Source organism: Streptomyces sp. NPDC053665 (genome assembly GCF_055585285.1).
This window is the reverse complement of the sequence record NZ_JBVJKK010000002.1, coordinates 170563-227483: the sequence shown is the minus strand read 5'-3', so window position 1 is coordinate 227483 and position 56921 is coordinate 170563. Positions and strand designations below refer to the sequence as shown.

56 protein-coding genes (2 of these 56 only partly in view) are annotated in these 56921 nt (G+C 72.0%); 44 read left to right on the top strand and 12 right to left on the bottom strand.

Annotated elements, in window-relative coordinates:
* The 13 genes from ACZ6ZN_RS08575 to ACZ6ZN_RS08515 all read left to right on the top strand — a co-directional run.
* Positions 1-446, top strand: the 3' end of a protein-coding gene (locus ACZ6ZN_RS08575) for a UDP-N-acetylmuramoyl-L-alanyl-D-glutamate--2,6-diaminopimelate ligase (protein ID WP_398112043.1). The gene continues 1075 nt to the left of window position 1, outside the view; only the last 446 of its 1521 coding nucleotides appear in the window; the start codon falls outside the window, past its left edge; it ends in the stop codon at positions 444-446.
* Positions 447-474: 28 nt separating this feature from the next.
* Positions 475-1890 carry a UDP-N-acetylmuramoyl-tripeptide--D-alanyl-D-alanine ligase gene (locus ACZ6ZN_RS08570; RefSeq protein WP_398112042.1) on the top strand — a complete coding sequence of 472 codons (1416 nt, stop codon included), beginning with the start codon at positions 475-477 and terminating at the stop codon, positions 1888-1890.
* On the top strand, positions 1890-2981 hold the full coding sequence (gene mraY, locus ACZ6ZN_RS08565) for a phospho-N-acetylmuramoyl-pentapeptide-transferase (RefSeq protein WP_333931308.1): 1092 nt from the start codon (positions 1890-1892) through the stop codon (positions 2979-2981). Before ACZ6ZN_RS08570 ends, mraY begins: the two co-directional genes overlap by 1 nt.
* Positions 2963-4405 (top strand): UDP-N-acetylmuramoyl-L-alanine--D-glutamate ligase, encoded by a 1443-nt coding sequence (gene murD / locus ACZ6ZN_RS08560; protein WP_398112041.1) that lies wholly within the window; start codon positions 2963-2965, stop codon positions 4403-4405. Before mraY ends, murD begins: the two co-directional genes overlap by 19 nt.
* Before the next feature lie 139 nt (positions 4406-4544).
* Complete coding sequence (gene ftsW, locus ACZ6ZN_RS08555; protein ID WP_398112040.1) at positions 4545-5909, top strand: putative lipid II flippase FtsW; 1365 nt, start codon at positions 4545-4547, stop codon at positions 5907-5909.
* A 6-nt stretch (positions 5910-5915) separates the two neighbouring features.
* Positions 5916-7013: an undecaprenyldiphospho-muramoylpentapeptide beta-N-acetylglucosaminyltransferase gene (murG, locus tag ACZ6ZN_RS08550; RefSeq protein ID WP_398112039.1), complete on the top strand. Its 1098-nt coding sequence runs from the start codon at positions 5916-5918 to the stop codon at positions 7011-7013.
* A 26-nt stretch (positions 7014-7039) separates the two neighbouring features.
* Positions 7040-7834 (top strand): cell division protein FtsQ/DivIB, encoded by a 795-nt coding sequence (locus ACZ6ZN_RS08545; protein ID WP_469644360.1) that lies wholly within the window; start codon positions 7040-7042, stop codon positions 7832-7834.
* A gap of 288 nt (positions 7835-8122) precedes the next feature.
* The gene (gene ftsZ, locus ACZ6ZN_RS08540) at positions 8123-9316 is read left to right on the top strand and encodes a cell division protein FtsZ (RefSeq protein WP_369196222.1); all 1194 of its coding nucleotides are present in this window, start codon (positions 8123-8125) and stop codon (positions 9314-9316) included.
* Between the two features lie 10 nt (positions 9317-9326).
* Positions 9327-10058 carry a peptidoglycan editing factor PgeF gene (gene pgeF / locus ACZ6ZN_RS08535; RefSeq protein WP_469644356.1) on the top strand — a complete coding sequence of 244 codons (732 nt, stop codon included), beginning with the start codon at positions 9327-9329 and terminating at the stop codon, positions 10056-10058.
* A 5-nt stretch (positions 10059-10063) separates the two neighbouring features.
* Positions 10064-10783: a YggS family pyridoxal phosphate-dependent enzyme gene (locus ACZ6ZN_RS08530; protein WP_469644354.1), complete on the top strand. Its 720-nt coding sequence runs from the start codon at positions 10064-10066 to the stop codon at positions 10781-10783.
* Between the two features lie 129 nt (positions 10784-10912).
* Positions 10913-11554: a cell division protein SepF gene (locus tag ACZ6ZN_RS08525; protein ID WP_469644352.1), complete on the top strand. Its 642-nt coding sequence runs from the start codon at positions 10913-10915 to the stop codon at positions 11552-11554.
* Positions 11555-11624: 70 nt separating this feature from the next.
* Positions 11625-11912, top strand: coding sequence for a YggT family protein (locus ACZ6ZN_RS08520; protein ID WP_369196225.1), 288 nt, complete (start codon positions 11625-11627; stop codon positions 11910-11912).
* Between the two features lie 55 nt (positions 11913-11967).
* Complete coding sequence (locus ACZ6ZN_RS08515) at positions 11968-13074, top strand: DivIVA domain-containing protein (RefSeq protein ID WP_376323764.1); 1107 nt, start codon at positions 11968-11970, stop codon at positions 13072-13074.
* 229 nt (positions 13075-13303) lie between these two features.
* On the opposite strand, the gene ileS is transcribed toward ACZ6ZN_RS08515, so the two are convergent.
* Positions 13304-16456 (bottom strand): isoleucine--tRNA ligase, encoded by a 3153-nt coding sequence (ileS, locus tag ACZ6ZN_RS08510; RefSeq protein WP_469644350.1) that lies wholly within the window; start codon positions 16454-16456, stop codon positions 13304-13306.
* A gap of 626 nt (positions 16457-17082) precedes the next feature.
* On the opposite strand from ileS, the gene ACZ6ZN_RS08505 reads away from it, so the two are divergent.
* The 6 genes from ACZ6ZN_RS08505 (at position 17083) to ACZ6ZN_RS08480 (ending at position 23126) form a co-directional block, all read left to right on the top strand.
* Positions 17083-18417: a TraR/DksA C4-type zinc finger protein gene (locus ACZ6ZN_RS08505; RefSeq protein WP_469644347.1), complete on the top strand. Its 1335-nt coding sequence runs from the start codon at positions 17083-17085 to the stop codon at positions 18415-18417.
* Between the two features lie 87 nt (positions 18418-18504).
* Complete coding sequence (gene lspA, locus ACZ6ZN_RS08500) at positions 18505-19194, top strand: signal peptidase II (RefSeq protein WP_398112032.1); 690 nt, start codon at positions 18505-18507, stop codon at positions 19192-19194.
* A gap of 43 nt (positions 19195-19237) precedes the next feature.
* Entirely contained in the window at positions 19238-20182 is a 945-nt protein-coding gene (locus tag ACZ6ZN_RS08495) for an RluA family pseudouridine synthase (protein ID WP_398112030.1), read from the top strand.
* Entirely contained in the window at positions 20179-20649 is a 471-nt protein-coding gene (locus ACZ6ZN_RS08490; RefSeq protein WP_469644343.1) for a GNAT family N-acetyltransferase, read from the top strand. The genes ACZ6ZN_RS08495 and ACZ6ZN_RS08490 overlap by 4 nt, the downstream gene beginning before the upstream one ends.
* 107 nt (positions 20650-20756) lie before the next feature.
* On the top strand, positions 20757-22343 hold the full coding sequence (locus ACZ6ZN_RS08485; protein ID WP_451878258.1) for a Na+/H+ antiporter: 1587 nt from the start codon (positions 20757-20759) through the stop codon (positions 22341-22343).
* A 39-nt stretch (positions 22344-22382) separates the two neighbouring features.
* Positions 22383-23126: an SDR family NAD(P)-dependent oxidoreductase gene (locus tag ACZ6ZN_RS08480; RefSeq protein WP_398112027.1), complete on the top strand. Its 744-nt coding sequence runs from the start codon at positions 22383-22385 to the stop codon at positions 23124-23126.
* Positions 23127-23197: 71 nt separating this feature from the next.
* Here ACZ6ZN_RS08480 and ACZ6ZN_RS08475 read toward each other — a convergent pair whose 3' ends face one another.
* Positions 23198-24322: a mechanosensitive ion channel family protein gene (locus ACZ6ZN_RS08475; RefSeq protein WP_451878257.1), complete on the bottom strand. Its 1125-nt coding sequence runs from the start codon at positions 24320-24322 to the stop codon at positions 23198-23200.
* A 107-nt stretch (positions 24323-24429) separates the two neighbouring features.
* On the opposite strand from ACZ6ZN_RS08475, the gene ACZ6ZN_RS08470 reads away from it, so the two are divergent.
* A complete protein-coding gene (locus ACZ6ZN_RS08470; RefSeq protein ID WP_398112025.1) occupies positions 24430-24999 on the top strand; it encodes a dienelactone hydrolase family protein in 570 nt (189 codons plus the stop codon).
* 3 nt (positions 25000-25002) lie between these two features.
* Here ACZ6ZN_RS08470 and ACZ6ZN_RS08465 read toward each other — a convergent pair whose 3' ends face one another.
* The 4 genes from ACZ6ZN_RS08465 to ACZ6ZN_RS08450 all read right to left on the bottom strand — a co-directional run bounded on the left by ACZ6ZN_RS08465 (position 25003) and on the right by ACZ6ZN_RS08450 (position 29861).
* Positions 25003-26673, bottom strand: a complete 1671-nt coding sequence (locus tag ACZ6ZN_RS08465; protein ID WP_469644338.1) for an alkaline phosphatase D family protein — start codon at positions 26671-26673, stop codon at positions 25003-25005.
* A gap of 167 nt (positions 26674-26840) precedes the next feature.
* On the bottom strand, positions 26841-27665 hold the full coding sequence (locus tag ACZ6ZN_RS08460) for a thioredoxin domain-containing protein (RefSeq protein ID WP_469644335.1): 825 nt from the start codon (positions 27663-27665) through the stop codon (positions 26841-26843).
* Between the two features lie 80 nt (positions 27666-27745).
* Positions 27746-28441 carry a hypothetical protein gene (locus tag ACZ6ZN_RS08455; protein ID WP_398112022.1) on the bottom strand — a complete coding sequence of 232 codons (696 nt, stop codon included), beginning with the start codon at positions 28439-28441 and terminating at the stop codon, positions 27746-27748.
* Positions 28442-28511: 70 nt separating this feature from the next.
* On the bottom strand, positions 28512-29861 hold the full coding sequence (locus tag ACZ6ZN_RS08450) for a DUF2252 domain-containing protein (protein WP_398112021.1): 1350 nt from the start codon (positions 29859-29861) through the stop codon (positions 28512-28514).
* 216 nt (positions 29862-30077) lie between these two features.
* Here ACZ6ZN_RS08450 and dnaE point away from each other — a divergent pair, with 216 nt between their 5' ends.
* Positions 30078-33617, top strand: a complete 3540-nt coding sequence (dnaE, locus tag ACZ6ZN_RS08445; RefSeq protein WP_398112020.1) for a DNA polymerase III subunit alpha — start codon at positions 30078-30080, stop codon at positions 33615-33617.
* Positions 33618-33718: 101 nt separating this feature from the next.
* On the opposite strand, the gene ACZ6ZN_RS08440 is transcribed toward dnaE, so the two are convergent.
* Positions 33719-33883: a hypothetical protein gene (locus ACZ6ZN_RS08440; protein WP_369196239.1), complete on the bottom strand. Its 165-nt coding sequence runs from the start codon at positions 33881-33883 to the stop codon at positions 33719-33721.
* 223 nt (positions 33884-34106) lie between these two features.
* Here ACZ6ZN_RS08440 and ACZ6ZN_RS08435 point away from each other — a divergent pair, with 223 nt between their 5' ends.
* The 4 genes from ACZ6ZN_RS08435 to ACZ6ZN_RS08420 all read left to right on the top strand — a co-directional run bounded on the left by ACZ6ZN_RS08435 (position 34107) and on the right by ACZ6ZN_RS08420 (position 38070).
* A complete protein-coding gene (locus ACZ6ZN_RS08435; protein ID WP_469644332.1) occupies positions 34107-35321 on the top strand; it encodes an NYN domain-containing protein in 1215 nt (404 codons plus the stop codon).
* A gap of 123 nt (positions 35322-35444) precedes the next feature.
* Entirely contained in the window at positions 35445-36419 is a 975-nt protein-coding gene (locus tag ACZ6ZN_RS08430; RefSeq protein WP_469644330.1) for an ABC transporter ATP-binding protein, read from the top strand.
* Between the two features lie 80 nt (positions 36420-36499).
* Entirely contained in the window at positions 36500-37321 is an 822-nt protein-coding gene (locus ACZ6ZN_RS08425; protein ID WP_451878252.1) for an ABC transporter permease, read from the top strand.
* A 56-nt stretch (positions 37322-37377) separates the two neighbouring features.
* Complete coding sequence (locus ACZ6ZN_RS08420) at positions 37378-38070, top strand: AAA family ATPase (protein WP_469644327.1); 693 nt, start codon at positions 37378-37380, stop codon at positions 38068-38070.
* 353 nt (positions 38071-38423) lie between these two features.
* Here the strand turns inward: ACZ6ZN_RS08420 and ybaK are convergent, their stop codons facing one another.
* The 4 genes from ybaK to ACZ6ZN_RS08400 all read right to left on the bottom strand — a co-directional run bounded on the left by ybaK (position 38424) and on the right by ACZ6ZN_RS08400 (position 42414).
* On the bottom strand, positions 38424-38927 hold the full coding sequence (gene ybaK / locus ACZ6ZN_RS08415; RefSeq protein WP_469644325.1) for a Cys-tRNA(Pro) deacylase: 504 nt from the start codon (positions 38925-38927) through the stop codon (positions 38424-38426).
* Between the two features lie 10 nt (positions 38928-38937).
* Positions 38938-39678 carry an LON peptidase substrate-binding domain-containing protein gene (locus tag ACZ6ZN_RS08410; protein WP_451878250.1) on the bottom strand — a complete coding sequence of 247 codons (741 nt, stop codon included), beginning with the start codon at positions 39676-39678 and terminating at the stop codon, positions 38938-38940.
* Between the two features lie 11 nt (positions 39679-39689).
* Complete coding sequence (locus ACZ6ZN_RS08405; RefSeq protein WP_451878249.1) at positions 39690-40715, bottom strand: hypothetical protein; 1026 nt, start codon at positions 40713-40715, stop codon at positions 39690-39692.
* Positions 40716-40836: 121 nt separating this feature from the next.
* Positions 40837-42414, bottom strand: coding sequence for an oxidoreductase (locus tag ACZ6ZN_RS08400; RefSeq protein ID WP_469644322.1), 1578 nt, complete (start codon positions 42412-42414; stop codon positions 40837-40839).
* Positions 42415-42602: 188 nt separating this feature from the next.
* On the opposite strand from ACZ6ZN_RS08400, the gene hisD reads away from it, so the two are divergent.
* The 8 genes from hisD to hisF are packed head-to-tail and all read left to right on the top strand — an operon-like array spanning position 42603 to position 48351.
* The gene (gene hisD, locus ACZ6ZN_RS08395) at positions 42603-43928 is read left to right on the top strand and encodes a histidinol dehydrogenase (RefSeq protein WP_451878247.1); all 1326 of its coding nucleotides are present in this window, start codon (positions 42603-42605) and stop codon (positions 43926-43928) included.
* Positions 43925-45046 (top strand): histidinol-phosphate transaminase, encoded by a 1122-nt coding sequence (locus tag ACZ6ZN_RS08390; protein ID WP_451878246.1) that lies wholly within the window; start codon positions 43925-43927, stop codon positions 45044-45046. Before hisD ends, ACZ6ZN_RS08390 begins: the two co-directional genes overlap by 4 nt.
* Positions 45043-45636, top strand: coding sequence for an imidazoleglycerol-phosphate dehydratase HisB (gene hisB / locus ACZ6ZN_RS08385; protein ID WP_333931219.1), 594 nt, complete (start codon positions 45043-45045; stop codon positions 45634-45636). The genes ACZ6ZN_RS08390 and hisB overlap by 4 nt, the downstream gene beginning before the upstream one ends.
* Positions 45633-45797, top strand: a complete 165-nt coding sequence (locus ACZ6ZN_RS08380; protein ID WP_398112007.1) for a hypothetical protein — start codon at positions 45633-45635, stop codon at positions 45795-45797. The genes hisB and ACZ6ZN_RS08380 overlap by 4 nt, the downstream gene beginning before the upstream one ends.
* An 8-nt stretch (positions 45798-45805) precedes the next feature.
* Positions 45806-46447, top strand: coding sequence for an imidazole glycerol phosphate synthase subunit HisH (gene hisH / locus ACZ6ZN_RS08375; RefSeq protein ID WP_398112059.1), 642 nt, complete (start codon positions 45806-45808; stop codon positions 46445-46447).
* Entirely contained in the window at positions 46447-47175 is a 729-nt protein-coding gene (gene priA, locus ACZ6ZN_RS08370; RefSeq protein WP_451878245.1) for a bifunctional 1-(5-phosphoribosyl)-5-((5-phosphoribosylamino)methylideneamino)imidazole-4-carboxamide isomerase/phosphoribosylanthranilate isomerase PriA, read from the top strand. The genes hisH and priA overlap by 1 nt, the downstream gene beginning before the upstream one ends.
* Complete coding sequence (locus ACZ6ZN_RS08365; protein ID WP_398112006.1) at positions 47172-47582, top strand: RidA family protein; 411 nt, start codon at positions 47172-47174, stop codon at positions 47580-47582. The genes priA and ACZ6ZN_RS08365 overlap by 4 nt, the downstream gene beginning before the upstream one ends.
* A 13-nt stretch (positions 47583-47595) precedes the next feature.
* Positions 47596-48351, top strand: a complete 756-nt coding sequence (gene hisF / locus ACZ6ZN_RS08360; protein ID WP_398112005.1) for an imidazole glycerol phosphate synthase subunit HisF — start codon at positions 47596-47598, stop codon at positions 48349-48351.
* A 50-nt stretch (positions 48352-48401) separates the two neighbouring features.
* On the opposite strand, the gene ACZ6ZN_RS08355 is transcribed toward hisF, so the two are convergent.
* Positions 48402-49037, bottom strand: a complete 636-nt coding sequence (locus tag ACZ6ZN_RS08355) for a TIGR03085 family metal-binding protein (RefSeq protein WP_398112004.1) — start codon at positions 49035-49037, stop codon at positions 48402-48404.
* A gap of 121 nt (positions 49038-49158) precedes the next feature.
* Between ACZ6ZN_RS08355 and hisI the strand changes: the two genes are divergently transcribed.
* From hisI to lgt, 11 genes are all read left to right on the top strand, one after another.
* Complete coding sequence (hisI, locus tag ACZ6ZN_RS08350; RefSeq protein ID WP_469644318.1) at positions 49159-49554, top strand: phosphoribosyl-AMP cyclohydrolase; 396 nt, start codon at positions 49159-49161, stop codon at positions 49552-49554.
* A gap of 11 nt (positions 49555-49565) precedes the next feature.
* Positions 49566-51047 carry an anthranilate synthase component I gene (locus tag ACZ6ZN_RS08345; protein WP_398112002.1) on the top strand — a complete coding sequence of 494 codons (1482 nt, stop codon included), beginning with the start codon at positions 49566-49568 and terminating at the stop codon, positions 51045-51047.
* A gap of 41 nt (positions 51048-51088) precedes the next feature.
* Positions 51089-51733, top strand: a complete 645-nt coding sequence (locus ACZ6ZN_RS08340) for a TIGR02234 family membrane protein (protein ID WP_451878243.1) — start codon at positions 51089-51091, stop codon at positions 51731-51733.
* A 110-nt stretch (positions 51734-51843) separates the two neighbouring features.
* Positions 51844-52095 (top strand): HGxxPAAW family protein, encoded by a 252-nt coding sequence (locus ACZ6ZN_RS08335; RefSeq protein WP_398112000.1) that lies wholly within the window; start codon positions 51844-51846, stop codon positions 52093-52095.
* 83 nt (positions 52096-52178) lie between these two features.
* Positions 52179-52613 (top strand): DUF2752 domain-containing protein, encoded by a 435-nt coding sequence (locus ACZ6ZN_RS08330; RefSeq protein ID WP_398111999.1) that lies wholly within the window; start codon positions 52179-52181, stop codon positions 52611-52613.
* Positions 52614-52752: 139 nt separating this feature from the next.
* A complete protein-coding gene (gene trpC, locus ACZ6ZN_RS08325) occupies positions 52753-53562 on the top strand; it encodes an indole-3-glycerol phosphate synthase TrpC (RefSeq protein ID WP_398111998.1) in 810 nt (269 codons plus the stop codon).
* A 21-nt stretch (positions 53563-53583) separates the two neighbouring features.
* Positions 53584-53751 (top strand): tryptophan biosynthesis modulator TrpM, encoded by a 168-nt coding sequence (gene trpM, locus ACZ6ZN_RS08320; protein WP_398111997.1) that lies wholly within the window; start codon positions 53584-53586, stop codon positions 53749-53751.
* 104 nt (positions 53752-53855) lie between these two features.
* Entirely contained in the window at positions 53856-55139 is a 1284-nt protein-coding gene (trpB, locus tag ACZ6ZN_RS08315) for a tryptophan synthase subunit beta (RefSeq protein ID WP_398111996.1), read from the top strand.
* Complete coding sequence (trpA, locus tag ACZ6ZN_RS08310) at positions 55136-55954, top strand: tryptophan synthase subunit alpha (RefSeq protein WP_469644311.1); 819 nt, start codon at positions 55136-55138, stop codon at positions 55952-55954. The genes trpB and trpA overlap by 4 nt, the downstream gene beginning before the upstream one ends.
* Positions 55955-56040: 86 nt before the next feature.
* Entirely contained in the window at positions 56041-56817 is a 777-nt protein-coding gene (locus ACZ6ZN_RS08305) for a DsbA family protein (RefSeq protein WP_451878240.1), read from the top strand.
* Positions 56818-56902: 85 nt separating this feature from the next.
* Positions 56903-56921, top strand: the 5' portion of a protein-coding gene (gene lgt, locus ACZ6ZN_RS08300) for a prolipoprotein diacylglyceryl transferase (RefSeq protein WP_398111993.1). 977 nt of this gene lie beyond the right edge of the window; 19 of the gene's 996 nt are visible here — the first part of the coding sequence; its start codon is at positions 56903-56905; its stop codon lies beyond the right edge, outside the window.

Below are 56921 nucleotides of genomic sequence, written 5' to 3'. Positions count from 1 at the left end.
CGGTCGTCGACTACGCGCACAAGACCGACGCCGTCGAGTCCGTGCTGCGCGCCCTGCGCAAGGTCACCGAGGGCAAGCTGCACATCGTCCTGGGCTGCGGCGGGGACCGGGACACCACCAAGCGCGAGCCGATGGGCGCCGCCGCGGCCCGGCTCGCCGACACCGCCGTACTGACCTCCGACAACCCCCGCTCCGAGGACCCGCTCGCGATCCTCGCCACGATGCTGCAGGGCGCGGCGTCCGTGCCGGCGCACGAGCGCGGCGAGGTGCAGGTCTTCGAGGACCGGGCCGCCGCGATCGCCGCCGCCGTCGCCCGCGCCGAACCGGGCGACACCGTGCTGGTCGCGGGCAAGGGCCACGAGCAGGGCCAGGACATCGCCGGGGTGGTCCGTCCCTTCGACGACCGCCAGGTGCTCCGCGAAGCCATCCAGAAGACCCAGGGATGAAAATCCAGAAGACCCAGGGGATGAACTTGTGATCGCCCTCTCCCTCGCCGAGATCGCAGAAGTCGTCGGCGGGCAGACGCACGACATACCGGATCCGTCCGTCGAGGTCACCGGCCCGGTCGTCCGGGACTCCCGCGAGGCGGGACCGGGCAGCCTGTTCGTGGCCTTCGCCGGCGAGCGGGTGGACGGCCACGACTTCGCGGGCGCCGTCGTCGAGGCGGGAGCGGTGGCCGTCCTCGGCACCCGTCCCGTCGGCGTGCCCGCGATCGTCGTGGACGACGTGCAGAACGCCCTCGGCGCCCTCGCCCGGCACGTCGTGGCCCGGCTCGGCGCCACCCTCGTCGCCCTCACCGGCTCGGCCGGAAAGACCAGCACCAAGGACCTCATCGCGCAGGTGCTCCGGCGCAAGGCCCCCACGGTGTTCACGCCCGGCTCGCTCAACAACGAGATCGGGCTGCCGCTGACCGCGCTCAGCGCCACCGACGAGACCAAGTTCCTCGTCCTGGAGATGGGCGCCCGCGGCATCGGGCACATCCGCTACCTCACCGGCCTGACACCCCCCAAGGTCGGTCTGGTCCTCAACGTCGGCAGCGCCCACATCGGCGAGTTCGGCGGCCGCGAGCAGATCGCCCAGGCCAAGGGCGAGCTCGTCGAGTCCCTGCCCGCCGAGGCCGACGGCGGCACCGCGATCCTCAACGCGGACGACCCCTACGTCCGGGCCATGGCCTCCCGTACGAAGGCGAAGGTGCTGTTCTTCGGGGAGTCCGGCGAAGCGGACGTTCGTGCCGAGAACGTGCGACTCACGGACACCGGACAGCCCTCGTTCAGGCTTCACACACCCTCCGGTGCAAGTGATGTGACCATGCGCCTGTACGGTGAGCATCACGTGTCGAACGCGCTCGCCGCGGCCGCCGTCGCCCACGAGTTGGGCATGTCCGCAGACGAGATCGCCCTCGCGCTCTCCGAGGCGGGCTCCCTCTCCCGCTGGCGGATGGAGGTCACCGAGCGCCCGGACGGCGTGACGGTCGTCAACGACGCCTACAACGCGAACCCCGAGTCCATGAAGGCCGCGCTGCGCGCGCTGGTGGCGATCGGCAAGGGGCGTCGTACGTGGGCGGTGCTCGGCAAGATGGCCGAGCTCGGGGACGAGGCTCTCGCCGAGCACGACGCGGTCGGGCGGCTCGCCGTCCGGCTCAACGTCAGCAAGCTCGTCGCGGTCGGTGGCAGGGAAGCCGCCTGGCTGCAACTGGGCGCATATAACGAGGGTTCGTGGGGTGAGGAGTCGGTGCACGTGTCCGACGCACAGGCGGCGGTCGACCTGTTGCGCAGCGAGCTGCGCCCGGGGGACGTCGTACTCGTGAAGGCGTCCCGTTCGGTCGGGCTCGAGACGGTGGCCCAGGCGCTGCTCGAGACCGGTGCCGAGGGTGAGGTTTCCGCCCGATGATGAAGCAGATCCTGTTCGCGGGAGTCATTGGTCTGTTCCTCACGCTGATCGGCACCCCGCTGCTGATCAAGCTCCTCGCGCGCAAGGGCTACGGCCAGTACATCCGCGACGACGGCCCGCGCGAGCACGCCAGCAAGCGCGGTACGCCGACCATGGGCGGTATCGCCTTCATCCTGGCGACCGTCGCCGCGTACTTCCTGGCCAAGGTGATCACCGGGTACGTGGATCCGGACGTCGACGCGGCGCCCACCTTCTCCGGCCTGCTGGTGCTCGGCCTGATGGTCGGCATGGGCCTGGTCGGCTTCCTCGACGACTACATCAAGATCGTCAAACGGCGTTCGCTGGGCCTGCGGGCCAAGGCGAAGATGGCCGGCCAGCTGATCGTCGGCATCGGCTTCGCCGTGCTGTCCCTGCAGTTCGCGGACAACCGCGGCAACACCCCGGCCTCCACCAAGCTGTCGTTCATCACGGACTTCGGCTGGACGATCGGCCCCGTGCTGTTCGTCGTCTGGGCGCTGTTCATGATCCTCGCCATGTCCAACGGCGTGAACCTGACCGACGGTCTGGACGGTCTGGCCACCGGCGCCTCGGTGCTGGTCTTCGGCGCCTACACCTTCATCGGCGTCTGGCAGTTCCAGGAGTCGTGCGCCAACGCGCAGACCCTCACCAACCCCGGCGCGTGCTACGAGGTGCGCGACCCGCTCGACCTCGCGGTGGTCGCCTCCGCGCTGATGGGCGCCTGCCTCGGCTTCCTGTGGTGGAACACCTCGCCGGCCAAGATCTTCATGGGTGACACCGGTTCGCTCGCGCTCGGCGGTGTGCTCGCCGGCCTCGCGATCTGCTCGCGCACCGAGCTGCTGCTCGCCATCCTCGGCGGCCTGTTCGTCCTGATCACCATGTCCGTGGTGATCCAGGTCGGTTCGTTCCGCCTCACCGGCAAGCGCGTCTTCCGGATGGCGCCACTGCAGCACCACTTCGAACTCAAGGGCTGGTCCGAAGTCCTGGTGGTGGTCCGCTTCTGGATCATCCAGGGCATCTGTGTGATCGTCGGACTGGGCCTCTTCTACGCGGGATGGGCAGCGGACAAGTGACCTCCTCGGAGCCCTTCGACTTCCAGGGCAAGCACGTCACCGTCGCCGGGCTCGGCGTCTCCGGCGTCCCGGCGGCCAAGGTGCTGCACGGCCTCGGCGCGCGCGTCACGGTCGTCAACGACGGCGCGGACGAGCGCGCGCGGGCGCAGGCCGCCGAACTGGAGGCGCTCGGGATCACCGTGCGCCTCGGCGACGGCGACAGCCTCCCGGAGGGCACCGAGCTGATCGTCACCGCGCCCGGCTGGAAGCCGGACAAGCCGCTGTTCACGGCGGCCGGGCAGGCGGGCGTGCCGGTCTGGGGCGACGTCGAACTGGCCTGGCGCCTGCGCGGCCCCGACGCGGCTCCCTGGCTCGCCGTCACGGGCACCAACGGCAAGACCACCACCGTCCAGATGCTCGCGTCGATCCTGAAGGCGGCCGGCCTGCGCACCGCCGCCGTCGGCAACATCGGCGTCTCGCTCCTGGACGCGGTCCTCGGCGAGGAGACGTACGACGTCCTGGCCGTGGAGCTGTCCAGCTACCAGCTGCACTGGGCGCCCTCGCTGCGCGCCCACTCCGCGGCCGTGCTGAACCTCGCCCCCGACCACCTCGACTGGCACGGCTCCATGGAGGCGTACGCCAAGGACAAGGGCCGCATCTACGAGGGCAATCGCATCGCCTGCGTCTACAACGTGGCCGACAAGGCCACCGAGGACCTGGTCCGCGAGGCCGACGTCGAGGAGGGCTGCCGCGCCGTCGGCTTCACCCTCGGCACCCCGGCCCCCTCCCAACTCGGCGTCGTCGAGGGCATCCTGGTCGACCGCGCCTTCGTCGAGGACCGGCACAAGAACGCCCAGGAGCTCGCCGAGGTCGCCGACGTCGACCCGCCGGCCCCGCACAACATCGCCAACGCCCTTGCGGCAGCCGCCCTCGCCCGCGCCTACGGCGTCCCCGCCAAGGCCGTACGGGACGGCCTGCGGGCCTTCACGCCCGACGCCCACCGCATCGCGCACGTGGCCGAAGTGGACGGCGTGGCCTGGGTGGACGACTCCAAGGCCACCAACACGCATGCCGCGGAGGCCTCGTTGGCGGCGTACGAGTCCATCGTGTGGATCGCGGGCGGACTGGCCAAGGGCGCGTCCTTCGACGAGCTGGTCGCCAAGTCGGCGCCCCGGCTGCGCGGCGCCGTCCTCATCGGCGCCGACCGCGCGCTCATCCGCGAAGCCCTGGCGCGACACGCCCCGGAAGTACCCGTCGTCGACCTCGACCGGACCGACACTGGGGCGATGCGCGCGGCGGTCGAGGAGGCCCGGCGGCTCGCCCGCCCCGGCGACACGGTGCTGCTGGCGCCGGCGTGCGCGTCCATGGACATGTTCGTCAACTACAACAAGCGCGGGGACGCTTTCGCGGACGCCGTTCGTGAACTCGGCTCCGCCGAGGGCTGACCCGGGTTCCGCCTCGCCCGGCGGGGACGCCGGACGTACCTGGGAGGGACGCGTGACACGGATGCGGCTGGTGCCCGAGCAGCGGCCTGACGGCCCGCACGGCAAGGCGATCCCCTCCGGCACGGCGAGGTGAGCGCGGATGCCCACCAGCCGCACCGGACGGCCCCCCGTGGCGCGCGCCCCCAAGCGCCCCGCCCCGTCCCGCTCCCTGCGCGACAACCCCGTCTCGGCCTTCTACGACCGGGCGCGCAGGGGCTGGGACCGGCCGCTCACGGCGTACTACCTCATCCTGGGCGGCAGCGCGCTGATCACCGTGCTGGGGCTGGTGATGGTCTACTCGGCCTCCCAGATCACCGCGTTGCAGATGTCCCTGCCCGGCTCCTACTTCTTCCGCAAGCAACTGCTCGCGGCCGCCATCGGCACCGGACTGCTGCTCGCCGCCTCCCGCATGCCGGTGCGGCTGCACCGCGCGCTGGCCTACCCCATCCTCGCGGGCGCCGTCTGCCTCATGGCCCTGGTGCAGGTGCCGGGGATAGGAGTGTCGGTCAACGGCAACCAGAACTGGATCGCCCTCGGCGGCTCCTTCCAGATCCAGCCCAGTGAGTTCGGCAAGCTCGCCCTGGTGCTGTGGGGCGCCGACCTGCTGGCCCGCAAGCAGGACAAGCGGCTGCTGAACCAGTGGAAGCACATGCTGGTGCCGCTGGTGCCGGCCGCGTTCATGCTGCTCGGCCTCATCATGATCGGCGGCGACATGGGCACCGCGATCATTCTCACGGCCATCCTGTTCGGCCTGCTGTGGCTGGCCGGGGCACCCACGCGGCTGTTCGCCGGCGTGCTGTCGGTCGCCGCCGTTCTCGGCCTGATCCTCATCAAGACCAGCCCCAACCGCATGGCGCGCCTGCAGTGCCTGGGCGCCACCGAGCCGCAGTCCGGCCCGGTCGACTGCTGGCAGGCCGTGCACGGCATCTACGCCCTGGCCTCCGGCGGGATCTTCGGTTCCGGGCTGGGCGCGAGCGTGGAGAAATGGGGCCAACTACCCGAAGCCCACACCGACTTCATCTTCGCCGTCACCGGTGAGGAACTGGGCCTCGCGGGGACGCTGTCGGTCCTCGCCCTCTTCGCGGCTCTAGGCTATGCGGGTATCCGCGTGGCCGGACGCACGGAGGACCCCTTCGTCAGGTATGCCGCGGGAGGCGTGACCACCTGGATCACGGCCCAGGCCGTGATCAACATCGGTGCGGTGCTCGGTCTGCTGCCGATCGCCGGTGTCCCCCTCCCGCTGTTCTCCTACGGAGGATCCGCCCTGCTGCCGACCATGTTCGCCATCGGGCTGCTGATCGCCTTCGCACGCGACGAGCCCGCTGCGCGGGCGGCGCTTGCGATGCGGCAACCCCGCTTTGGTAGAAAGCGGGGGGCTGGGGGCACCCGTTCCGGTCGGAGCCCCCGGAGATGGAACACGATGCGACGGCGTGCCTCGGTGGCGCGTCCGTCCGGAGAGCGGTGAATTTCGGTGCATGTCGTACTCGCCGGCGGAGGAACCGCGGGCCACATCGAGCCCGCGCTCGCCCTCGCGGACGCCCTGCGCAGGCAGGATCCGACCGTGGGGATCACGGCCCTGGGCACGGAACGCGGGCTCGAGACCCGTCTCGTACCCGAGCGCGGGTACGAACTGGCGCTGATCCCGGCCGTCCCGCTGCCGCGCAAGCCCACCCCCGAGCTGATCACCGTCCCGGGCCGGCTGCGCGGCACGATCAAGGCGACCGAGCAGATCCTGGAGCGCACCAAGGCGGACGCCGTGGTCGGCTTCGGCGGCTACGTCGCCCTGCCCGGCTACCTCGCGGCCAAGCGCCTGGGCGTGCCGATCGTCATCCACGAGGCCAACGCCCGCCCGGGCCTGGCCAACAAGATCGGCTCCCGCTACGCCAGCCAGGTCGCCGTGTCCACCCCGGACAGCAAGCTGCGCGGCGCCCGGTACATCGGCATCCCGCTGCGGCGCTCCATCGCCACCCTGGACCGCGCCGCCGTACGCCCCGAGGCCCGGGCCGCGTTCGGGCTGGACCCCAACCTGCCCACGCTGCTCGTCACGGGCGGCTCCCAGGGCGCCCGCCGGCTGAACGAGGTCGTCCAGCAGGTCGCGCCCTGGCTTCAGCAGGCCGGAATCCAAATCCTGCACGCGGTCGGACCGAAGAACGAACTGCCGCAGGTCCACCAGATGCCGGGAATGCCCCCGTACGTACCGGTAAGTTACCTGGACCGGATGGACCTCGCGTACGCCGCGGCCGACATGATGCTCTGCCGCGCGGGCGCGATGACCGTCGCCGAACTCTCCGCCGTCGGGCTCCCGGCCGCCTACGTCCCGCTGCCCATCGGCAACGGCGAACAGCGGCTCAACGCCCAGCCGGTGGTCAAGGCCGGCGGCGGGCTGCTGGTCGACGACGCGGAGCTGACCCCCGAGTGGGTCCAGCAACACGTGCTGCCCGTGCTCGCCGATCCGCACCGGCTGTACCAGATGTCCCGCGCCGCCGCCGAGTTCGGCCGCCGGGACGCCGACGACCTGCTCGTCGGCATGGTGTACGAGGCGATCGCCGCCGCTCGTGCACACCGCTAGGCCCGTATGACGGAAGGCAGGGGAGCGTGGCCGGATCGACCACCGCCGAGCGCGGTGAACGCCAGCAGAGGTCGTCCGGCCCGCCGCCCGCAAGACGCCTGCGGCGGCGCCACGTTCGTGTGATCGTCATCCTGGGTCTGGCCCTGGTCTTCCTCGGCATCCCGGGCGTCTGGCTGCTCTACGGCTCCGACTGGCTGCGCGCCGAGCACGTCTCGGTGTCGGGCACCCGGGTGCTGACACCGGAACAGGTCGAGGCGGCCGCGGACGTCCCGATCGGCGATCCGCTCGTCTCCGTCGACACCGGCGCGATCGAGGCGCGGTTGCGCCGGGAACTGCCCCGGATCGACTCGGTCGACGTCGTCCGTTCCTGGCCCCACGGAATCGACCTGGACGTGGTGGAGCGGACTCCGGTTCTGGTGGTCCGCACAGGCGGCAAGTTCGTCGAAGTGGACGACGAAGGCGTCCGTTTCGCCACGGTGCCCGAAGCGCCGAAAGGCGTACCCGCACTGGAGATGACGCTCTCCAGGTCCGGATCCGCCGCCGCGAGCCTGCGCCGCTTCGGCGAGCCCCGGCTCGTGCGCGAGGCCGTCGCCGTCGCACGCGCAGTCCCGGCCGCCGTCGCGCGCGACACACGAACCGTCAAGGTCCGTTCCTACGACGACATCTCGCTGGAGTTGCGGGACGGCCGCACCGTCGCGTGGGGCAGCAGTGAGAAGGGCCCCGCGAAGGCCCGTACCCTCACCGCGCTGATGAAAGCAACGCCCGATGCGGGGTACTTCGACGTGAGTGTGCCCACCGCTCCCGCGTCATCGGGGAGTTGACGCACATCAGCGCAGGCCAGCACCCTGGTTGGGCAGTGCTACGGCTGATCACATAGGGTGAAAAGAAAAACGGGAGGTTCGGCGTGTTCGTTGAACGTGCGCCACTTGTCGACTTAGTGTCCTGTTCAGAAGACTCCAAGGAACGGACACACTGGTAACCCTAAACTTCAGGGTTAGGGTTCGGGTCGGCGATACGGACCGTCCCATTCGGCATCAGTCGTCGGGTCGCGGGGCGCAAGGCGCCACGGTGAACCGGCGACACGTAACTCGAGGCGAGAGGCCTTCGACGTGGCAGCACCGCAGAACTACCTCGCAGTCATCAAAGTCATCGGTGTCGGCGGCGGTGGTGTCAATGCCATCAACCGGATGATCGAGGTCGGTCTCAAGGGCGTCGAGTTCATCGCCATCAACACCGACGCGCAAGCTCTGTTGATGAGCGACGCCGACGTCAAGCTGGACGTCGGCCGGGAACTCACCCGCGGACTCGGCGCCGGAGCCAACCCGGCCGTGGGCCGCAAGGCCGCCGAGGACCACCGCGAGGAGATCGAGGAGGTCCTCAAGGGGGCCGACATGGTCTTCGTGACAGCCGGTGAAGGCGGCGGCACCGGCACCGGCGGCGCGCCCGTCGTGGCCAACATCGCCCGCTCCCTGGGCGCCCTCACCATCGGTGTGGTCACGCGCCCGTTCACCTTCGAGGGGCGGCGCCGGGCGAACCAGGCGGAGGACGGCATCGCCGAGCTCCGCGAAGAGGTCGACACCCTCATCGTCATCCCGAACGACCGGCTGCTGTCCATCTCGGACCGCCAGGTCTCGGTCCTCGACGCCTTCAAGTCGGCCGACCAGGTCCTGCTCTCCGGTGTCCAGGGCATCACCGACCTCATCACCACCCCCGGCCTCATCAACCTGGACTTCGCCGACGTCAAGTCGGTCATGTCCGAGGCCGGCTCGGCCCTCATGGGCATCGGCTCGGCCCGCGGCGACGACCGCGCGGTGGCCGCCGCCGAGATGGCGATCTCCTCGCCGCTGCTGGAGGCGTCCATCGACGGCGCCCGCGGTGTCCTGCTCTCCATCTCCGGTGGCTCCGACCTCGGCCTGTTCGAGATCAACGAGGCCGCCCAGCTGGTCAGCGAGGCCGCGCACCCCGAGGCCAACATCATCTTCGGCGCGGTCATCGACGACGCCCTCGGCGACGAGGTCCGGGTCACCGTCATCGCCGCCGGGTTCGACGGGGGCCAGCCCCCGGCCCGCCGGGACAACGTCCTCGGCTCCTCCTCGGCCAAGCGCGAGGAGCCGGCCCCGGTCCGCCAGGCCGAGAGCCGCCCGTCCTTCGGGTCGCTCGGCAGCGTGACCCCGAAGGAGGACCCGGAGCCCGCGCCGAAGCCGGTCGAGGACATCCCGGTCGCCCCGCCGGTCCCGCCGGCGCCCCGGACCTACTCGGACAGCGCGGCCGAGGAACTGGACGTACCGGACTTCCTCAAGTGATCCTTCTGACGTGATAGGACAGCGCGAAAGCGTGAGCGGCGCGCACTTCGCCTTCACCGACCGGTGGGGCGGGGTGAGCGCCGCTCCGTATGAGGAGCTCAACCTCGGCGGAGCGGTCGGCGACGACCCCGATGCCGTACGCACCAACCGGGACCTGGCCGCCAAGTCCCTGGGCGTCGCACCCGACCTGGTCGTCTGGATGAACCAGGTGCACGGCGCGGACGTGGCGGTGGTCGACGGCCCGTGGGGATCGTCGGCCGGTCTTCCGCCCGTCGACGCGATCGTCACCACGCGCCCGGGTCTCGCCCTGGCCGTGCTCACCGCCGACTGCGTGCCGGTGCTGCTGGCCGACCCGGTCGCGCGGGTCGCCGCCGCGGCTCACGCGGGCCGGCCGGGCATGGTCGCCGGGGTCGTCCCGGCCGCGGTGCGCGCGATGACCGAACGGGGGGCCGAGCCCTCCCGCATCGTCGCCCGCACCGGACCCACCGTCTGCGGCCGGTGCTACGAAGTGCCCGGCGAGATGCGCGCCGAGGTGTCCGCCGTCGAGCCGGCGGCGTACGCCGAGACGAGTTGGGGCACGCCGGCGGTCGACGTGAGCGCCGGAGTGCACGCCCAGCTGGAACGGCTCGGGGTGCGCGACCGGGAGCGGTCACCGGTGTGCACGCTGGAATCGCACGATCACTTCTCGTACCGCCGCGACCGCACCACCGGTCGGCTCGCGGGCTACGTGTGGCTGGACTGAGGGACATGACGGAGCGCAAGGACGAACTCGCCGCGAACCTGGCGAAGGTGGAGCGGCGCATCGCCGACGCATGCGCGGCCGCGGGGCGGGCACGCGAGGAGGTGACCCTGATCGTGGTCACCAAGACCTACCCCGCGAGCGACGTCCGCTTCCTCGCGGAGCTCGGCGTGCGGCACGTCGCCGAGAACCGCGACCAGGACGCGGCCCCCAAGGCCGCCGACTGCTCGGATCTGCCCCTCACCTGGCACTTCGTCGGTCAACTCCAGACCAACAAGGTCCGTTCGGTGGTGAATTACGCGCATTTCGTGCAGTCCATCGACCGGGCCAAGCTGGTCACCGCCCTCTCCAAGGAGGCCGTCCGGTCGGGGCGCGAGCTGGGCTGCCTGCTTCAGGTCGCCCTGGACGCCGGGGAGAGCGCCCGGGGGGAGCGCGGCGGCGTGGCGCCCGACGGCGTCGGCGAGTTGGCGGATCTGGTGGCCGGCGCCCCGGGGCTGCGGCTCGCCGGGCTGATGACCGTCGCGCCGCTCACCGGGGAGTACGCGGGACGTGAACAGGCGGCGTTCGGGCGGTTGATGGATTTGTCGACCGACCTGCGCCGGAGTCATCCGACTGCCACCATGGTCTCGGCAGGGATGAGTGCGGACCTCGAGCAGGCCGTGGCGGCCGGAGCGACACATGTGCGCGTCGGCAGCGCGGTACTCGGAGTCCGCCCCAGGCTCCGGTAACGTCGCCAAGAAGTCGGACCACAGCAGAAAATATGGTCATTGCCGCCGAAAGGCGGATTCAAGGACCACGTGGATCGCAGGCACTTGGCAGTCGTCAGCCGATCCACCACAGAGCGGAGGACTCAGAGCATGGCCGGCGCGATGCGCAAGATGGCGGTCTACCTCGGCCTCGTGGAGGACGATGGGTACGACGGCCGCGGATTCGACCCCGACGACGACTTCGAACCCGAACTGGACCCGGAGCCCGAGCGGGACCACCGACGGCACGAGCCGTCCCACCAGCCGCACGTCTCACATCAGTCCCAAAGGGACGAAGAGGTACGAGTCGTACAGCCGCCCGCTCCCCGCGAACCGGCCGCCCGCTCCGCTTCGCTCCCCGCGGAATCCAGCCGCCCGGCGCGCATCGCGCCCGTGGCTTCCATCACACAAGAACGCGCAAATCTGGAGAAGAACGCACCGGTGATCATGCCCAAGGTCGTGTCCGAACGAGAGCCTTACCGGATCACCACACTCCACCCACGGACCTACAACGAGGCCCGTACCATCGGGGAACACTTCCGTGAGGGCACCCCGGTGATCATGAATCTGACTGAGATGGATGACACAGACGCGAAGCGACTTGTCGACTTTGCGGCCGGTTTGGTGTTTGGTCTTCACGGCAGCATCGAGCGGGTGACGCAGAAGGTGTTCCTGTTGTCGCCTGCTAACGTCGATGTCACGGCGGAGGACAAGGCCCGCATCGCAGAGGGCGGGTTCTTCAACCAGAGCTGAGACGCACCACCGGGAACATCAGTACACAACGCAACACAGCAGGGCACAGGGGAGAGGGAAGCAAGAGGTCATGGGCGTGGTTTTGGATGTCGTCTACATCGCGCTGATGTGCTTCCTCATCGTGCTCATCTTCCGGTTGGTCATGGACTACGTCTTCCAGTTCGCCCGCTCGTGGCAACCCGGCAAGGCGATGGTGGTCGTTCTGGAGGCCACCTACACTGTCACCGATCCACCGCTCAAGCTTCTGCGGCGGTTCATTCCGCCGCTGCGTCTCGGGGGCGTGGCGCTCGACCTGTCCTTCTTCGTACTGATGATCATCGTCTACATCCTGATCACACTCGTGCGGAACGCGATGTGAGCGATGTGACAGCTACGGTCTTGCCGACTGCCGACGACTACGTTGAGGTGAAGAGATGCCGTTGACCCCCGAGGACGTGCGGAACAAGCAGTTCACGACCGTCCGCCTCCGAGAAGGCTATGACGAGGACGAGGTCGATGCCTTCCTCGACGAGGTCGAAGCCGAACTGACCCGCCTGCTCCGCGAGAACGAGGACCTGCGCGCCAAGCTGGCCGCGGCCACGCGTGCCGCCGCGCAGAACCAGCAGAACATGCGCAAGCCCCCGGAGCAGCAGGACCAGCAGCAACAGCAGCAGGGCATGCGCGGTCCGGGCGGTCCCGTCCCCGCCGGCATATCGGGCCCGCCGCAGCAGCAGATGGGTGGCCCCATGGGTGGTCCGCCCCAGCTGCCGAGCGGTGCCCCGCAGCTGCCCGCCGGTCCCGGCGGTCAGGGCGGCCCCCAGGGTCCCGGCCCGATGGGCCAGGGTCCGGGTCCCATGGGCCAGCCCCCGATGCAGCAGATGGGCGGCCCGATGGGCGGCCCCATGGGCGGTCCGATGGGCGGCCCCGGTCAGCAGGGTCCCGGTGGCGACAGCGCCGCCCGTGTCCTGTCGCTGGCCCAGCAGACCGCCGACCAGGCGATCGCGGAGGCCCGTTCCGAGGCCAACAAGATCGTCGGCGAGGCCCGTTCGCGTGCCGAGGGTCTGGAGCGTGACGCCCGTGCCAAGGCTGACGCCCTGGAGCGGGACGCGCAGGAGAAGCACCGCGTCGCGATGGGCTCCCTGGAGTCCGCCCGCGCCACGCTGGAGCGCAAGGTCGAGGACCTGCGCGGCTTCGAGCGCGAGTACCGCACGCGCCTGAAGTCGTACCTGGAGTCGCAGCTGCGCCAGCTGGAGACCCAGGCCGACGACTCGCTGGCCCCGCCGCGCACCCCGGCGACCGCGTCCCTCCCGCCGTCCCCGGCGCCCTCGATGGCTCCGGCCGGCGCGAGCGCCCCGTCGTACGGCGGCAACCAGACGATGGGCGGCGCCCCTTCGCCGTCCGCCCCGTCCTACGGTGGCCAGCAGCAGATGTCCCCGGCGATGACCCAGCCCATGGCGCCGGTGCGTCCGCAGGGTCCGTCGCCGATGGGTCAGGCGCCCTCGCCCATGCGGGGCTTCCTGATCGACGAGGACGACAACTGACGGCCTGACGGCCGGTAGTACGGCGTAGCGGTCGGCAGCGTTCAGGGCGAGGCCCCGGGATCCCTCCCGGGGCCTCGCCCTTGTGCTACGCGCGTTCGCCTGCTCACCCGCCGGCGTTCGGCCGTACGCACCTGCGTTCACCGTCCGCGGCCTCGTTCCGCGTACACAACGCCGAAGGCCCGGTCCCGCCGAGATGTTCGGCGGGACCGGGCCTTCGACGGTGCGGCGGTTACGCCTTGCGCAGGCGGAACGTGAGGGTCAGGCCCTCGTCGGTGAAGGACTCCCCGTAGGCGCCGTCCGCCTCGCCCTGGGCGAAGTCGACGGCGAGCACCTCGTCGGCGATCAGACCGGCGTGGTCGGTCAGGGCCTCCACCGTCGCCCGGTCCGTGGCGGTCCAGCGCAGCGCGATGCGGTCGGCCACGTCGAGGCCGCTGTTCTTGCGAGCCTCCTGGATCAGGCGGATCGCGTCACGGGCGAGGCCCGCGCGGCGCAGCTCCTCGGTGATCTCCAGGTCCAGGGCGACCGTCGCACCGGAGTCGGACGCCACCGACCAGCCCTCGCGCGGGGTCTCGGTGATGATGACCTCGTCGGGGGCCAGCGTGACGGTCTCGCCATCGACCTCGACGGACGCCGTGCCCTCGCGCAGCGCCAGGGACAGGGCGGCCGCGTCCGCGTTCGCGACGGCCTTGGCCACGTCCTGGACGCGCTTGCCGAACCGCTTGCCCAGCGCGCGGAAGTTGGCCTTGGCCGTGGTGTCCACCAGGGAACCGCCGACCTCGCTGAGCGTCGCCAGGGACTCGACGTTCAGTTCCTCCGTGATCTGCGCGCGCAGTTCGGTGTCCAGCGTCTCGAAGCCGGTCGCCGCGATCAGCGCGCGGGACAGCGGCTGCCGGGTCTTGACGCCCGACTCCGCGCGCGTGGCGCGGCCCAGTTCGACCAGGCGGCGCACCAGCACCATCTGCCTGGACAGCTCCGGGTCGATGGCGGACAGGTCCGCCTCCGGCCAGGACGACAGGTGGACCGACTCGGGGGCGCCCGGGGTGACCGGGACGATCAGGTCCTGCCAGACCCGCTCGGTGATGAACGGGGTCAGCGGGGCCATGAGCTGCGTCACGGTCGCGACGACCTCGTGCAGGGTGCGCAGCGCGGCCTTGTCGCCCTGCCAGAAGCGGCGGCGGGAGCGGCGCACGTACCAGTTGGACAGGTCGTCGACGAACGCGGACAGCAGCTTGCCGGCGCGCTGGGTGTCGTAGGCGTCCAGCGCCTGGGTGACCTGGTCGGTGAGGGCGTGCAGCTCGGACAGCAGCCAGCGGTCCAGCACCGGGCGGTCGGCCGGGGCCGGGTCGGCCTCGGACGGGGCCCAGTTCGACGTACGGGCGTACAGGGCCTGGAAGGCGACCGTGTTCCAGTACGTCAGGAGCGTCTTGCGGACGACCTCCTGGATGGTGGTGTGGCCCACGCGGCGGGCCGCCCAGGGGGAGCCGCCGGCCGCCATGAACCACCGGACCGCGTCGGCGCCGTGCTGGTCCATCAGCGGGATCGGCTGCAGGATGTTGCCCAGGTGCTTGGACATCTTGCGGCCGTCCTCGGCGAGGATGTGCCCGAGGCAGACCACGTTCTCGTAGCTGGACTTGTCGAAGACCAGCGTGCCGATCGCCATCAGCGTGTAGAACCAGCCGCGGGTCTGGTCGATGGCCTCGCAGATGAACTGCGCCGGGTAGCGGGCCTCGAACAGCTCCTTGTTCTTGTACGGGTAGCCCCACTGCGCGAACGGCATCGAGCCCGAGTCGTACCAGGCGTCGATCACCTCGGGCACGCGTGTGGCGGTCTTCCCGCAACCGCCCTGCGGGCAGGCGAAGGTGACCTCGTCGATGAACGGGCGGTGCGGGTCCAGGCCCGACTGGTCGGTGCCGGTCAGCTCGGTGAGCTCGGTCAGGGAGCCGACACAGGTGAGGTGGTCGTCCTCGCAGCGCCAGATGGGCAGCGGGGTGCCCCAGTAGCGGTTGCGGGACAGCGCCCAGTCGATGTTGTTGTTCAGCCAGTCGCCGTACCGGCCGTTCTTCACCGTGTCCGGGAACCAGTTGGTGCCCTCGTTCTCCGCGAGGAGGCGGTCCTTGACGGCGGTGGTGCGGATGTACCAGGACGGCTGGGCGTAGTAGAGCAGCGCGGTGTGGCAGCGCCAGCAGTGCGGGTAGCTGTGCTCGTACGGGACGTGCCTGAAGAGCAGGCCGCGCTCGTCCAGGTCGGCGGTGAGCTTCTCGTCGGCCTTCTTGAAGAAGACGCCGCCGACGAGCGGGACGTCCTCCTCGAAGGTGCCGTCCGGGCGGACCGGGTTGACCACCGGCAGGCCGTAGGAGCGGCAGACCTTGAGGTCGTCCTCACCGAAGGCGGGGGACTGGTGGACCAGACCCGTGCCGTCCTCGGTGGTGACGTACTCGGCGTTGACGACGAAGTGCGCCTCGGCCGGGAATTCCACCAGCTCGAACGGGCGCTGGTACGTCCAGCGTTCCATCTCGGCGCCCGTGAAGGTCTCGCCGGTGGTCTCCCAGCCCTCGCCGAGCGCCTTGGCGACCAGCGGCTCGGCGACGACGAGCTTCTCCGAACCTTCTGGACCCTTCGTCGCGACGACGTAGGTGACCTCGGGGTGGGCGGCGACGGCCGTGTTGGACACCAGGGTCCACGGGGTCGTCGTCCACACCAGCAGCGCGGCCTCGCCGGCGAGCGGGCCGGAGGTGAGCGGGAACCGGACGAAGACCGAGGGGTCGACGACCGTCTCGTAGCCCTGCGCCAGCTCGTGGTCGGACAGGCCCGTACCGCAGCGGGGGCACCAGGGGGCGACGCGGTGGTCCTGGACCAGCAGGCCCTTGTTGAAGATCTCCTTCAGCGACCACCAGACCGACTCGATGTACTCGGGGTCCATCGTGCGGTACGGGTCGTTCAGGTCGGTCCAGTAACCCATGCGGGTCGTGAGCTCTTCGAAGGCGTCCGTGTGCCGGGTCACCGACGCACGGCACTTCTCGTTGAACTCGGCGATGCCGTACGCCTCGATGTCCTGCTTGCCGGAGAAGCCGAGCTCCTTCTCGACGGCGAGCTCCACCGGGAGGCCGTGGCAGTCCCAGCCGGCCTTGCGGGCGACGTGGTAGCCGCGCATGGTGCGGAAGCGGGGGAAGACGTCCTTGAAGACGCGGGCCTCGATGTGGTGGGCGCCGGGCATGCCGTTGGCGGTGGGCGGGCCCTCGTAGAACACCCACTCGGGGCGGCCCTCGGACTGCTCCAGGCTCTTGGCGAAGATCTTCTGCTCGCGCCAGAAGTCGAGCACGGCGTGCTCGAGGGCGGGCAGGTCGACCTGGGCGGGTACCTGGCGGTACGTCGGCGATGTCATCAGCGGGCTTCCTCCGGCGGACTTGCTGCCTTCCGTCCGGAGGGACGAGAGCTACGTCTGCCTGCGCCGCCTTCGGCGCGCTCCCGCGGTACCACCCTCCTTGGCCCCCCGGCACGGGGTGTGCGCCGGTGAGCCCCCTCATTGGGGTCGCGATGCCGGGTCTACTGGCCGCTGCCTGGGCTGCGGCGTTCTTCCGGCGGCTCCGGGGTGATCTTCACGTCGCGCTCGCCCCCGGGCTCCCACCGTCCCCGGGTCGCTCTGGGCTGCGTACGCCGCTACTCGTCCCCATCCACGCTTCTCGCTCCGCCCAGTGTACGGCGCCGGGCGGGCGGCGGCCGACCCGCTTTTCCGGGCCGGGCGGGGGCCGCCCGGAGGGCCGGGAGGTCCGCCGGGGGTGGAATGGGTTTGATGACCCGATTGGAGCGGGTATGGGTGTTCGGATCCTGGGACGCCCTGACCGGCGGATTACCAGGCGGGGAGCTGGGCACAACGGATGCAGGTCCGCCGCGCGGCGTGCGCGAGGCGGGCGAATCGGGCGGTGTGCCCCGTTGCCGCGGGACTCGAGTCGATTTATCGTCCCAGCACGATTCGCGAGCAAGATCACAATATGTGAAGGGGCCGCGGCCATGGTGGCGAAGAAGACCGCCGTACAGCAGCCGGCGTCCGGCAGATCCGCGGGGTCCGCCGGCGGCGCGGCCAAGGACGTCGGCGGGAAGAAGTCCGCGCAGGCGGGGCCGGCGGGGCGGGCGGCGAAGGGGGCGGCGCAGAAGGCGACCGAGGGGGCGAAGGCGGTCGTCCGCAAGACGAAGGCGGCGGTGAAGAGGACCTCCCCGGGCGGTACGGACGCCGAGAGCGGGACGGACACCCCGGGGGCGACCGAGGGCGGGAAGGCGGCGACGGAGGCCCGGAAGCCCGCGGCCGGCAAGGCGGCCGGGAGGGCGGCCGGAGGAGCGGCGCCCGTGGGGAAGGCGAGTGACGGCGAGGGCGGGCCGGTCCCGAGGCGGTCGGCGTCCGCGGCGGCGGTTGCGCGGAAGCCCGCCGGCGGGGAGCCCGCGGCCGGAACGGCCGCGGCCCCCAGGACCACCGCCAAGAGGGCCACCTCCGAGAAGGCCACTCCCAAGAAGGCCACCCCCAAGAAGGCTTCCGAGAAGGCCACCCCCAAGAAGGCTTCCGAGAAGGCCACCGCCAAGAAGGCCGACGCCGGGAAGGCGACGGGCAAGGAGGCCGCTGCCACGAAGACGCCGGGGAAGAAGAAGACCCCGGCGCGCAAGACGGCGGGCGGCACGGCGAGGGCGGGGGAGACCGCCGCGGAGAAGGGCGCCCGGGGCGTCGCCGGGCAGGGCGCCGCGGACACGAGCACCACCACGCAGGGCGCGACCGGGAAGGGCACTGCCCGGACCGGCGCGGTCACACAGGACACGGCCGGCAGCAGCACGGCCAAGAAGGCGGGCGCGGCCCACGCCGCGCAGCAGACGGGAGCGACCACGGTGGGTGCGAAGAAGACTCCTGGCGCGGCGACGGCGGCCAAGACCGCCGTGCCGAAGGCGCGCGGCGCGGCCGAGCCCGGTGAACTCGCGGTACGTCCGGGCGAGGACCCCTGGACGGCGGAGGAGGTCGACGAGGCGCGGTCGGAGCTGATGTCGGAGGAGACGCGGCTGCGGGAGGAGATCGCGTCCTCGGAGCGGTCGCTGGCCGGTCTGATGCGGGACTCCGGTGACGGCGCCGGGCACGACGAGGCCGACACCGGCAGCAAGAACATCACGCGCGAGCACGAGCTGGCCCTGGCCGCCAACGCGCGCGAGATGCTCGACCAGACCACGCGCGCGCTGGAACGCCTCGACACGGGCACCTACGGCCTGTGCGAGAACTGCGGCAACCCCATCGGCAAGGCCCGGATGCAGGCCTTCCCGCGGGCCACGCTGTGCGTGGAGTGCAAGCAGAAGCAGGAGCGCAGGTACTGACCGGGGCCGAATGCCTCCTGAGCACGTGGATCGCGGCGGGCGTGTCGTACCCTCGTGCTCAGTCAGGCACCTAGGCGAGGGACTCACGTGGCAGAGGCGGAGCGCATCATCGGTACGCCGGACACTCCGGACGCGGCCGGGGCCGGGCGGGAGCGGCCCGGCGAGGACGCGGCGCCGGGCGGGCGCTCCGGTTCCGAGGGCGCTCCCGCCGCAGGGTCCGGCACCGACCGGACCCCGGCGGCCGCCGGCGCCGACGGGGCCGAAGGGTCCGAGGCCGCCGGGCGGCCCCGGGGCAGGCGCCGGATCGCGGTCCTGTTCGCGGTGGCCGCCTTCGCCTACGCCCTGGACCTGGTCAGCAAGCTGATCGTGGTGGCGAAGCTGGAGCACCACCCGCCGATCGAGATCGTCGGGGACTGGCTGAGGTTCGAGGCGATCCGCAACGCGGGCGCGGCCTTCGGCTTCGGCGAGGCCTTCACCGTGATCTTCACCGTGATCGCGGCGGCGGTGATCGTGGTGATCGCCCGCCTGGCCCGCAAGCTGTACAGCCTGCCCTGGGCGATCGCGTTGGGGCTGCTGCTCGGCGGTGCGCTGGGCAACCTCACCGACCGGATCTTCCGGGCTCCCGGCGTCTTCGAGGGCGCGGTCGTCGACTTCATCGCGCCCAAGCACTTCGCCGTGTTCAACCTGGCCGACTCGGCGATCGTGTGCGGCGGCATCCTGATCGTGCTGCTGTCGTTCAAGGGGCTCGACCCCGACGGGACCGTCCACAAGGACTGAGCGCGCGTACGGCCCTGCCGGAGCCGTCCGGCATACTCGACGGGTGAGCACGATTCCCGAGATCCGTACCCTGCCCGTGCCCGACGGCCTGGAGGGCGAGCGCGTCGACGCCGCCATCTCCCGCATGTTCGGCTTCTCCCGGACCAAGGCCGCCGAGCTGGCCGCCGCGGGGAAGGTCACGGTCGACGGGTCGGTGGTCGGCAAGTCGGAGCGCGTGCACGGCGGCGCCTGGCTGGAGGTCGAGATGCCGCAGGCGCCCGCGCCGGTGCAGGTGGTGGCCGAGCCGGTCGAGGGCATGGAGATCGTCCACGACGACGACGACGTGGTCGTCATCGTCAAGCCGGTCGGTGTGGCCGCGCACCCCTCGCCCGGGTGGACCGGCCCGACCGTCATCGGGGGCCTGGCCGCCGCCGGGTACCGGATCTCGACGTCCGGGGCGGCCGAGCGCCAGGGGATCGTCCACCGCCTCGACGTCGGCACGTCCGGCCTGATGGTGGTCGCGAAGTCGGAGTACGCGTACACGTCGCTCAAGCGCCAGTTCAAGGAGCGCACGGTCGACAAGCGGTACCACACGCTGGTCCAGGGCCATCCCGACCCGACCAGCGGCACCATCGACGCGCCCATCGGCCGGCACCCCCAGCACGACTACAAGTGGGCGGTCACCGCCGAGGGCAAGCCCTCGGTGACCCACTACGACCTCATCGAGGCGTTCCGCGCGGCGTCCCTGCTGGACGTGAAGCTGGAGACCGGCCGCACCCACCAGATCCGCGTCCACATGGCCGCCCACCGCCACCCGTGCGTCGGCGACCTGACCTACGGCGCGGACCCGACGCTCGCCAAGCGCCTGCGGCTGACGCGGCAGTGGCTGCACGCCGTGCGCCTGGGCTTCGAGCACCCCGGGGACGGCCGGTGGGCGGAGTTCTCCTGCGACTACCCGGAGGACCTCCAGCAGGCCCTGGACCAGGTCCGGGAGGAGACGTACGCGTGAGCACGGAGACGTACGTCGTGCGGGTCGCGGAGGACGCGGCGGACCGTGAGGCGTGCTTCGCGGTGCGCAAGGAGGTCTTCGTCGGCGAGCAGGGCGTTCCCGAGGACCTCGAGTACGACGCGTACGACGCCGGGGCCGTGCACGTGCTGGCCGTCCGGGAGGACGGGGTGCCGCTGGGGACCGGGCGGCTGCTGTGGGGAGCGGCGGCCGTGGCGCAGACCGGTGCGGACCCGTCCGTGGGGTGTCTGGGCCGGCTGGCGGTGACGGCTCACGCGCGTGGGCTCGGGGTCGGGACCGCCCTGGTGCGGGCCGTCGAGGAGGCGGCACGCGCCCGCGGGCTCGCGGCCATGGATCTGCACGCGCAGACGCACGCGCTCGGCTTCTACGCGCGGCTCGGCTACGCGCCGTACGGGCCGGAGTACCTGGAGGCCGGCATTCCGCATCAGGGGATGCGGCGTTCCCTCTGAGCCGTCCCGGGCGGTGCCGCGGGGGGTGCCGAAACGGTTTGCCCAGGCAGTCGCGTGGCAGTCTTGAGATCAGTCGTGTGCACCTCTGACCTCCCGGAGCGCTGACCGTGGATCAGCTGGCCCTGCTGTTCGTCCTGCTGCTCGGGGCCGTGATCAGTGTTCCGCTCGGGGACCGGCTCGGCGTCCCCGCTCCGGTGCTGATGACGCTCCTGGGCATCGTCCTGGCCCTGCTGGAGTTCGTCCCGAACGTCGAGATCCCGCCGGACCTGATCCTGCCGCTGCTGCTGCCGCCCCTGCTGTACGCGGCCGTACGGCGTACCTCGTGGCGGCAGTTCACGGCGAACAAGAGACCCATCTTCCTGCTGGCCGTGGCGCTGGTGTTCGTCACCATGGTCTGTGTCGCCGCCGTGGCCGACGCGATCGTGCCGGGCCTGCCGCTGGCCGCCGCGTTCGCGCTCGGGGCGCTGGTGGCGCCGCCCGACCCGGTCGCCGCGACCGCCGTGGCCGGCCAGCTCGGGCTGCCCCGCCGCCTGGTGTCCATCCTGGAGGGCGAGGGGCTGTTCAACGACGTCACGGCCATCGTGCTCTACCACGTGGCGATCGCCGCCGCCGTCAGCGGGACGTTCTCGCCCTGGAAGGCCGGTCTGGACCTGGTGCTGTCGGCCGTCGTCGCGGTGGCCGTGGGGCTCGCGCTCGGCTGGGGCGCCAACAAGCTGATGGACCTCCTCGGCGACGCGGTCCTGCAGATCGGGCTGACCCTGCTGGTGCCCTACGCCGCCTACGTGATGGCCGAGGAACTGCACGGCTCCGGCGTGCTCGCCGTGCTGACCACCGCGCTGTTCCTCGCCGAGCACGGCTCCGACGCCGACGACGTCATGACGCGGCTGGCCGGGCACACCTTCTGGAACATCGTCGACACCCTCGTCACCGGTGTCGCGTTCGGGCTGGTCGGCCTGGAGCTGCACAACGCGATCAACACCGCCTCCGGGCGGTGGGGCGAGCTGCTCGGCTGGGCGGCGATCGTGGTGTGCGTGGTCGTGTTCGTACGGCTGCTGTGGCTGCTGCCGGCGACGTGGCTGACCAAGCGGCTGCACGCGCGGCGGGACTACGACGAGGACATCCCCGTCAGCTGGCGCGAGACCGTCGTCATGTGGTGGGCGGGGATGCGCGGGGTCGCGTCCGTCGCACTGGTGCTGGCGATCCCGCTGGAGACCGACAGCGGCGCCCCGTTCCCCAGCCGCGACGAGATCATCTTCATCGCCTTCGGCGTGATCATGGCCACGCTGGTGTTGCAGGGCCTCACCCTGCCCTGGCTGGTGCGGCGCCTGGGCGTGAAGGCCGACACCGACCACGAGAAGGAGTTCGCCAAGTCCCTGGCGCTGCGCGCCGCCAAGGCGGCCAAGGAGCGGCTGCGGGAGATCGAGGAGGACGAGGAACTGCCGGAGGAGCTGTCCGAGCAGATGCTGCGCCGGGCCATGGACATCGCGGTGCGCATCAGCCCGGAACTGGCCGAGGACGAGCGCCGCGAGGCGTACCGGGAGCGCGCCCGGCGGGTGAAGCGGGTCCGGCAGCTCCAGCAGCAGATGCTCAGCGCGGCACGCCACGAGGTGCTGTCGGCGCGCAGCGAGCCGGGCGCCGACCCGGAGGTGGTGGACCGGGTCCTGCGGCACCTGGACGTGCGCAGCCTGCGATGAGCTCGCGCCCGCCGCCTGACGGGTCGTAAGGTCGGGCGCATGGCACGCAACGTGGTGATCAGTGGTGGCGGCACGGGGATCGGGCTCGCGGCGGCGCGGGTCTTCGCGGCGGACGGCGACCGGGTGCTGCTGCTCGGCCGGCGGGCCGGGGTACTGGAGCAGGCCGGCGTGCCCGGCGCGCTGACCTACGCGGCCGATCTCGCCGAGCCGGACGAGGTGCGCGGAGTCGCCGCCTTCGTGCAGCGGGAACTGGGCGCCGTGGACGTGCTCGTCCACAGCGCCGGGGGCACCGGACTGCTCGAGGCGGACGCCGGGGGCGACGGCGACGCGCTGCGCGGTGTCGCCCACACCTGGACGGTCAACTTCCGGCTCAACCTGCTGACCGCCGTGCTGCTGACCGAGGCGCTGAAGCCGCGCCTGGCCGAGCCCGGCGGGCGGGTGCTGTTCCTCGGTTCCATCGCCGCCTACCGGGGGTCGGGCAGCGGGGCCTACGCCGCGGCCAAGGCCGGACTGCACCCGTACGCCCACGACCTGGCCCGGGAGCTGGGCCCGCGCGGCATCACCGTGAACGTCGTCGCGCCGGGGTACGTCGAGGACACCGAGTTCTTCGGGGACGCGATGGCCGCCGAGCGGCGGGAGCGGCTCATCTCCGAGACGTCCACCGGGCGGGCCGGGACCCCCGGCGACGTCGCCGGGACCCTGCACTGGCTGGCCTCACCGGGCGCCCGGCACGTCACCTCGCAGATCATCCAGGTCAACGGCGGCGCCGAGCGCGGCCACTGACCACGCGAGCACGCGGGAGGGCCGCCCGCGTGCTCGCGGGCGGCCCTCCCGATCGGGGGCGCGGGCCGGGCTCAGCGGTCGGTGCGGCCCGAGCCGTGGTACCGGCGCTGCGGCACCGGCACGGCGTCGTGGGAGAAGCGGTGGCCGTTGCGGGACGGGGGCAGGACCGCGTCGGCGGTGTTCACCCGCGGCAGGGCGTAGGGGTGCTCCGCGGTCAGCCAGCGGATCATCTCCTCGCGGACGGTGACCCGGACGGTCCAGATGTCGTCGGCGTCCTTGGCCGTCACCAGCGCCCGCACCTCCATGGTGCTGGGTGTGCTGTCCGTCACGGACAGGCTGTAGGCGCGGCCGTCCCAGGCCGGGCACTCGCGCAGGATGTCGCGGAGCTTGTCGCGCATCGCCTCCACGGGCGCGGAGTGGTCGACGTGCCAGAACACGATGCCGGTCATCTGCGGCGTGCCGCGCGACCAGTTCTCGAACGGCTTGGACGTGAAGTACGACACCGGCATGGTGATCCGGCGCTCGTCCCAGGTGCGGACGGTCAGGAACGTCAGCGTGACCTCCTCGACCGTGCCCCACTCGCCGTCCACCACCACCGTGTCCCCGATGCGCACCATGTCGCCGAAGGCGATCTGGAAGCCGGCGAACATGTTGCTCAGCGTGGACTGGGCGGCGACACCGGCGACGATCCCGAGGATTCCGGCCGAGGCCAGCAGGGACGCGCCCGCCGCCTTGAACGCCGGGAAGGTCAGCAGCATGCTCGCCGCTGCCACCACGCCGACGATCGCGGACACCACCCGCATGATGAGCGACACCTGGGTGCGCACCCGGCGCACCCGGGCCGGGTCCCGGTGCGCCCGGGCGTGGGCGTACCGGCTGTAGGACGTCTCGACGATCGCCGCCGCGATCCGGATGACCAGCCAGGCGGTGGACCCGATCAGCACCAGCGTCAGCGTCCGGCCGACGGCCTCCTCGCGGCTCTGCAGCAGCTGCGCCTGGTCGTAGGACCCTCTCAGCAGGGCGGCGCACAGCACGAGCTGGTAGGGGATGCGGGCACGGCGGAGCAGACCCCACAGCGGGGTGTCGTGGTGCCGTCGGTCGGCCTTGCGCAGAAGGAAGTCGGTGGCCCAGCCGATCACCAGCGTGAGCACGACCGAGCCACCGACCACGATCAGCGGTCGTAGCAGGTTCTCCATGCCACCGAACCTAACCGGCTCACCGGGGGCATGAACATGTGACTTCCACTGCGTCCTGGGTACTGCCGTGATCCCGGGCCCCCACACCCGGCTGGCACCATGGCCCCATGAACATCATGCTCTTTCACTCCACCTACGGGCTGCGGCCCGCCGTCCACCAGGCCGCCGACCGGCTGCGGTCGGCCGGGCACCAGGTGTGGACGCCCGACCTCTTCGAGGGGCGCACGTTCGAGGCGGTCGAGGAGGGCATGGAGCACAAGGAGAAGATCGGCAAGGACGAGCTGCTGAGGCGGGCGGTGCTGGCCGCCGCGCCCTACTCGGAGCGCGGGCTGGTCTACGCGGGGTTCTCGCTCGGCGCCTCCGTGGCGCAGACCCTCGCCCTCGGCGACGACAAGGCGCGCGGCCTGCTGCTCCTGCACGGCACCTCGGACATCGCCCCGGGCGCCACGGCCGAGGACCTGCCGGTCCAGCTGCACGTGGCGGAGCCGGACCCCTTCGAGACGGACGACTGGCTCAGTGCCTGGTATCTGCAGATGGGCCGCACCGGAGCCGACGTCGAGGTGTACCGGTACGCCGGGGCCGGTCACCTCTACACCGACCCCGACCTGCCGGACTACGACGCGGAGGCCGCCGAGACCACCTGGCGGGTGGCGCTCGGCTTCCTTGAGACCCTGTAGCCGTTACACCGGGTCGTAGGTGCGCTCGAGCTTCTGCGTGCCGCTGCGGGTGCGGTACGAGCGGGACCACTTGGCCGTCGCGTCGCGCTTGGCGCGGTCGGAGACGACGTAGAAGTCCATCTGCGCGCGCTCGGCCGTCAGGTCCAGGACGCCGAAGCCGTGCCGGTCGGTGTCGACCCAGTGCACGTGCCGGTTGGCCGCGCGGATCACCGGCGAGGCCACCGCGGAGACCGTGCCCTCCGGCACCTTCACGATGTCGTCGAGGTTGTCCGAGGTGACCGAGGTGACGACGAACTCCGTCGCGGCCGACGGGGACAGCGGGTAGGTGCCGGCGTCGACCGGCACGTCGTTGGCCCACGCCATGTGGATGTCGCCGGTGAGGAAGACCGTGTTGCGGATGGCGTTCGCGCGCAGGTGGGCCAGGATCTCGCGGCGGTCGTCGGTGTAGCCGTCCCACTGGTCGGTGTTGAGGGCGAGGCCCTCCTGCGGCAGGCCCAGCAGCTTGGCGAGCGGCTTCAGCAGGTCGGCGGAGAGCGAGCCGATGGCGAACGGCGAGATCATCACGGAGTTGCCGACCAGGCGCCAGGTGGTGTCGGACGCCTTCAGGCCCGCCTTGAGCCAGTCGAGCTGGGCGCGGCCCGTGAGGGTGCGGTCCGGGTCGTCGACCTCGCCGTTGCCGACCTTGACCTGCTGGGAGCGGAACGAGCGCAGGTCGAGCAGCGAGAGGTCGGCCAGCTTGCCGAAGCGCAGCCGGCGGTAGGTGGTGCCCGCGAGGGCGGGGCGCACGGGCATCCACTCGAAGTAGGCCTGCTTGGCGGCGGCCTGGCGGGCGGACCAGGTGCCCTCGGCGCCCTCCGTGTGGTTCTCCGCGCCGCCCGACCAGGTGTCGTTGGCGAACTCGTGGTCGTCCCAGATCGCCACGACGGGGGCCGCCGCGTGCAGCGCCTGGAGGTCCGGGTCGGTCTTGTAACGGGCGTGCCGGGTGCGGTAGTCGGCCAGCGTGACGATCTCGTGCGCCGGGGCGTGCGGGCGGACGACCTTGCCGCGGGTGCCGTACTCGCCGGTGCCGTACTCGTAGATGTAGTCGCCCAGGTGCAGCCAGGCGTCCAGGTCGCCGCGGGCCGCGAGGTGCCGGTACGGGGAGAACCAGCCGGCCTCCCAGTTGGCGCAGGAGACCACGCCGAAGCGCAGGCCCGTGACGGCCGCGTCGTGCGCGGGGGCGGTGCGGGTGCGGGCGGCGGGGGAGTCGGTGCCGCCGGCGGAGAAGCGGAACCAGTAGTCGGTGGCCGGCTCCAGACCGCGGATGTCGGCCTTCACGGTGTGGTCGGAGGCGGCCGTCGCGAGGGTGGAGCCCTTGGCGACGATGTGCGTGAACGCCTTGTCCCGGGCGACGATCCAGCCCACCTCGGTGTCCGGGCCGGTACCCGAGCCCGGTATCGCCTCGGGGACGGGCGTCACACGCGTCCACAGCAGGATGCCGTCCGGCAGGGGGTCCCCGGAGGCGACGCCGTGCAGGAAGGCGGGGGTCTGGTCCACGGCGCGGGCGGGCAGGGTTGCCGCCAGCGGCCCGGCCAGGACAGCAGTCGCCGCCGCGGCCTTGACGACCGTACGGCGGCGTGGAGTGAGGGAGTTGAGGCCCTCGGACGTGTTCGATGATCTGTATCGACTGGTCACGGCCGATCAGGTTACCGGTCGGTATGACCCACGGCGGGCGAACTCCGGAAGTTCGCCCGCTGTTTGAGCAGTCGCTGCTCACATCCCCCCGGCCGGCCCGCACGCGGCGCCGCTCCGTGCTACGGCGGACCGGGCACGCGGACCGGCCGGGGGTGCGTCCGCTGCGGCTACTTCTTGAGCGCGGCGTCGATCGCCTTGTTGAAGTCGGCGGTGGTCATCGGGGCGCTCTGGCCGTCGCTGCCGGTGACCTTCTTGCCGTCCATGACCAGCGAAGGCGTGCCCTGGAAGCCGTACTTCTCGCCGTCGGCGTCGAACTTCTCGCCCATGACCAGCGCCCACTTGTCGTAGGTGCCCTTCTTGACCGCCGTCTGGAAGGTCTTGTTGCCCTTCAGGCCGTCGACGGAGTTCGCCACCTTGATCAGGTAGTCGTCGTCCTTGAACTTGTCCTCGGTCTCCTCCGGGTGGAACTTCGTCGAGTACAGCGCCGTCTTGTACTCCAGGAAGGCCTCGGGACTGACGTTCAGCGCGGCGCCGAGCGCGCTCAGGGCGTTCTTGGAGCCCACTCCCGGCAGGTTCCTGTCGATGAACGTCGCACCGACGAACTGGATCTTGTACTTGCCGTCCTCGACGTCCTTGTCGACGGTCGGGCCGACGGCCTGCTCGAACGCGGCGCAGGCCGGGCAGCGCGGGTCCTCGTACATGACGAGGGTCTTGTCGGCGCTGTCCTTGCCGATGACGACCGTGGTGCCGTCCTTGCCGGACGTGTTCGCCGGCTTGACGAGCTTGGCGTCCTTGGCGGCGTCCCATCCGTCGGGCTTGTTGGCCTGGACGACCGCGTAGCCGATGCCGCCGGCTATCGCCAGGACGGCGACGATCGAACCGGCGACGATGACCTGCCGCCTGGTCTTCGCGCGCTTGGCCTCGCGCTCGCGCTCGACGCGCAGCCGCTCGCGGGCCGCCGTCTTGGCCGCCTGGCTGTTCCGCTTGCTCATGGTGGTGTTCTCCAGTGGGGGACGCGCACACGCCGGTGCGCGGACTGCGTGAGGGGGACTGCGGGTGCTCGGGGTGTGCCTCAGACGAGGGCGGGCGAGCACGGCGGTCCACGCCGTCCCAGGGAGTACGCGAGGAGCCGGCCGCGGGCGCCGGCCCCGCGGCGGGCCGCGGGTGCGGCCGGCCGGCGTCCGGCGGGGGACCGCTCCACCGCGACCGCGGCGACCGCCAGCAGCAGCGGCCGGAACGTCGTCGCCGCCACCGCCCGCAGCAGCTGCGCGAGGGCACGCTCGCCCCGGCGCAGCCAGAGGGCGGCCGTGAGGCCGACCCCGAGGTGCGCACCGAGCAGCAGCCAGGCCGTGGCCGGGTCGGCGTGGGCGATCGTGGCGGCGAGCCGCTCGGTGCCGGTGGCGTCGGCCACCCGGGCCAGCGGACCGCCGACCTCGCCGCCGCCGCAGAGCACCTCCAGGCCGACCGAGCGCAGCGGGCCCGCGACCGGGCCGCCCGCCCGGCCGTAGCAGGCGTGCTGGCCGGTGGTGAACACGGTGTCGGCGGCCAGCTCCAGCGGGACCAGCAGGGCCGCGATCCGCGCGAAGGAGCGCTCGCGGCCCGCCAGGGCGAACGCGAGGGCGAACACGGCGGCGGCGACCGCGGTCACCGTGCCCACCGGCAGCGGGACCCGCGACAGCAGCACGTGCGACGCGGTGCTGAGCGTCACGACCACGGCCGTGAACAGCGCCGCGCGTACGGCTCTGAGCGGGATCCCGGATATGTCCATAGCGATAGGAGAGTCTGTCACGCGGGCCGGTAAGAGACCCCTAAAGGGTGCCTGTGAAAGGTGCCGTTCGTCACAGCCCCGGGATGCGGCCGTTGCGGAACAGGTCCACGAAGATCTGGTGGTCGGCCCGCGCGCGGGCGCCGTAGCCGTGGGCGAAGTCCACCAGCAGGGGCGCGAAGCCCTCCTCGTCGGCCGCGATCGCCGCGTCGATGGCCCGCTCGGTGGAGAACGGCACCAGGGACTCGCCGGACTGGTCGTCGGCCGCCGCGTGCATGGCGGCCGTCGCCCGGCCGAGGTCCGCCACCACCTGCGCGATCTCCTCGGCCTCGTCGATGTCCCCCCAGTCGAGGTCCACCGCGTACGGCGAGACCTCGGCGACCAGCTGGCCCGCGCCGTCCAGCTCCGTCCAGCCCAGCCACGGGTCGGCGTGCGCCTGCAGGGCCCGCTGGGAGATGACCGTGCGGTGCCCCTCGTGCCGGAAGTAGTCGCGGATCGCCGGGTCGGTGATGTGCCGGGAGACCGCCGGGGTCTGGCCCTGCTTGATGTAGATCACCACGTCGTTCTCCAGGGCGTCGCTGTGCCCCTCCAGCAGGATGTTGTACGACGGCAGCCCCGCGGAGCCGATGCCGATGCCGCGCCGGCCCACGACGTCCTTCACGCGGTAGGAGTCCGGACGGGTCAGGGAGTCGTCCGGGAGCGTCTCCAGGTAGCCGTCGAACGCGGCGAGGACCTTGTACCGCGTGGCCGCGTCCAGCTCCACGGAGCCGCCGCCCGGCGCGAAGCGGCGCTCGAACTCGCGGATCTCCGTCATCGACTCCAGCAGCCCGAACCGGGTCAGGGAGCGGGCGTCGCGCAGCGCGTCCAGCAGCGGGCCCTGCGCGGTGTCCAGGGTGAAGGGCGGCACCTCGTCGCTCTTGGCGCCGGTCGCCAGCGCGCGTATGCGCTCCCGGTAGGCGACGGCGTAGACCGTCACCAGCTCGGAGATCTGCTCGTCGCTGAGCGCCTTGGCGTACCCGATCAGCGCGACGGAGGCGGCGAAGCGCTTCAGGTCCCAGGTGAAGGGACCGACGTAGGCCTCGTCGAAGTCGTTGACGTTGAAGATCAGGCGGCCGGTGGAGTCCATGTACGTGCCGAAGTTCTCCGCGTGCAGGTCGCCGTGGATCCACACGCGCGAGGTGCGCTCGTCCAGGTACGGCAGGCCGGGCGTGCTCCCGGCCCGCCCGGCGTCCTTCTCCTCGTCCAGGTCGTGGTAGAAGAGGCACGCCGTGCCCCGGTAGAAGGCGAACGCCGAGGCCGCCATCTTGCGGAACTTCACACGGAACGCGGCCGGGTCGGCGGACAGCAGCCGGCTGAAGGCGGTGTCGAAGACGGCGAGGATCTCCTCACCGCGTTGCTCGTCGCTGAGCTGCGGGAACGACATCGCTGGGTGCCTCCTGGTGCAGACGTCTGCGGGCGGCGGGTCCGCCCCTTGCCTAACGTGCGGTGGCCGGCGGGAGTGCCCGCGACCCACGCCGAGACGGTACGCGGGTCAGCCCTCCGGCTGTCGGTGCCGAGGCATAGACTTCGACGCTGTCCCCCAGACTGTCCGCAGCCTGTCGGGCCCCGTCCGCCCACGTCTTCCCTGGAGGCCGCAGCCGTGTCGAAGCCGCCGTTCACGCACCTGCACGTCCACACCCAGTACTCGCTGCTGGACGGTGCCGCGCGGCTGAAGGACATGTTCGACGCGTGCAACGAGATGGGCATGTCGCACATCGCCATGTCCGACCACGGCAACCTCCACGGGGCGTACGACTTCTACCATTCCGCGCAGAAGGCCGGGATCACCCCGATCATCGGCATCGAGGCGTACGTCGCGCCCGAGTCCCGGCGCAACAAGCGCAAGATCCAGTGGGGCCAGCCGCACCAGAAGCGGGACGACGTCTCCGGTTCCGGCGGCTACACCCACAAGACGATGTGGGCCGTGAACAGCACCGGTCTGCACAACCTCTTCCGGCTCTCCTCCGACGCGTACGCCGAGGGCTGGCTGCAGAAGTGGCCCCGGATGGACAAGGAGACCATCTCCCAGTGGTCCGAGGGGATCGTCGCCTCCACCGGCTGCCCCTCGGGCGAGGTCCAGACCCGGCTGCGGCTCGGCCAGTTCGACGAGGCCCTCAAGGCCGCATCCGACTACCAGGACATCTTCGGCAAGGACCGCTACTTCCTGGAGCTGATGGACCACGGCATCGACATCGAGCACCGCGTCCGCGACGGCCTGCTGGAGATCGGCAAGAAGCTCGGCATCCCCCCGCTGGTCACCAACGACTCGCACTACACCTACGCGCACGAGGCGACCGCCCACGACGCGCTGCTGTGCATCCAGACCGGCAAGAACCTCTCCGACCCGGACCGCTTCAAGTTCGACGGCACTGGCTACTACCTCAAGTCCACGGACGAGATGTACGCCATCGACTCCTCGGACGCCTGGCAGGAGGGCTGCGCCAACACGCGCCTGATCGCCGAGATGGTCGACACGACCGGCATGTTCGAGAAGCGCGACCTGATGCCGAAGTTCGACATCCCGGAGGGGTACACGGAGGTCAGCTGGTTCCGCGAGGAGACTCTGCGCGGCATGCACCGCCGCTTCCCGGACGGCATCCCGGACGACCGCATGAAGCAGGTCGAGTACGAGATGGACACCATCATCTCGATGGGCTTCCCGGGCTACTTCCTCGTGGTCGCCGACTTCATCATGTGGGCCAAGAAGCAGGGCATCGCGGTCGGCCCCGGCCGAGGCTCCGCGGCCGGCTCGATCGTCGCCTACGCGCTCGGCATCACCGACCTCGACCCGATCCCGCACGGCCTGATCTTCGAGCGGTTCCTCAACCCCGAGCGCATCTCCATGCCCGACGTCGACATCGACTTCGACGAGCGCCGGCGCGTCGAGGTGATCCGGTACGTCACCGAGAAGTACGGCGCCGACAAGGTCGCCATGATCGGCACGTACGGCACCATCAAGGCCAAGAACGCGATCAAGGACTCCGCGCGCGTGCTGGGCTACCCGTACGCGATGGGCGACCGCATCACCAAGGCCATGCCCGCCGACGTCCTCGGCAAGGGCATCCCGCTCTCCGGCATCACCGACCCGAACCACCCGCGCTACAGCGAGGCCGGCGAGGTCCGCGGGATGTACGAGAACGAGCCGGACGTGAAGAAGGTCATCGACACCGCCCGCGGTGTGGAGGGCCTGGTCCGGCAGATGGGCGTGCACGCGGCCGGCGTGATCATGTCCAGCGAGACCATCACCGACCACGTCCCGGTCTGGGTGAGGCACACCGACGGCGTGACGATCACGCAGTGGGACTACCCGAGCTGTGAGTCGCTCGGCCTGCTGAAGATGGACTTCCTCGGCCTGCGCAACCTCACGATCATGGACGACGCCGTCAAGATGGTGAAGGCCAACAAGGGGATCGACATCGATCTCCTGAGCCTCCCGCTCGACGACCCCACGACCTTCGACCTGCTCCAGCGCGGCGACACGCTCGGCGTCTTCCAGTTCGACGGCGGGCCCATGCGCTCCCTGCTCCGGCTGATGAAGCCGGACAACTTCGAAGACATCTCCGCCGTGTCGGCCCTGTACCGCCCGGGCCCGATGGGCATGAACTCCCACACGAACTACGCGCTGCGCAAGAACGGGCAGCAGGAGATCACGCCCATCCACCCCGAGCTGGAGGAGCCTCTCAAGGAGGTCCTGGACGTCACCTACGGCCTGATCGTCTACCAGGAGCAGGTGCAGAAGGCCGCCCAGATCATCGCCGGTTACTCGCTCGGCGAGGCCGACATCCTCCGCCGCGTGATGGGCAAGAAGAAGCCCGAGGAACTGGCGAAGAACTTCGTGCTCTTCCAGGAGGGCGCCCGCAAGAAGGGCTTCAGCGACGAGGCCATCCAGGCGCTGTGGGACGTGCTGGTCCCCTTCGCCGGCTACGCGTTCAACAAGGCGCACTCCGCCGCGTACGGACTCGTCTCGTACTGGACGGCGTACCTCAAGGCGAACCACCCCGCCGAGTACATGGCCGCCCTGCTCACCTCCGTGAAGGACGACAAGGACAAGTCGGCCGTCTACCTCAACGAGTGCCGCCGCATGGGCATCAAGGTGCTCCCGCCGAACGTCAACGAGTCGATGTCCAACTTCGCCGCGCAGGGCGACGACGTGATCCTGTTCGGCCTGTCCGCCGTCCGCAACGTCGGCACGAACGTGGTCGAGTCGATCATCCGGTGCCGCAAGGCCAAGGGGAAGTACACCTCGTTCCCGGACTACCTGGACAAGGTGGAGGCGGTGGTCTGCAACAAGCGCACCACCGAGTCCCTGATCAAGGCCGGCGCCTTCGACTCCATGGGCCACACCCGCAAGGGCCTCACCGCCCAGTACGAGCCGATGATCGACAACGTGGTCGCGGTCAAGCGCAAGGAGGCCGAGGGGCAGTTCGACCTCTTCGGCGGCATGGGCGAGGCCGAGACCAGCGAACCGGGCTTCGGGCTCGACGTCGAGTTCTCCACCGACGAGTGGGACAAGACCTATCTGCTCGCCCAGGAGCGGGAGATGCTCGGTCTGTACGTCTCCGACCACCCGCTGTTCGGCCTGGAGCACATCCTGTCCGACAAGGCCGACGCGGGCATCTCCCAGCTGACCGGCGGCGAGCACGCGGACGGGGCGGTCGTCACCATCGGCGGCATCATCTCCGGCCTCCAGCGCAAGATGACCAAGCAGGGCAACGCCTGGGCCATCGCCACCGTCGAGGACCTGGCCGGCTCCATCGAGTGCATGTTCTTCCCCGCGACGTACCAGCTCGTCTCGACGCAACTCGTCGAGGACGCCGTGGTGTTCGTCAAGGGCCGGCTCGACAAGCGCGAGGACGTGCCGCGCCTGGTCGCGATGGAGCTGATGATCCCGGACCTGTCCAACGCCGGCGCGAACGCCCCCGTGGTCCTCACCATCCCGGCCACCCGGGTCACCCCGCCGCTGGTCAGCCGCCTCGGCGAGGTCCTCAGCCACCACAAGGGCGACAGCGAGGTCCGGATCAAGCTCCAGGGCCCGACCAAGACCACCGTGCTGCGGCTGGACCGGCACCGGGTCAAGCCCGACCCGGCGCTCTTCGGCGACTTGAAGGTGCTGCTCGGCCCGTCCTGCCTGGCCGGCTGAACCGCCGGCGCGGACCTCCGGCGCGCGTGAGGGGCGTACCCGGTACCTGGTACGCCCCTCGTGCACGTGTGTGGGAAGGTCTACAACCCTTTACACAGACGTCAGTTGTGGCCGAAGCTGCGCTTCCGCTTGCGGGTCGCCACGTCGCCGGGGGTCAACTCGACCTCGGGCTGGGCCTCCGCCTCGGCCGCCGGACGGCGGTCCGCCCGCTGCCCGCGGTCGGTCGGACGCTGCTGCTTACGGTCACGGTTCTTGTTCTTGGCCATGGTGATGCCTCCTGTGGGGGATCTAGGGGCCAGGGCCGGGACCAGATTCACACACGCCGGCAACGCTCGCATGTCGGGCAATCACCGTGCGTGACAGGGGTAGTCGGAGAAGGGCAGGGCGAAACGCCACGCCGAAGATCGAGTTCCGGCCGTTAACCTCCGCGCCGTCGGGCAGACTCGAAGCGAGCCCCGAAGCAAACCTCCTGGGAAGCGGGTGAGTCGCGTGGACCGCTGCATCGTCCTGGTGGACGCCGGATATCTGCTGGGAGCCGCGGCGAGCCTCCTCGCCGGGGAGCCCTCGCGGTCCCGCATCACCGTCGACCACGCCGCCCTCATCCAGGCGTTGCGCGAGCGCGCCGAGTCCGACACCGCGCAGCCCCTGCTGCGCATCTACTGGTTCGACGGCGCCCCCGACCGCGTCCCCCAGCCCGAGCACCGCCGGCTGCGCGTCATGCCCCGGGTCACCGTCCGCCTGGGGGCACTGACCCGCAGCGACGGCCGCTGGGCGCAGAAGGGCGTGGACGCGGCCATGCACGCCGAGCTCACCGAACTGGCCCGCAACCGCGCCTGCTCCGACATCGTCCTGGTCACCGGCGACGGCGATCTGCTGCCCGGCATGATGGCCGCCAAGGAGCACGGCGTCGCGGTGCACCTGTGGGCCGTCCAGGCCGCCGACGGCGACTACAACCAGTCCGAGGACCTGGTCGCCGAGGCCGACGAGCGGCGCGTCCTGGACCGGACATGGATCACCAAGGCCGTCCGCGCCAAGGAGCACACGGGGGTGTGCGCCCCGCAGCCCGCGCCCCGGCCCGAGATCGCCGCGATCCTCTCCGCGCCCCTGCCGGACTCCGCCCTGTCCGCCCCGTCCGAGCGGCCCGCCTCGCAACCCGACCACCAGGTGGCCGGCCCCGCGGCCAACGGCACCGGCGAGCGGGTGCCCGCCGCCGCCAAAGGGGTCCCCACCCCCAAGGACCTGGCAGCCCTGCGGGCCCCCGGCGCCCAGCCCGAGCGGCAGCCCTCCTCCGCCACCCTGCGCTGGTCCTCCGACAAAGGGTGGGTCGACCGGCCCGCGCCCGAGCCCCCCGAGGCCGCCTCGATGCCGACGCTCGCCCAGCTGACCACCGCCGAGCAGCGCTGGGCCGACCGCGAGGAGGACATCACCACGGTCGGCGGCGACCCCTTCGAGGTGGGGCAGGTCTTCGCCCGGCGCTGGGTCGAGCGCCTCGGCGACCACGGCCACCTGCAGAAACTGTCCGGGATGTATCCCCGCATCCCGCACCGCGTCGACGGCGAGCTGCTGCGCTACGCCGCCCGCTTCGGTCTGCTCGCCCACAAGGACGACCAGATCGACGAGCGGGACCGCTACGCCATCCGGGCCGGCTTCTGGAAGGAGATCGGCGTCCGCACGGGTGTGGAGCACGCCCCGGCCGGCGACTGAGAATTCCCCGGGCGGATTTACCCTCACCCGCCGCCCCGGGAGCGGGCCGGGGTCCCGGACCCCGTAGTCTCGTCCCTTGTGAGTACGCGCGCGGCACAGGCATTTCGGCACGATGGGGACATCGTGTGCGCGGTGCGCGGGCTGACCAAGACGTATCCGGCCGGGCGGGGCCGGCGCGGAGTGCCCGCCACCCCCGAGGTCCGGGCCACGGACGACGTGCACGTGGACATCCGCCGGGGCGAGATCTTCGGCCTGCTCGGGCCGAACGGCGCCGGCAAGTCCACCCTCGTGCGGCAGCTCACCGGACTCATGCGGCCCGACCGCGGCAGCGTGGAGATCCTCGGTCACGACATCGTGCGCCACCCGGAACGGGCCGCGCGGATCCTCGCCTACCTAGGGCAGGAGTCGACCGCCCTCGACGAGCTGACCGTGTCGCTCGCCGCCGAGACCACCGGGCGGCTGCGCGGACTGGACGCCGCCCGGGCCCGCGCCGAGCGGGACGCCGTCCTGGACGAACTGGGCCTCGCCCCACTGGCCGGACGGCCGCTGAAGAAGCTCTCGGGGGGCCAGCGGCGCCTGGCGTGCTTCGCGGCTGCCCTGGTCGGGAAGCGGCCGCTGCTCGTGCTGGACGAGCCGACCACCGGCATGGACCCGGTGGCGCGGCGGGCCGTCTGGTCCGCCGTCGACCGGCGGCGCGCCGAGGACGGGACGACGGTGCTGCTGGTCACCCACAACGTCATCGAGGCCGAGACCGTGCTGGACCGGGTGGCCGTGCTGGACCGGGGGCGGGTCATCGCCTGCGACACCCCGGCCGGGCTGAAGGAACGGGTCGCCGGCGAGGTGCGGGTCGACCTCGTGTGGCGTCAGGCCGCGCCGCTGCACGTCCCGGAGGTGGCCGCGCTGCGGAACCGGGTCGCGGAGTCGGGCCGCCGCTGGACGCTGCGGCTCGGGCCCGAGGAGGCCCGGGCGGTCGTGGCGACCGTCACCGGCGGGGCCGCCTTCGCCGCGCTGGACGACTTCACCCTGACCACGCCCAGCCTGGAGGACGTCTACCTGGCCCTGGGCGGGGCCGCGCAGCAGGGGCTGGTGAAGGCGTGAGCCGCGCCGGTCTTGAGCAGCCGGGCCCCACCGTACGTACCGACTGCCGCAGTGGACCCGACGAAGGGGAGCAGCGCGACGTGAGTGTCGTACCCGCCGATGTCCTGCCGGGCGGTGCCCTGGCCGCCGAGGAGCCCGCCGCGGGCGCGGCCGAGCTCGGTCCCCGGGCGCGGCTGTGGCCCTCGCTGGCGGCCGTGTACCGGGCGCAGCTGTCCCGGGCGCGGGTGGCGCGGATCCCGCTGCTGTTCGTGGCGACCTTCCAGTCGGTCGGCATCATGATCCTGATGCGCGGGGTGGTGGACGACGGGGCGGAGGCGCAGGCGGTCGTCGCCGGTTCCTCGGTCCTGGTCGTCGCCTTCGTGGCGCTGAACCTGCTCGCGCAGTACTTCGGTCAGCTGCGGGCGAGCGGCGGGCTCGACCACTACGCGACCCTGCCGGTGCCGCCGGCGGCCGTGGTGCTGGGCGCGGCGGGCGCGTACGCCTCGTTCACCGTGCCCGGGACGGTCGTGACGGCCGTGTTCGGCTGTGTGCTCTTCGGGCTGCCGCTGGCCCACCTGTGGATCCTGGTGGCCGTCATCCCGCTCGCGGGCGCCGCGCTCGCGGGTCTGGGCGCGGCCCTCGGGCTGCTCGCGCCCCGGCCCGAGCTGGCCACGCTGCTGGGGCAGCTGGGCATGTCGGCGGCGCTGCTGCTGGGGGTGCTCCCCGCGGACCGGATGCCGGAGTTCGTGCGCTTCGCGCGGGACCTGCTGCCGTCCACCTACGGGGTGGAGGCGTTCGCCCGGACGTTCGGGCCGGACCCCGACTGGGCGTTCGTGCTGGGGGACCTCGCCGTGTGCGGGGCCGTGGGCGTCGTCTCGCTGGCCGTGGCGACCTGGGCGTACCGCCGGGCGGCCGTCCGGTGAGTCGGGACGGGTCGTCCGGTGACGCGGCACACAGGCGGGCCTGGCACGATGACAGGGTGACCGCACCGCTGACTCCGCCACCGCCACCCAACGACCACTCCGCTCAGGGACCGTGGCAGCCGCCGGCCGACGGGCCCGTGGCACCCGGCTCCGAGCACGCCGGGCACACCGCAGACGGCTGGTACGGACAGGACGGCCCCGGCATGAGGACGGAAGTACGCGAGGCCGGTGTGGTCGCCGTGGCCGTGGCCCTCGGCGGGCTGCTGCTGGGCCTGCTGTGGTGGAAGCTCGCGCCGCACGTCCCGCTGGTCGGGGACGCGACCGGCGGGAACTGGGTCGTCTACCTCAAGGACACCGAGGGCGAGCAGGCGATCGGCGTCGACGGCACGTTCGTGCTGCTCGCGCTGGCCTTCGGGCTGGTCAGTGCCCTGGTGGTGTTCCTGCTGCGCCGGCGCGGGGGCGTGCCGCTGGTGGTGGGGCTGGCCGTCGGCGGTCTGCTCGGCTCGCTGCTCGCCTGGCGGGTCGGGGTCTGGCTCGGACCCGAGCAGGATGTGATCGCGCACGCGCGGGAGGTCGGCAAGGGGGCGACGTTCTCCGCGCCGCTGAAGCTCGGGGCCAAGGGGGCGCTGCTGGCCTGGCCGCTCGCCGCCCTGGTGGTGCACCTCGGGCTCACGGCGCTGTTCGGCCCCCGGGACCCCGAGCCGGACTTCGCGGACGGGCCGCACGGAGGGCAGCCGCCGGCCTCGTAGCCGGCCGGCGCCGGAACCGCGGGGCTGGGGCGGCGCGCGGACCGGTGGGACGGGCCCGTGCCGGAAGCTCGCGGGCCGGGGCCTCGCGAGCCGTACGTCGTCGTCCGCCCGGGCGCCGCCGTTCCCGCCCGCGCCTGGCGCCGCCTGCCCTGTGGTGTCGTGCCGCGCCGCTCGCTCCGGGCGTCCCGAGCCGGGAGCGGCGGGCATCGTCGCCGGGGAGCGGCGGCCCGTGCCGTGTCGTGAGGGCGGGGCGCCGCCTGCCCCGTGGGGTCGCGCCGCGCCGCCCGCGCCGGCGTGGGGACGTGGTGCGGCCCGGCCTGGACTGGCGCCCGCGGCCTAGGGAGCGCGTCCGGTCAGGACGGGCGGCCGATCGGGGCCAGGACGGCCTGGGTGAGGGTCGCCAGGGTGTCCGGGGCGAGTTCCACCTCCAGGCCCCTCCGCCCCGCCGAGACGCAGATCGTCGCGTGGGCCGACGCCGAGGCGTCGAGGACGGTCGGGAGCCGCTTGCGCTGGCCCAGCGGGGAGATGCCGCCCCGGACGTATCCCGTGGTGCGTTCGGCGAGCGCCGGGTCGGCCATGGTCGCCCGCTTGCCGCCCACCGCCGCCGCCAGGGCCTTGAGGTCCAGCTGGCCCGCCACCGGGACCACCGCGACCGTCAGCGCTCCGTCGACGTCCGCGACCAGGGTCTTGAAGACCCGGTCGGGGGAGACGCCCATGGCCTGGGCGGCCTCCTCGCCGTAGGAGGGGTGGGCGGGGTCGTGGTCGTAGGCGTGGACCGTGTACCGCGCCCCGGCCGCCGTGAGGGCCACCGTGGCGGGTGTGCCGCCCTGCTGCTGCTTCTTCGCCTTCTTCGCCATGCCGGTCCGCTCAGTTGAGACTCATCGGGCCGCGCGTCAGCTCCGACGCCGGCAACGACGGCAGATTACGGATGATCGCCGTCTCGGCGCGAAGGAGTTTCAGCTCGTCGCGCAGGCGGGACGCCGTGTCGGGCGCCTGGAGCAGCCGCTGCTTGGTCGGGGTGTCGAGCATCATCGCCGCAGCCACGAGGTAGGACACCACGCCCGGTTCGTCGGGCAGGTCCGCCCCGGTCGTCAGGGACCGCTCGCGGGCGCCCGCCAGGCGCTTCTGGTACTGGCGGAAGGAGCGCAGCACGCCCTCCGCCAGCGGCGCGGCCTCGTCGCCGGGTTCCTCCGCGAGCGGTTCCAGCTCGGCCGTGAGGAACGGGCCGGACGCCTCGACCGAGAGCAGCTTCACCCGGGTGGTGCCGGTCGCCAGCACCTCGAAGGAGCCGTCGGTGCGCTCCCGGAGGGTCGCCGCGTCCGCGATGCAGCCGACCTTGTGGAACGCCTTGACCGGGTCCGGCCCGAAGCCCGCGGCGGGCCCGCGCTCGGGCACGGCGGTCGGATCGGGCATGCCGGGGGAGCTCGGGGCCACCTCGTGGCCGTCGCGGATCGCCACGACGGCGAACCGGCGCGGCTCGTCCTCGGGCGTCTTCAGCAGCTCGCGCATCATGGCGCGGTACCGCTCCTCGAAGACGTTGAGCGGGAGCACGAGCCCCGGGAACAGCACCGAGTTCAAGGGGAAGAGGGGGAGCCGGACGGTGGTCACGACCCAAGAGCCTAATGGTCGCCGCCGCGGACCCGTCCGCCCCGTTCACCCTGTGGATGCCGGGGCGGCTCCCCGGCCGCCGCGGCCATGATCTGCTCGCGCACGTCCAGGAAGTGGCCGAGCGGGTCGTCCGACATCCGGTCCCAGGGGAAGGAGGTGGCGTACGGGCCGTTCAGCCGCAGCTGTTCGCGGGCGTCCTGCCAGCGCTCCAGGCGCACCAGGACGAAGACCAGCAGGTTGCGCATCCGGGCGGGCCAGGGGTCGGCCACGGGCAGCAGCGGGGACAGGGCGATCGCCCGGTCGGCGGCCGCGTCGAGCCGTTCGCGCGGCACCTCGGGCCCGCAGCCGTCGGTGAGGTAGCCGAAGGCGGCCCTGACCGGCAGGGCCTGCACGAGGGCGCCGGCGGGTGCGTCCTGGGCGGCCCGGTCGGCGAAGTCGAAGCACTCGCGGTGCGAGCCGTGCCAGGAGGCGGCCAGGTAGCGCAGGGCCGCGACATGGCAGCCGTAGTGGTGCGGGGCGCGGCGGACGGCCGCCGCCCACAGTTCCTCGAAGTAGGTGTGCCCGGCCTGGGCACCCCGGGCGTGGTCGAGTGCGAGGCGCCACGGCACGGGATCGCACTGGTCGCCCCGGGCCGCCGCCGTGATCAGCGGACTCACCTCGCGCAGCAGTTCGGCCCGGGCCGGTGAGTCCCAGGCGCGGTCGACCGCGAGCTGCGCCCCGACCAGGAGCGCGTCGGGGTCCTTGGGGGCGAGGGCCAGCCACGCGTCCAGCCATGCGGGGCGCGAGCGGGCGAAGGCTGCCAGCCGGGTGACGTACCGGTCGCGTCGCTCCCACTCCCCGGCCGTCCGGGTGGCCAGGAGCAGGGCGGCGGCCGGGCCGTGCTCGCCGCGGGCGGCCGCGACCAGCGCCGGGCTCAGCCGTGCGTCGGGCGCGTCGAGCAGCACCTCGTCGTCGTCCGGCCGGCCGGCGGGGTGGGGGGTCCTTGTCATCCGGCTCGCGCGGATGAACGGCAACTGCATGGCCATGGTGCCGACCATTGAAAGTCGGCCGCTCGGGGCCGCGCCAGATCGTTCCGGCAAATCGACGAAAGTTGTATGCCCTGTGGTCAAGAGAAGGTAAAAACGTGACCGTTCTTCATCTTTGATCACAGCGTGCACATCACGTGCGCCGCAGCAGCCGCGTCGCGCCCGCCGCGACCGTCGTCGCCAGGATCCAGCCGAGCAGGATCATCGCCGTCGCCAGCCACTGCCACCCCCCGCGCAGCTGCCAGAAGCCCACCTGGCCCAGGTCGACGACCGGCAGCAGCAGGTCGAGGGTGAAGAGCACCGGGCTCCACTCCGGGTGCTCGCCGCGCTTCATCGGCGGGTGCCCGGCCTGCGCGAAGGCGACGGACCCCGCCGCCCACAGCACCACCATCCACACCGCCGCCCGCCCCGGCCGGTAGCCGTAGGCGACCGTCCAGTCCTGCGCGTAGCCCCACACCTTGGCCGCCGGCGGCAGGCTCTCGCGATGCCGGCGCTGCTTGGCGAGCAGCACCTCGCGGGCGCCCTGGTCCTCCCCGCCCGCCCGCAGCACGGCCGCGAGCCGCTCGTACGGCTCCGGGTTGTACTCGGCGGTCGCCGCGGCGACCCACCGGAGCCGCTCGTCCAGCGGGAACGGCCCGCGCGGCACGAGGTTCTCGTAGGCGAAGCCGCCCATGTGCAGCCGCCCGGGGCCGGGCCAGGCGTCCGCCCGGTCCATCAGGTTGACGACCTTCGCCCCGGACAGCACCACCCGCCCGCGCGCCGGCCGCTCCCCGAGGAACCGCAGCTCCGGCGTCTGCACCCGGCGCAGCGACACCTCCTGGTCGTCCGCGAGGGTGAACCGGGCCAGCTCGAAGTCGACGGCGTCGCCGAACCGCCCGTCGTCCAGCCGCATCCCGCCCTCGCAGGCGAACCGCTGGATCCGGGTCCCCTCCGCCGGGGTCATCCCGCTCATCGCCTGCGCGCCCACGCCCGCCGGGGTCAGGTACAGACTGCGCTCGACGGTCAGCTGCGGGGCGTTCAGCGCCAGCCGGGCGTACGGGTGGGCCAGACGGGCCCCGCGCAGGCTCAGCGACACGCCGACGGTCGCCGCGCGCAGGCTCAGCTCGCCGTGCGACTCCAGCAGCTCGGCCTGGAGGTCCTGGCCGACGGTCAGGCCGTCCGCCGCGATCGACCGGCCGCTGCGGTCCCGGTGCACGACCGCCTGGTTCAGCATCAGGTCCGTGCCGATCTGCGCGTCGGTGAGCCGGATACCGTGGTGGAAGCGGCAGCGCGGCAGGTGCAGGTCGCCCTCCGTCTGCACCCGGGCCGCCTCCAGCCGCGGCACCGAGCAGTCGACCATCCGCAGGGTCGTGAAGCGGGCCTCCGGCAGCAGCACGTCCTGCTCGAACCGGCAGCGGCGCAGCTCCACGTACGGCTCCACCGTGCCGCCCGCGAGGTCCAGCGAGCCGCTGACCTGCACCCCGACCAGCTTCAGCGACGCCACCCGCCCGGCCAGGGCGGGCGGTCCGTCCAGCAGCAGCCAGCACACGATGCGCGCCCGCACGGTCCGCTCCGCGTCCCACGGCCCGCCCGCGTGCGGGTCGTCCGCCACGGCGTCCCCACTGCTCAGGTCGTACACGCTGCCGTTGCGGAACGCCTGCCACATGCCCGCCTCGGCGGCGGTGAGGTCGTCGGGCAGCTCCCCGGCGCGCACGCCGTCCCCCTCGGTCACCGGTCTCCCTCCCTCCCCGGATACTCGCGGGTTGGTCCCTTCGTACAACCGTTCATGCCCGCAGGGTGACGGTCCGAAAGCACGGAGTGAGGGCGAAGTGAGGGCGGTCTTCCGGAATCCGCGGCGCGTTGTATCAGCCATTGATACGCGCGGACAGTGCCTCACCCGGGTCTGAGAGAATTGAGCACGTGATCTCCCGAATCGATCTGCGCGGCGACGCCCTCGTCGAGGGCCCCGCCCTGCGTGACCTGCTGCCCCGAGCCGACTTCGACGTACAGGCCGCCCTGGACAAGGTGCGTCCGATCTGCGAGGACGTGCATCATCGGGGCGACGCGGCGCTGATCGACGCGGCCGAGCGGTTCGACGGGGTCCGGCTCGACCAGGTGCGCGTCCCCGCCGCCGCGCTCACCCGCGCGCTGGAGGAGCTCGACCCGGCCGTGCGCGCGGCCCTGGAGGAGTCCATCCGCCGTGCCCGGACCGTCCACCGCGCGCAGCGCCGGTCCACGCACACCACCCAGGTCGTGCCCGGCGGAACCGTGACCGAGAAGTGGGTTCCGGTCGAGCGCGTCGGGCTGTACGCACCCGGCGGCCGGTCGGTCTACCCGTCCTCCGTGATCATGAACGTGGTGCCCGCGCAGGAGGCCGGCGTGGAGTCCGTCGCGCTCGCCTCGCCCGCGCAGGCCGACTTCGGCGGTCTGCCGCACCCGACGATCCTCGCCGCCTGCGCCCTGCTCGGCGTCGACGAGGTCTACGCGGCCGGCGGTGCCACGGCCGTCGCGATGTTCGCCTACGGCACCGAGTCCTGCGCCCCCGCGAACATGGTCACCGGCCCCGGCAACATCTGGGTCGCCGCCGCCAAGCGCTACTTCACCGGCAAGATCGGCATCGACGCCGAGGCCGGCCCGACCGAGATCGCGGTCCTCGCCGACGACACCGCCGACCCGGTGCACATCGCCTCTGACCTGATCAGCCAGGCCGAGCACGACCCGCTGGCCGCCGCCGTCCTGGTCACCGACTCCGCCGACCTCGCCGACGCCGTCGAGAAGGAACTGGAGCCGCAGGTCGCCGCCAGCAAGCACGTCGAGGACCGCATCGTCCCGGCCCTGTCCGGCAGGCAGTCGGCGATCGTCCTGGTCGACGGCGTCGAGGAGGGCCTGAAGGTGGTCGACGCGTACGGCGCCGAGCACCTGGAGATCCAGACCGCCGACGCCGCCGCGGTGGCCGACCGGGTCCGCAACGCCGGCGCGATCTTCATCGGCCCCTGGGCGCCCGTGTCGCTGGGCGACTACGCCGCCGGCTCCAACCACGTCCTGCCCACCGGCGGCTGCGCCTGCCACTCCTCGGGCCTGTCCGTGCAGTCCTTCCTGCGCGGCATCCACGTCGTCGACTACACGCGCGAGGCGCTGGCCGACGTCGCGCACCACGTGGTCACACTGGCCGAGGCGGAGGACCTGCCGGCCCACGGCGCGGCGATCAAGGCGAGGTTCGACTGGAAGGTTCCGCAGGGCAAGTGAGCGACGTGACGATCGACGATCTCCCCGTACGCGACGAACTGCGCGGCAAGTCCCCCTACGGCGCGCCCCAGCTGGACGTCCCCGTACGGCTGAACACCAACGAGAACCCCTATCCGCTGCCCGAGCCGCTGGTCGAGCGCATCGCCGAGCGGGTCCGGGAGGCGGCCAGGAACCTGAACCGCTACCCCGACCGGGACGCGGTCGAGCTGCGCACCCGGCTCGCCGCCTACCTGACCGACACCTCGGGCCACGAGGTCGGTCCGGCGAACGTCTGGGCGGCCAACGGCTCCAACGAGGTCATCCAGCAGCTGCTGCAGACCTTCGGCGGCCCGGGCCGCACGGCGATCGGCTTCGAGCCGTCGTACTCGATGCACGCGCTCATCGCGCGGGGCACCGGGACGGGCTGGATCTCCGGGCCGCGCGGTGCGGACTTCACGATCGACCTCGCCGCCGCCGAGCGGGCCATCGCCGAGCACCGGCCCGACGTGGTCTTCGTCACCACCCCCAACAACCCCACGGGCAACGCCGTCCCGCGCGAGACCGTCCTCGCGCTGTACGAGGCCGCGCAGGCGGCGAAGCCGTCGATGGTGGTGGTCGACGAGGCGTACATCGAGTTCAGCCACGGCGACTCGCTGCTGCCGCTGCTCGAGGGGCGCCCGAACCTCGTCGTCTCGCGCACCATGTCCAAGGCGTTCGGCGCGGCGGGCCTGCGCCTGGGCTACCTGGCCGCCCACCCGGCCGTCGTCGACGCGGTCCAGCTGGTCCGGCTGCCGTACCACCTGTCCGCCGTCACCCAGGCGACCGCCCTGGCCGCCCTGGAACACACGGACACGCTGCTCGGTTATGTGGAACAGCTGAAGGCCGAGCGGGACCGCCTGGTCACCGAGCTGCGGGCGGCCGGCTACGAGGTCGTCGACTCCGACGCGAACTTCGTCCAGTTCGGGCGGTTCGACGGCGAGGGCGGCGCGCACGCGGCCTGGCGCTCGATCCTCGACCACGGGGTGCTGGTACGGGACAACGGCATCCCCGGGTGGCTGCGCGTGTCGGCCGGCACCCCCGAAGAGAACGACGCGTTCCTCGACGCGGTCCGTGCACTGAAGAAGGAGCAGAGTCAATGAGCCGCATCGGACGCGTGGAGCGGACGACCAAGGAGACCTCGGTCCTCGTCGAGATAGACCTCGACGGCACCGGCAAGACGGAGATCTCCACCGGCGTCGGCTTCTACGACCACATGCTCGACCAGCTCGGCCGGCACGGTCTGTTCGACCTGACCGTGAAGACCGAGGGCGACCTGCACATCGACTCGCACCACACGATCGAGGACACCGCCCTCGCCCTCGGCGCCGCCTTCCGGCAGGCCCTCGGCGACAAGGTCGGCATCTACCGCTTCGGCAACTGCACGGTCCCGCTGGACGAGTCCCTCGCCCAGGTCACCGTCGACCTGTCCGGCCGCCCCTACCTCGTGCACACCGAGCCCGAGAAGATGGCGCCGATGATCGGCGAGTACGACACCACCATGACCCGGCACATCCTGGAGTCCTTCGTGGCCCAGGCGCAGATCGCCCTGCACGTGCACGTGCCCTACGGGCGCAACGCGCACCACATCGTGGAGTGCCAGTTCAAGGCGCTGGCCCGGGCCCTGCGCTACGCCTCCGAGCGCGACCCGCGCGCGGCCGGCATCCTCCCCTCCACGAAGGGCGCCCTGTGAGCGGCATCTCGACCCTGCTGATCGTCGTCGGCCTGTTCCTCGCCGGCGGGGTCTACTCGTTCGTGAAGCAGAAGATGCCCAAGGGCCTGATCGTGCTGCTGTCGATCGGCGCGGCCATGTGCCTGGTCGCCGGCGTCGTGCGACTGGAGGTGTGGAATTGAGCAGCCCCCTGAAGACGCGGAAGAAGGTCGTCGTCTTCGACTACGGCTTCGGCAACGTCCGCTCCGCCGAGCGCGCCCTCGCCCGCGCGGGAGCCGACGTCGAGATCACCCGTGACTACGACAAGGCCATGAACGCCGACGGCCTGCTCGTGCCCGGCGTCGGCGCCTTCGCCTCCTGCATGACGGGGCTGCGCGAGGCGCGCGGCGACTGGATCGTCGACCGCCGCCTGTCCGGCGGCCGGCCCGTCATGGGCATCTGCGTCGGCATGCAGATCCTCTTCGCGCGCGGCATCGAGCACGGCGTCGAGAGCGACGGACTCGACGAGTGGCCCGGCTCGGTCGAGCCGCTCCAGGCCGAGGTCGTGCCGCACATGGGCTGGAACACCGTGGAGGCGGCGCCCGGTTCGCGGCTGTTCGCCGGCCTCGACGCGGACGCCCGCTTCTACTTCGTGCACTCCTACGCCGTCCACGACTGGTCCCTGGAGACGCACAACCCGACGATCGAGGCCCCCAAGGTCACCTGGTCCACGCACGGCAAGCCGTTCGTCGCCGCCGTCGAGAACGGCGCCCTGTGGGCCACGCAGTTCCACCCCGAGAAGTCCGGCGACGCCGGAGCCCAGCTGCTGAACAACTGGATCGGAACCCTCTGATGGCTTCGAAGCTCGAACTCCTGCCCGCCGTCGACGTCCGTGACGGCCAGGCGGTCCGCCTGGTGCACGGCGAGTCCGGCACGGAGACCTCCTACGGCTCCCCGCTGGAGGCCGCCCTGGCCTGGCAGCGCTCCGGGGCGGAGTGGCTGCACCTGGTCGACCTGGACGCGGCGTTCGGCACCGGCGACAACCGCGAGCTGATCGCCGAGGTCGCCAGGGCCATGGACATCAAGGTGGAGCTGTCCGGCGGCATCCGCGACGACGACACCCTCGCCGCCGCTCTCGCCACCGGCTGCACTCGCGTCAACCTGGGCACGGCCGCCCTGGAGACCCCCGAGTGGGTCGCCAAGGTCATCGCCGAGCACGGCGACAAGATCGCGGTGGGCCTGGACGTGCGGGGCACCACCCTGCGCGGCCGCGGCTGGACCCGCGACGGCGGCGACCTCTACGAGACGCTGGAGCGCCTGAACAAGGAGGGCTGCGCCCGCTACGTCGTCACCGACATCGCCAAGGACGGTACGCTCCAGGGCCCCAACCTGGAACTGCTGAAGAACGTCTGCGCGGCCACCGACCGGCCGGTCGTCGCCTCCGGCGGCGTGTCCTCCCTGGACGACCTGCGGGCGATCGCCGGTCTGGTACCGGCCGGTGTCGAGGGCGCGATCGTAGGGAAGGCGCTGTACGCGAAGGCGTTCACCCTGGAAGAGGCCTTGGAGGCTGTGTCGTCATGACGTCCGAAGCCGTACGGCGTGTGCAGAGCGGAAGTCCCTGGGAAGAGTCCTTCGGTTTTGCACGGGCCGTGGCGGCGGGTGACCGTGTGCTCGTCGCGGGCACGACCGCCTTCAAGGGCGACGTGCTCTACGGCGAGGGCGACCCCTACGAACAGGCCAAGGTGGCCTTCACCACCGCCCTGGAGGCGATCGCCGAGTTCGGCCTCACCGCCGACTCGGTGATCCGCACCCGGGTCCACCTGGCCCACGCGCGGGACGTGGAGGCGGTCGGACGGGCCCACCAGGAGCTGTTCGACGCCGTGCGCCCGGCCGCGACCCTGCTGGTCGTGCAGGGGTTCATCGACTCCCGGGTCCTGGTGTCGGTGGAAGTCGAAGCATTCAGAGGCACTCCCTCAGCGGAACACTAGAGGAGCACGATTCATGACCCTGGCGGTCCGAGTCATCCCCTGCCTGGACGTGGACAACGGCCGGGTCGTCAAGGGCGTCAACTTCCAGAACCTGCGCGACGCGGGCGACCCCGTCGAGATGGCGAAGGTGTACGACGCCGAGGGCGCCGACGAGCTGACGTTCCTGGACATCACCGCCTCGTCGGGCGACCGGGAGACCACCTACGACGTGGTGCGCCGCACGGCCGAGCAGGTGTTCATCCCGCTCACGGTCGGCGGCGGCGTGCGCACGGCCGAGGACGTGGACAGGCTGCTGCGGGCCGGTGCCGACAAGGTCGGCGTCAACACGGCGGCCATCGCCCGCCCGGAGCTGATCCGCGAGATCGCCGAGCGCTTCGGCCGCCAGGTCCTGGTCCTGTCGGTCGACGCGCGCCGCACCGCCTCGGGCTCCTTCGAGGTGACCACCCACGGAGGCCGCCGTGGCACCGGCATCGACGCCGTCGAATGGGCCCACCGGGCCGCCGAGTTGGGCGCGGGGGAGATCCTGCTCAACTCGATGGACGCGGACGGCACGAAGGACGGCTACGACCTGGAGATGATCCGCGCCGTCCGCAAGCACGTCACGGTCCCGGTCATCGCCTCGGGCGGCGCGGGCGCCCTGGCCGACTTCCCGCCGGCCGTCGAGGCGGGCGCGGACGCGGTCCTGGCCGCGTCGGTCTTCCACTTCGGCGACCTGCGCATCGGCCAGGTCAAGCAGACCCTGCGGGAAGCGGGCCACCCGGTGCGGTGAGCTCCCGCCCCACAGAGATGCCCCGGCCGCGCCACGCGACCGGGGCTTTCTCAGATCCCGAGCTGCTTCGACTGCCGGAGCTTGGTGATGGCGTTCTCGTCGCCGGCCAGGTCCACCTTGGCCGCGCTCTGGCGGCCGTAGGAGAACAGGACGAGTTCGGACGGCTCGCCGGTGACCGTGACGACCGGCGTGCCGCGGTGGGCGACCGCCGTCTGACCGTCCGGGCGGCGCAGCACCAGGCCCGTCGGGACGCCCCGGCCCATCAGCCGGGCGGTGCGCTCCAGGCGGGACCACAGCGCGTCCTGGAAGACCGGGTCGAGCTCGCGCGGGGACCAGTCCGGCTGGGCGCGTCGCACGTCCTCGGTGTGGACGTAGAACTCGACGATGTTCGACGCCTCGTCGACGGGCTTGAGGGAGAACGGGGAGAAGCGCGGCGGACCCGTGCGGATCAGCTGGATCAGCTCCTCGTACGGCTTGTCCGAGTACTCGGCCATCACCCGGTCGAGCCGGGACGCGAGCTGTTTGATCAGCATGCCTCCGGCGGCGTCCGGGCGGCGCTCGCGCACCACCACGTGGGCGGCGAGGTCCCGGGTCAGCCAGCCCTCGCACAGGGTGGGCGCGTCCGGGCCCGCGGTCTCCAACAGGTCGGCGAGGAGAAGTCGTTCACGCTTGGCATGGGTCGACATGCGGCCAGCCTACGACCGGCCCCCCGGTCCGCCCAGCGGACGTGCCGGTCGGACCGCCGCGCCGGTCCGCCCAGTGGACACCGGAGAGGGTCCGGCGGCGCGGCGCGGCACAATGGTCGGCATGACCAGCACGCCCGACCGGCCCGGCCGCCTCGACCCGGAGATCGCCGCGCGCCTCAAGCGCAGCGCCGACGGCCTCCTGCCCGCCATCGCCCAGCAGTACGACACCAAAGAGGTGCTCATGCTCGGCTGGATGGACGACGAGGCCCTGCACCGCACCCTGACCACCGGCCGGTGCACGTACTGGTCGCGCAGCCGCCGCGAGTACTGGGTCAAGGGCGACACCTCCGGCCACGTCCAGTGGGTCAAGTCCGTCGCGCTGGACTGCGACGCCGACACGCTCCTGGTCCAGGTCGACCAGGTCGGCGCGGCCTGCCACACCGGGGCGCGCACCTGCTTCGACGAGGACGTGCTGCTGAAGGACGGCGACACCGGCGCCCCCGGCACGGATCAGTAAGGTCACTGGCCATGGACCTCGAGACGTTCCGCAAGCTCGCCACCGACCGGCGGGTCATCCCCGTCACCCGCAAGCTCCTCGCCGACGGCGACACCCCGGTGGCGCTCTACCGCAAGCTCGCCGCGGAGCGCCCCGGCACCTTCCTGCTGGAGTCGGCGGAGAACGGCCGCTCCTGGTCCCGGTACTCCTTCGTCGGCGTCCGCAGCGCCGCCACCCTGACCGAGCGCGACGGCGAGGCCCACTGGCTCGGCGCCCCGCCCGTCGGCGTCCCCACCGGCGGCGACCCGCTCGCCGCGCTGCGGGCCACCATCGAGGCCCTGCACACCCCCCACCAGGAGGGCCTGCCGCCCTTCACCGGCGGCATGGTCGGCTACCTCGGCTACGACATCGTCCGCCGCCTGGAGAAGATCGGCCCCGGCGAACGCGACGACCTCCGGCTGCCCGAACTGACCATGCTGCTGACCAGCGACCTCGCCGTCATGGACCACTGGGAGGGCTCGGTCCTGCTGATCGCCAACGCGATCAACCACAACGACCTGGAGACGGGCGTCGACGAGGCCCACGCGGACGCGGTGGCCCGCCTCGACGCCATGCAGGCCGACCTGACCCGCCCGGTCCCCCAGCCCCCGGCCGTGCTCCCGCCCTCCGAACTGCCCGCGTACACCGCGCTGTGGGGCGGCCCCGACTACCAGGAGGCCGTCGAGGACATCAAGGAGCGCATCCGGGCCGGCGAGGCCTTCCAGGTCGTGCCCTCCCAGCGTTTCGAGACGCCCTGCACGGCGAGCGCCCTGGACGTCTACCGGGTGCTGCGGGCCACCAACCCCTCGCCGTACATGTACCTCTTCCGCTTCGACGGGTTCGACGTCGTCGGCTCCTCGCCCGAGGCCCTGGTCAAGGTCGAGGACGGCCGGGCCATGGTGCACCCCATCGCGGGCACCCGCCGGCGCGGCGCCACCCCGCAGGAGGACCAGGCCCTCGCCGAGGAACTGCTGGCCGACCCCAAGGAGCGCGCCGAGCACCTCATGCTCGTCGACCTGGGCCGCAACGACCTGGGCCGCGTCTGCGAGCCCGGCTCGGTCGAGGTCGTCGACTTCATGTCCGTCGAGCGCTACTCGCACGTGATGCACATCGTCTCCACGGTCACCGGCCGGGTGGCGCCCGGCCGCAGCGCCTTCGACGTCCTCACCGCCTGCTTCCCGGCCGGGACCCTCTCCGGCGCCCCCAAGCCCCGCGCGATGCAGATCATCGACGAACTCGAGCCGTCCCGGCGCGGGCTGTACGGCGGCTGCGTCGGCTACCTCGACTTCGCCGGCGACTCCGACACCGCCATCGCCATCCGCACCGCCCTCCTGCGCGACGGCACCGCGTACGTGCAGGCCGGAGCGGGTGTCGTCGCCGACTCGGACCCCGTCGCCGAGGACACCGAGTGCCGCAACAAGGCGGCCGCGGTGCTGCGCGCGGTGCACACCGCCAACCGGCTGGGCGGGGCCTGAGACGAACCCCGGGTGACGTATCGCCCCGGGTTCAGGCGATAGTGGAGTACGTGACTGCCGTACCTCACCCCCGTTCCGAAGCCGCCGGACCCGCCCGGGCCGGCCGCCTGAGCCTCGCCGTCGCCCTGCTGGGCGGCGCGCTCGGCGCGGCCGTGGCCCTGCTCGCCACCCGGCAGCAGTGGTCGGAGGGCACCGCGACGGTGGCCGGCGGCGCGTTCCCCCTCACCGCCAGGGGCAGCGACGTCACGGGCGTCCCCGCGGCGCTCGCCATAGTCGGCCTCGCCGCGCTCGTCGCCGTGTTCGCCGTGCGCCGCGCCGGCCGCCTCGTCGTGGCCGCGCTGCTCGCCCTGTCCGGCGCCGGCATCGTCGTCGCGGCCCTGCTGGGCGCCTCCGACAGCTCCGCGCTCGACGAGCAGGCCGCCCAGGCCACCGGCGACACCTCCGCCTCCGTCGGCGCCCTCAGCCACACCGCGTGGCCGTACGTCGCGGCCGCCGGTGGCGTCCTGATCCTGCTCGCCGGGCTGCTCGCCCTGCGCTACGGCCGCCTGTGGCCGGGGATGTCCGGCCGCTACGAACGCGGCGCCGGCCGGCCCCAGCCGCGCCGCGCGGCCCCGGCCGCCGACCCCGACCGGCCCGAGGACCTGTGGAAGGCGCTGGACCGGGGCGAGGACCCGACCGGCGCCTGAGCCGCACGGGTGAGCGCGGGGCCCACCCCCGGTGACCCGGCGGGCGCGCGTGCGGGACAATGTCCCCGAGCGTCCTGCTCAGACACGCACACAGCAACGAGGAGCAAGCAATGGCGGGCAGCAGCCACGGTCACACCCCGGCCGCCTGGACCGGTGTCATCATCGCCTTCATCGGTTTCTGCGTCGCGGGCGCCTTCATGGTGATGGACCAGCCCGCGGGCTTCTGGGCGGGCATCGCGCTCACCCTCCTCGGCGGTGTCGTCGGCGGCATCATGCGCATGATGGGCCTGGGCCAGCCGAAGGAGCACCACCAGCCGCACCAGACCACCGGCGACCGCGAGCCGGCGGGCGCCCAGGGCTGAGCACGGCGCCCTCGGGCGTCCTCGCACGAGGGGCGGCCGGCACGCACGTGCCGCGGCCGCCCCTCGCGCGTGCCCGGGGCACAATGCCTGGTGTGAACACCGACCGCCGCCGGGTGCCGACCGGCCTCCCGGGCCGTCTCGCGGTCCCCGCCGGGGTGCTCGCGGCCGTCGCGGCCGCCTTCGCCTACGTCGGCGCGGTGGACCCCAACGAACCCGGCCACTACCCGGCCTGCCCGCTGCTGCGCTATACGGGCCTGTACTGCCCCGGCTGCGGCGGGCTGCGCAGCGCCCACGCCTTCGTCCACGGCGACCTTTCCGCCGCCCTCCAGGGCAACGCCCTCGCGGTCGCCGGCTACCTCGCCTTCGCGGTGCTCTGGACCGTCTGGGTGGTCCACGCCGTCCGCGGGCGCCCGCTGCGGATCGACCCTCCCGCCGCGCTGATGTGGAGCCTCGGGGCATTGCTGCTGGTCTTCACGGTTGTCCGGAACCTGCCCTTCGGTGGCTGGCTCCATCCTTGATCCACTCCGGTATGTCCAGGTAGTGGGACCGGCGTCAACCGGATGTGAGGCCTACGCCCCGCTGCGGATACCATCGCAGTGACCATCGGTTTTCGATCGGTCGCTGGAACTGTCAAGAGTCTGGAAGGGGGCCGCTCGCGTGAGTGTGCTCGACGAGATCATCGACGGAGTCCGAGCCGACCTCGATGAGCGGCAGGCGCGCGTCAGCCTCGACGAGCTCAAGGAGCGCGCGGCGAAGGCTCCCGCCGCCAAGGACGGCGCTGCCGCACTGCGCGGCGACGGCGTCAAGGTCATCTGCGAGGTCAAGCGCTCCAGCCCCTCCAAGGGCGCCCTGGCCGCCATCGCCGACCCGGCCGGCCTCGCCGCGGACTACGAGGCGGGCGGCGCCGCCGTCATCTCCGTCCTCACCGAGCAGCGCCGCTTCGGCGGTTCGCTCGCCGACCTGGAGGCCGTGCGCGCCCGGGTGGACATCCCGGTGCTGCGCAAGGACTTCATCGTCACCTCGTACCAGCTGTGGGAGGCCCGCGCCTACGGCGCCGACGTCGCCCTGCTGATCGTCGCCGCCCTCGACCAGCCGGCCCTGGAGTCCCTCATCGAGCGGGCCGAGTCCATCGGGCTCACCCCGCTGGTCGAGGTGCACGACGAGGACGAGGTGGACCGCGCCGTCGACGCGGGCGCCCGGGTGATCGGCGTCAACGCCCGCAACCTGAAGACCCTCGAGGTCGACCGCGGCACCTTCGAGCGCGTGGCCCCCGAGATCCCGGACCACATCGTCAAGATCGCCGAGTCCGGCGTGCGCGGCCCGCACGACCTCATCGCCTACGCCAACGCCGGCGCCGACGCGGTCCTGGTGGGCGAGTCCCTCGTCACCGGCAAGGACCCGAGGACGGCGGTGTCCGACCTGGTGGCCGCCGGCGAACACCCCGCTCTCCGGCACGGCCGGAGCTGACCTGCCGCTAGGCTTGCCCCGATGACGACCATCCTGACGACCGTGGACCGGTACGCCCGCCTCGCGCGCGGCTGCCGCCCCCGCGGCTGCCGTGCGCCCGCCCGCCGGGTCCACGGCCGCCGCGTCCGGTACGTCATCGGCGACGAGCCGGGCCAGGTCAACGGCATGCGATGGCAGCGCGCCCGTTAGGGGCGCGGGGAACTGCGCGACGCCACACACGGCCCGCGGTCGACGACACAGCCCTGCCCCCACGGCGATCAGTGATCCACCCACACTCACCGTGAGGTATCCGCATGCCCAGCCAGTTCTTCATCCCCGACCCCGAGGGTCAATCACCGGACCCCGAGGGCTACTTCGGGGCCTTCGGCGGCAAGTTCATCCCCGAGGCCCTCGTCGCCGCCGTCGACGAGGTGGCCGTCGAGTACGACAAGGCCAAGCACGACCCGGAGTTCGCCAAGGAGCTCGACGGCCTCCTGGCCGACTACACCGGCCGCCCCTCCGCCCTCACGGAGGTGCCCCGCTTCGCCGAGCACGCCGGCGGCGCCCGCGTCTTCCTCAAGCGCGAGGACCTGAACCACACCGGCTCGCACAAGATCAACAACGTGCTCGGCCAGGCCCTGCTCACCAAGCGCATGGGCAAGACCCGGGTCATCGCCGAGACCGGCGCCGGCCAGCACGGTGTCGCGACCGCCACCGCCTGCGCCCTCTTCGGCCTCGACTGCACCATCTACATGGGCGAGATCGACACGCAGCGCCAGGCCCTCAACGTGGCCCGCATGCGCATGCTCGGCGCCGAGGTCATCGCCGTGAAGTCCGGCAGCCGCACGCTCAAGGACGCCATCAACGAGGCGTTCCGGGACTGGGTCGCCAACGTCGACCGCACCCACTACCTCTTCGGCACGGTCGCCGGACCGCACCCCTTCCCGGCCATGGTCCGCGACTTCCACCGCGTCATCGGCGTCGAGGCCCGCCGCCAGCTCCTGGAGCGCGCCGGGCGCCTGCCCGACGCCGCGATCGCCTGCGTCGGCGGCGGCTCCAACGCCATCGGCCTGTTCCACGCCTTCATCCCCGACGAGGGCGTCCGCCTGATCGGCTGCGAGCCCGCCGGGCACGGCGTCGACACCGGTGAGCACGCGGCGACCCTCACCGCGGGCGAGCCGGGCATCCTGCACGGCTCCCGGTCCTACGTCCTCCAGGACGAGGAGGGCCAGATCACCGAGCCCTACTCGATCTCGGCCGGCCTGGACTACCCGGGCATCGGCCCCGAGCACTCCCACCTGAAGGACTCCGGCCGCGGCGAGTACCGCGCGGTCACCGACGACGCGGCCATGCAGGCCCTGCGCCTGCTGTCCCGCACCGAGGGCATCATCCCCGCCATCGAGAGCGCCCACGCCCTGGCCGGCGCCCTCGAGGTGGGCCGGGAACTCGGCGAGGACGGGCTGATCGTGGTCAACCTCTCCGGGCGTGGCGACAAGGACATGGACACCGCCGCGCGCTACTTCGGTCTGTACGACACCGACGCCCAGGTCGCCGAGGACGCCTCCGGCACCGCCGAGATCGAGGGGGACGCCAAGTGAGCGGCAACATCCGGCTGTTGAGCGACACCCTGGCCGCGGCCCGGTCCGAGGGGCGCGCGGCGCTGATCGCCTACCTCCCGGCCGGCTTCCCGACCGTGGACGGCGGCATCGACGCGATCAAGGCCGTCATCGACGGCGGCGCCGACGTCGTCGAGGTGGGCCTGCCGCACAGCGACCCGGTCCTGGACGGCCCCGTCATCCAGACCGCCGACGACATCGCCCTGCGCGGCGGCGTGAAGATCGCCGACGTGATGCGCACCGTCCGCGAGGCCCACGCGGCCACCGGCAAGCCCATCCTCGTCATGACGTACTGGAACCCCATCGACCGCTACGGCGTGGAGCGGTTCACGGCCGAGCTGGCCGAGGCGGGCGGCGCCGGGTGCATCCTGCCCGACCTGCCCGTGCAGGAGTCGGCGCTGTGGAGGGAGCACGCGGAGAAGCACGGCCTCGCCACCGTCTTCGTCGTCGCCCCCAGCAGCAAGGACGAGCGGCTCGCGCAGATCACCGCGGCGGGCAGCGGCTTCGTGTACGCCGCCTCCCTCATGGGCGTCACCGGCACCCGCGCCAGCGTCAGCAACCAGGCCCAGGACCTGGTGGAACGCACCCGGGCCAGCGGGACGGACCTGCCGGTCTGCGTCGGCCTGGGCGTCTCCACCCCCGCCCAGGCCGCCGAGGTCGCGGGCTTCGCCGACGGCGTGATCGTCGGCTCGGCCTTCGTCAAGGCCATGCTCGACGCGCCCGACGAGGCGGCCGGCGTCGAGGCCGTGCGCGCGCTCGCCGGCGACCTCGCCCAGGGCGTGCGCGGACAGGCGTAGCACGACCGGAAGTCATACGGGTCCCTCGTACGGGTGGACCTGGGGCCGGGGAGGCGCGGTGCGTCTCCCCGGTTCGTTTCCGGGGTGTGAGCGAGAAGAACCGTGAGGGAAAGCGCACCGCCCGTGAGCGGCTGGCGGTCGAGCGCGAGAAGCAGAAGTCCGCGGACAAGCGCCGGCGCGCCCTGATCGTGGGCGGTGCCGTCGTCGGTGTCCTGGCACTCGCGGCGGTGATCGGCGTCGTCGCCGCCAACGCCGGGAAGGACGAGGGCGACGAGGCCTCGGGCCCGGTCGTGGCCCCCTCGGGAGCGCAGGGCAAGGACAGCCTGGCCATCCCGGTCGGCAAGGACGGCGCCAAGTCCACGCTCACGGTGTGGGAGGACTTCCGCTGCCCCGCCTGCAAATCCTTCGAGACGGTCTACCGGCCGGTGATCCACGAGCTGACCGAGGCCGGCCAACTCAAGGTCGAGTACCACCTGGTCACCCTCATCGACGGCAACATGCGCGGCAGCGGCTCGCGCAACGCGGCCAACGCGGCGGCCTGCGCCCAGGACGCCGGGAAGTTCCCCGCATACCACGACGTGCTCTTCGACAACCAGCCGCAGGAGGTCGACGACGCCTACGCGGACAACGCCAAGCTGATCGAGCTGGCCGGCAAGGTGGACGGCCTGGACACGCCCGCGTTCCGCACGTGCGTCGAGAAGGGCACGCACAACGCCTGGGTCGCCAAGTCGCACCAGGCGTTCGACAAGGGCGACTTCTCCGGCACGCCGACCGTGCTGTTCGACGGCAAGAACATCTACCAGGACCGGACGATGACCCCGGCCAAGCTCAAGCAGATGGTGGAGCAGGCGAACCAGGGATAGGGGGACGCCCACCCGCCCCTGTTATGGACCCGTAGCCGGGCCGCCCGCCCCGGGCCCGGTCCGGCACGGTAGCGTCGACCTTGCCATGGAACTTGCCTTCATTC

Excerpts from the sequence above, each read along its gene's own strand:
- mraY (WP_333931308.1), top strand. The coding sequence starts at position 1,890 with ATGAAGCAGATCCTGTTCGCGGGAGTCATTGGTCTGTTCCTCACGCTG.
- murD (WP_398112041.1), top strand. The coding sequence starts at position 2,963 with ATGGGCAGCGGACAAGTGACCTCCTCGGAGCCCTTCGACTTCCAGGGC.
- ftsW (WP_398112040.1), top strand. The coding sequence starts at position 4,545 with ATGCCCACCAGCCGCACCGGACGGCCCCCCGTGGCGCGCGCCCCCAAG.
- ACZ6ZN_RS08530 (WP_469644354.1), top strand. The coding sequence starts at position 10,064 with ATGACGGAGCGCAAGGACGAACTCGCCGCGAACCTGGCGAAGGTGGAG.
- ACZ6ZN_RS08525 (WP_469644352.1), top strand. The coding sequence starts at position 10,913 with ATGGCCGGCGCGATGCGCAAGATGGCGGTCTACCTCGGCCTCGTGGAG.
- ACZ6ZN_RS08520 (WP_369196225.1), top strand. The coding sequence starts at position 11,625 with ATGGGCGTGGTTTTGGATGTCGTCTACATCGCGCTGATGTGCTTCCTC.
- ACZ6ZN_RS08515 (WP_376323764.1), top strand. The coding sequence starts at position 11,968 with ATGCCGTTGACCCCCGAGGACGTGCGGAACAAGCAGTTCACGACCGTC.
- ileS (WP_469644350.1), bottom strand. The coding sequence starts at position 16,456 with ATGACATCGCCGACGTACCGCCAGGTACCCGCCCAGGTCGACCTGCCC.
- ACZ6ZN_RS08505 (WP_469644347.1), top strand. The coding sequence starts at position 17,083 with ATGGTGGCGAAGAAGACCGCCGTACAGCAGCCGGCGTCCGGCAGATCC.
- ACZ6ZN_RS08480 (WP_398112027.1), top strand. The coding sequence starts at position 22,383 with ATGGCACGCAACGTGGTGATCAGTGGTGGCGGCACGGGGATCGGGCTC.
- ACZ6ZN_RS08475 (WP_451878257.1), bottom strand. The coding sequence starts at position 24,322 with ATGGAGAACCTGCTACGACCGCTGATCGTGGTCGGTGGCTCGGTCGTG.
- ACZ6ZN_RS08470 (WP_398112025.1), top strand. The coding sequence starts at position 24,430 with ATGAACATCATGCTCTTTCACTCCACCTACGGGCTGCGGCCCGCCGTC.
- ACZ6ZN_RS08460 (WP_469644335.1), bottom strand. The coding sequence starts at position 27,665 with ATGAGCAAGCGGAACAGCCAGGCGGCCAAGACGGCGGCCCGCGAGCGG.
- ACZ6ZN_RS08455 (WP_398112022.1), bottom strand. The coding sequence starts at position 28,441 with ATGGACATATCCGGGATCCCGCTCAGAGCCGTACGCGCGGCGCTGTTC.
- ACZ6ZN_RS08450 (WP_398112021.1), bottom strand. The coding sequence starts at position 29,861 with ATGTCGTTCCCGCAGCTCAGCGACGAGCAACGCGGTGAGGAGATCCTC.
- ACZ6ZN_RS08440 (WP_369196239.1), bottom strand. The coding sequence starts at position 33,883 with ATGGCCAAGAACAAGAACCGTGACCGTAAGCAGCAGCGTCCGACCGAC.
- ybaK (WP_469644325.1), bottom strand. The coding sequence starts at position 38,927 with ATGGCGAAGAAGGCGAAGAAGCAGCAGCAGGGCGGCACACCCGCCACG.
- ACZ6ZN_RS08405 (WP_451878249.1), bottom strand. The coding sequence starts at position 40,715 with ATGGTCGGCACCATGGCCATGCAGTTGCCGTTCATCCGCGCGAGCCGG.
- hisB (WP_333931219.1), top strand. The coding sequence starts at position 45,043 with ATGAGCCGCATCGGACGCGTGGAGCGGACGACCAAGGAGACCTCGGTC.
- priA (WP_451878245.1), top strand. The coding sequence starts at position 46,447 with ATGGCTTCGAAGCTCGAACTCCTGCCCGCCGTCGACGTCCGTGACGGC.
- ACZ6ZN_RS08365 (WP_398112006.1), top strand. The coding sequence starts at position 47,172 with ATGACGTCCGAAGCCGTACGGCGTGTGCAGAGCGGAAGTCCCTGGGAA.
- hisF (WP_398112005.1), top strand. The coding sequence starts at position 47,596 with ATGACCCTGGCGGTCCGAGTCATCCCCTGCCTGGACGTGGACAACGGC.
- ACZ6ZN_RS08355 (WP_398112004.1), bottom strand. The coding sequence starts at position 49,037 with ATGTCGACCCATGCCAAGCGTGAACGACTTCTCCTCGCCGACCTGTTG.
- hisI (WP_469644318.1), top strand. The coding sequence starts at position 49,159 with ATGACCAGCACGCCCGACCGGCCCGGCCGCCTCGACCCGGAGATCGCC.
- ACZ6ZN_RS08345 (WP_398112002.1), top strand. The coding sequence starts at position 49,566 with ATGGACCTCGAGACGTTCCGCAAGCTCGCCACCGACCGGCGGGTCATC.
- ACZ6ZN_RS08335 (WP_398112000.1), top strand. The coding sequence starts at position 51,844 with ATGGCGGGCAGCAGCCACGGTCACACCCCGGCCGCCTGGACCGGTGTC.
- ACZ6ZN_RS08330 (WP_398111999.1), top strand. The coding sequence starts at position 52,179 with ATGCCTGGTGTGAACACCGACCGCCGCCGGGTGCCGACCGGCCTCCCG.
- trpM (WP_398111997.1), top strand. The coding sequence starts at position 53,584 with ATGACGACCATCCTGACGACCGTGGACCGGTACGCCCGCCTCGCGCGC.
- trpB (WP_398111996.1), top strand. The coding sequence starts at position 53,856 with ATGCCCAGCCAGTTCTTCATCCCCGACCCCGAGGGTCAATCACCGGAC.